This window comes from Methanosarcina horonobensis HB-1 = JCM 15518 (assembly GCF_000970285.1).
GTDB classification, from domain to species: Archaea; Halobacteriota; Methanosarcinia; order Methanosarcinales; family Methanosarcinaceae; genus Methanosarcina; species Methanosarcina horonobensis.
The window spans coordinates 4,955,698-5,013,368 of record NZ_CP009516.1; the positions used below are offsets into that span (position 1 = coordinate 4,955,698).

Here is a 57,671-nt window from a genome sequence, read left to right on the forward strand (position 1 = left end):
GAACTCAGGTGAGCTCCCTTAAATCCTTTTTTACATAAATAAACTGGAAATACAAACTGGAAACATAAACTGAAAACATAAACTGGAAACATAAACCGGAAATGGTAACTGCTATGAAAGTAAATTATGCAGGAACTATCCCGATCTCAACTCTTGACTGGACAGGTAAGGCTGCTGTTACTATCTTTTTTCGGGGGTGCCCTCTTCGCTGTCCTTACTGCCAGAACCATCCTTACCTTGAAGGGCCTAGTCTTGTCGAACTTGATTTTGTGAAAGAGAAGATTAAAACATCAAAACCTTTTGTAAGTGCGGTTGTTTTTTCAGGAGGGGAGCCCCTTATGCAGGAGGCTATTATTCCCCTTGCAGAGTTTGCAAAAAGTATCGGGCTTTTGGTAGGAGTTCACACAAACGGCTGTTACCCTGAAAGAGTAGCCGAACTGGTTGAGCGAAAACTGGTTGACAAGTTATTTGTTGACATAAAAGCTCCTCTTGACAATCCGGAGCTCTATGGAAAGGTTGCAGGTTTTGAGACATATAGAGTAGCAGATATCCGTCCCTCCAGGACACCAGAGGAGATTACTGCAGCTGTTACGAAAACGATTGAGATTGCAGACACCCGCGGCATGGAACTGGAACTCCGGACAACTGTAATCAGAAACCTCATCGGAAACGAGAAGGAAATATTCCTGATATCAGCGTGGATTTCAAAACACGTCAAAAATAAAGGGGTTACATACGTTTTGCAGCAAGGAATTCCTGAACATAGCCTGCAGAAAGATCTCAGGAAAACCAGAATTCTGGAAAGAGAAGAACTTTTTGAACTTGGGGAAATAGCGAAAAGTTTCCTGGAAAAAGTAAGGATAAGGACAAAAGAAGAAGGTGAAGAAGTTATTTGATCCGACTTGGCATCACTAAATAGTTTCGCCACTAAATAATTTCGCCGCCATACAACTAACCATCACATACAACTAACCATTAAACCGATTCACCAACAAAACAGATTCACCAGTAAACAGGTCCTTTATTAAATAGCTTAGTTATAATATTACTGTATCTTTCACTGGCATTTTTCTAGAGTTTTTACCTTTTGTGCTGTGTTTTCAGAAATCTATTATAATCTACTCAATTTTCGTTTTTTTCATCAATTTTACCTTACGGATTTTACAGAAAAAAACGTATTTTAGGTTCAAATTCATTTGAAGTTTACAAAAGTCTTATACATGTCGAAGAATAAAAAGAAATTGATTCAACCCCTGATAAATTCTTGCTTTGGATTTGAGTTCCGGAGGAGAAGAGCTCTTCTGGAGCACTTTCCATAGCATCTCTGTTGGTATTCCGTTGCCCTCTGACAGGAAATCGAAAAATCTCTAAACTTCTTTATACCTGTCACCAAACTTTTTGTAACCTCCGGGGTTACAAAAATTAAATAAAGGAGAGAGACTCAGTCCATTTTAGCCCGGAAAAATGGTACGTATCTACAAAAAATAAAATCGGAAGTAACTGCTTCTAAAAAATGATTATGAAAGAAACAAAAGTGTCTTCAATCGGAGAGCGCGCTTTAATCTCCCGCTTATCTGAGATTTTCAATGCCCCTGAAGGAGAGGAAAAAGGACAGGAAGGAATCCTTATAGGTGCCGGTTCCGATGACTGTGCCGTCCTTTACCTGAAAGGTGAAGACTGTCTGGTTGTTACGACTGATATGCTGCACAGGACAACGGATTTTCCGGCAGAGATGACTCCCTGGCAGATGGGCTGGATGTCCGCAGCCGTAAACCTGAGCGATATCGCTGCCATGGGCGCAGAGCCCGCAGGCCTTCTTATGGCAATAGGCATGCCGGCAGATACTGAAATTGTTTTTGTAGAAGAGCTTGCAAGAGGCATACAGGCGTGCGCCGGGTTCTGCGGGACCGCTGTTATCGGAGGCGATCTTGATACCCACGCAGAACTGACAATTACAGGAACAGCCCTGGGAAGAGTTAAAAAAAGCAAGCTCCTCCTGAGAAAAGGAGCAAAACCGGGAGACCTTGTCTGTGTTACAGGGTATACAGGGTCAGCCGGAGCAGCTCTTAAGGCAATTCAGTCGGAAAAGCCGGTCAGTGAAATTGTCCTGAAGGCTCTCTTTGAACCCATCCCCCGCATAAAGGAATCCCGGCAACTGGCTGAGTCCGGTGCAGTCACATCTATGATGGATACCAGCGACGGACTTGCCATGTCTCTTTACGACCTTTCCAGGCAGAGTAAAGTGGGCTTCAGAATCTGGGAAGATGCTCTTCCGATTCTCCAGGAAGTTAGAGAATTCGCTTCAGGTCCTGAGGAACTGCTCGAATTTGCCCTTTATACAGGCGGAGACTTTGAACTTGTCTTTACAGTTGACCCGAAACGGCTGAAAAAAGTACAAAATATATGTAACTTGACTATCATAGGGGAATGCACAGAGTACGAGACTGGTATTATGCTTGAATCCCCCGAATGCAGGCTGACAGCTGTAAAACAGCTGGGATACCAGCAGCTAAAAGCCGAAACGGCTGACTAGCTTTCCTGAATAATGGTAACCCCCGTAAATCAAGAGCCTGGAGTGAGAGAAAAATTAAGAAACTATGACTGACAAAGCTCGCACTACCACATAAATAGGACAAACTTCAGGCTAAACTAATCAAACTCGTGACTATATAATTTATGCACAAGGTTCAGAAGGATAAAATATGAAAAAAGATTGGCTACAAATATTTACAGCGGTTCTGGCGCTGGGGATATTATTCTGCGGGACTGCAAGTGCAGCTCCAAGTATAGAAGAAGTATCGCCCTCGGATTCGAACGTTACAGGGATAGTGGGAGATCTTAAAACGTTCAGTATCCGAACAAACGAATCAACAACAATTGACTGGTCAGTTGATGGATCTCCCGTAACAGAAACTTCATATGATTCTGGAACGAACACATCTGCTCTAAGCCACACAGTTCAAACTGTTCCATGCAATATCACAGCCACTGTTCACTCAACTGGTGGGAGCAGGACTTGGACTGTAAGGAATGAAGCACCGAAGATCATTTCGTTTGAGCCTTTACAATCAGAGATTAGTAATGATGTAGGAGACTCAAAAAGTTTCAATGTGACTGTAGACCAGCCCTCTGATATTACTTGGTATCTTAACAATAATGTGATTCAAGGCACTGAAAACTCCGTAACCACATCCACATATACAAACAGTTCTGCAGTAGCGGGTAATTATACAATTGAAGTGAAAGCAGAGAACTCTAATGGAACAGTTTCAAAATCCTGGACATGGACAGTAGGTTCTTCCTCAAGTGACAATAAAGTGTCTGTAGATGTTAACCCTTCAGATGAAAAAGTTGAGATATCTCAAGGAGAGTCCAAGATTTTCTATGTCAACTCTACAGACAGCCAGAATATCACAGTAGCATGGATCGTCGGGAACGAAACGAAAGAAACAGATGGAAACACGACTTCCGCTTCATATGAATTTAAGGGAGATACTTCCGGCACCTACAATCTTAGCGCAGTGGTCACTGACTCCGACAATGATAAATTGACAAAAGCATGGAATATAACAGTCCAGTCAAAATATTATTCAAGCGGGAACAGGATCTGGGACGAAGATCTTGGGTTATCTACCACATACAAATGGACTGCCCAGAGTTACTCAGGCTTCTTCTATGACCTTGATACCGGAGTTTCTTCTGAAGAAATGACTATCAAAGATATAAGCAGAAAGATAGATGAAGGGAATATTGAGTACATCACAAGAGCTACCGAAACTAAGTTTGAATACAGCAGCTGGGGCTCATACCAGATAATAGGATTCATGGCAGAGAAATACTTCGCAGGTTACGTTGATGATAACGTAACAGTTCAAGGAATTGACGATGTAAGCCTGATATCCGATGGTGTACTCGCCAAGATCCTGATAGACAGCGATGATAAAAAGTCCATATATTCAGGAGATTCCTTTGAGCTTGAAGACGGATATGCCCTGAATATTGTGGAAGTAAATGTTAATGGGGATACCGTATGGGTCCAGCTTGAGAAGGACGGAAATGTGGTAGATGATGGTTTCATCTCCTCGAATGAAGACTACGTCTATGAAACCGATATCGGAGAAGCTGAAGACGTACCCATAATCATTGTCCACTTCGGTACGGTTTTTGCGGGCCAGGAAACCTCTGCTGTCTACATACAGGGCATTTTCCAGGTCTCAGACACCTATCTGGAACTTGAAGGAGGAGATTCTTTCGGGGAAATGGAAGTAACTTCCCTCAGCGGCGATGAAATAAAAATGAAGAATGAGGACGACATAAGCCTTGACAAAGGTGACACAATCGACCTTATGGGCAAGATACAGATTCAGGTAGCCGATGACAGCAAACTGCGCTTTGCCCCGATCCTTGATACCTCCGAGGAAGGAGTCTATGAACTGCGCGGAACCGTCTATGATGAAAATATTGATAAATCTCTCCCAACATGGACGCCTTACAACTTTGAAGGCTTTTATTATAGCATAGATGAGGGAATAGGAACCGAGAATCTGACAATTGAAGAACTGGATGAGGATGGCAAGGAAATTCCCTCAGGAAAGCTGGTCTACAGGTCCGAACCCCAACCTGTCCAGTTTGAACATAAAGCATGGGGCAATTTCACAGTTGTCGGTTTCATGGCAAAGAAATACTTTGCAGGATATCCCGATGACACCGTTAATGGAGAGATCGATGACGTAAGCCTTCTTTCGGAGAATATCCTATCCGAAGTCCTTACTGACAGCGATGACAAAGTGTCCTTTTACTCAGGTGAAGCCCTTACACTTGAGGAAGGCTATTCTCTGAACATCCTGGAAGTAAACGTTAACGGAGATACCGTATGGGTACAGCTTGAAAAGGACGGAAAGATAGTGGATGATGAGTTCATCACCTCGAATCATGACTACATCTATGAAGGCGATCTTGGAGAAGCAGAAGACATACCTATAATCATTGTCCATTTCGGCACGGTTTTTGCAGGCACAGAGACCTCTGCTGTCTTCACACAGGGAATTTTCCAGATCTCGGATAAGTATATCGAGATTAATAATGGAGATAACTACGATGAGATGGAGATCACCAGCGCCTCAGAAAATGGCATCACAATGAAGAATGACGATGATATCGGGCTTGGCAAAGACAAAACCATTGATATTATGGGCGACGTCAAGTTCAAGACAGCGGATTCCAACACTCTCAGGTTCTATCCATTCGTTGAAGTCGAAACCGCAAGTGGAGAAAGCAGAGAGCTCAAGATAAACCTGCCTGATGAGATCATTATAAGTGACACTTTCGATATCAAAGTGATTGCAGGTAATAATTCGATTGAGGGCGTCAATGTAAAGGTCAACGCAACCAGCGTGGGTAAAACCAACGCCGATGGTATCGTTGAGTACACTGCCGATAAGGAAGGAACTTTCAAGGTTACTGCAGAGAAAGAAGGGTACACTACAGCAAACAAGAACATGAAAGTTATTCCTCCGAAAGAGAAAATGAGCCTTAACGTTTCTCCTGAAACAGTGTATGTGGGAGACACGATCACAATAGAAGCCTTAAAAACAGTCGGAGGAGACCCGATTGAAGATGTAAATATCTCAGTCGACAGCAAAGCTCTTGGGAAAACCGATTCCGACGGAAAGATCACATATAAAGCTGAGGAAGTCGGTAAAATCAAGATCAGTGCAACTGCAGAGGGCTTCCTTGACAAGAGCGTTGAGGTCAATGTAAAAGATTATGAAGCTATCTTTGAGTTCTCCAACCTGCTAATCAGCCCTATAGAGGTCAGGGCCGGAAAAGAAGCGAAGATCACTATTAATGCCGAAAATACGGGTAATGCTGCAGGGGAATATAATGTGGAATTATTTGTGAACGAAAGCTCGGTTGATTCCCAGCAGATATCCCTTGATGTGGGAGAAAGTACAACAGTAACCTTCGACCACAGCGAAGAGACTCCAGGTACCTATACGGTAAAAGTAGGAGGGCAGGAAGCTACCTATACTGTAAAAGAAAAGTCCTCCATGCTGCTTTATGGCCTGTTAAGTATTATCGTGTTATTGGTCGGCATGATAGCTTATATGTTTACCAAGGGAGGCTGGACTGTAGCAACTCTACAGGCTAAGGTAGACGAACTTATTAAGTCGGTAAACTCGAAAAGATAAACAACAGAAACCAAAAAAAAGGAAGTTCAAACAAAGTCTTAATTTAAGAACAAAATTTAAGTTCCCGCGTTTCTTGTTTAACGCGGGTTTCTTTTCTATTTTTTAAAACACTAAATTTTACTCAAGTCTACTATTTTTTACTCCATCTTCTTAAGTGCAAGCTCGATGGCATCTATAAGGCTGCTTTTCGGGATAATAGTTGTTACCGGAATGTTCAGGATTTTTTCAACAGTTGGGCTCACTATAGGGGCACAGACCAGAGCTTTTGCCCCGTCCCTTTCGGCATTGACGGCTGCTATTATGGCTTCTTCCATTGACGTTGCCGAATATTCCCTTATTGTAACCAGCCTGCCAGCGATCTTTTTCTTTGTTTCCACAATATTGTCAAGTACGGATCTAGCTGCAATTACAGCAATAAATTCTCCACTATCCGATTCCTTGATATCGCGGATCGTTTTTACTATCTGGCGGAGGGTTTTTATGTTTGGGTCCCGATTACCCGATAGGATCTTATAGAGGGTGCTCGGGGGGATGTTCGCCTTTTTTGCAAAATCCACTGCAGTCAGGTTAAGGTCTTCCTTAATAACAGCGGAAAGTGTTTTTTGAAACACTTCATCAGACTCAAATGCGGATTTAATGACCTTGTCTGCAACGTTCATTAAAATTCAACCTCTGATCCTGTAAAAAATTCGATAAATACGATGGGTTTACGTTTTACAGGAGTTTTGTTCCTGAATGAGAAATATCTCCTGAAGTATTAATACATTTGGGTTATAATAAAAAGGCATTTGAGAAAGTATATATAGCAAATTTTAAAGAACATTACATGTAATAGATTAATCTTTATTTTCGTGGGAGTTATTCTTTCAGGCAAAAGTGAAAGAATGAGGTGGGTTGGCTTTTTGAGTAAATTTGTAAAAAGCCAGTGAAAAAGAGACGAAAAATCCACAGGATTTTCCCGAAGAGAACCCTATCCCAGTAGACCTTATTTAGCAGGTAAGATCTATTAGTGTTAGAAGAGGCAATATTGAGGTGAAGTTTTGAGAAAATCAAGCATACTTATCCTTGTTTTACTGTTGGTCACATCTATCTTCGCATCGGGTTGTGCTGATAGTGGAGATGAAATCACCGAATTAAACATTGGCTACCAGCCGAGTACACACCAGATTGCATATATGACCGCCTATGAAAAAGGATGGTGGCAGGAAGATCTTGCACCCTATGGGATTACAAAAATAAACGAATACCAGTTCCCAACAGGCGCTCCCGAAATGCAGGCTATGATGGCCGGAGACCTGGACGTAGCCTATGTTGGAGCAGCCCCCGCTATTACAGCCCTCAGCCAGGGTCTTGATGCAAAGATCGTTGAACCTGTACAGATTAATGGTTCAAGTCTTGTCCTCAGGCCTGAGTATGAGTATGAAAGTCCTGAAGACCTGAGAGGGCTTAAAATCGCTACCTTCCCAACAGCAACAATTCAGGACACCCTGCTCAGAGACTGGCTCAGAGAGAACGGACTTGACCCGGAAAAAGACGTGACAATCCTTGGAATGACTCCAGGAGATGCTGTTACTGCTATTTCAGCCAAACAGGTAGATGCGGTCTTCCTGCCTCACCCTTCCCCTACTATTATCGAAAATGATGGTAACGGGCGTACCATTGTACAGTCCGGAGAGATGAGTCCTAATCATGCATGCTGTGTACTTCTGGTGAGTGGAGAACTTATCAGAGAGCACCCGGAACTTGTGGAGCAGATTGTAAAAACCCACATTAAAGCAACCGAGTACAACCTGGCAAATCCGGAAGAAGCCGCCCAGATTTACTCAAACAAGACCACAGAGAACGTAGAAGTTATAAGGACGTCTATTGAGGAATGGGATGGAGAATGGATTACAGATCCTGCAATAATTGAGAATTCAACTGTTGAATATGCAAAAATCCAGTCAGACCTTGGATATATCCAGAAACCTCTGACAGAAGAAGAAATATTTGACACAAGCTTCTATGAAGCAGCTATAAACGAAGAATAAAAAAAGAATATGGAAATAAATATTTAAGGCATGTTCAGCTGTCCGGTTATTGGAAGGGACAGTTTGAACTCCATTTATTCTATAAACGAGTAACTGCCGGAAAGATAAAAAACTAAGAATCCTTTTAATTAGCCATGAAAATTAATTTCATAAAAACAATCGAAGAAAAAGGCGTTGAAGCATTATCTCTTATATTCGTGATTGCTATATGGCAGCTTGCAGCAGATAGGATCGTACAGAATAAATTGCTTCTGCCAAGTTTTTATGATGTGGTAATCTCTTTTTCCGTGATAGTTAAAAACGGGCTAATTTATACGGATACCCTGACAAGTTTACTTCACTTTTCGATTGGTATTGCGGCCGCGCTTATGCTGGGAATCCCTCTCGGAATAGCCATGGGGTGGTTCAAAGCGGCAAATAGGGCAATCGATCCTATAATAGAGATTTTGCGCCCGATTCCTCCTCTTGCCTGGATCCCTTTTGCAATAGTATGGTTCGGGCTTACTCACAGGTCTGCGGGTTTTGTTGTGTTTGTCGGAATGATCTTTCCTATAATCATCAATACTTATACAGGTTTCAAAAATGTCCCAAGAGTTTATGTTGAAGCAGCAAAAGTTCTCGGCTGTACCCGAAACGTAGACCTTATCCGCTCTGTTGCGATCCCTTCAGCCATGCCTTCAATTGCTGCAGGAATCAGGATTGCAATGGGTGTAGGCTGGATGTGTCTTGTAGCTGCAGAAATGTTTGGGGTCAGTAACAGGGGGCTTGGGTACCAGATCTGGCATAATTACTACCTGCACAGAATGGATTTTGTGCTTGTATATATGCTTCTCCTGGGTTTCCTGGGTCTTTTTATAGACCGTTTTTTCAGATATTACGTGGATGAAAAACTGCTCAGATGGAAGTCAGGGACTGTGGTATAAAATGGGTAGAGTAAGTATAAAAAACGTATCGCGTATCTTCGCCAAAAATGGAGATGAGTCCGGGACCGAAGCTCTACATAATGTAAGTTTTGATATACAGGATGGAGAGTTTATCTGCCTCCTAGGACCTTCAGGTTGCGGAAAGACAACGCTGCTTCGAATAACTGCAGGGCTTGAAACTCTGACTTCAGGAGAAATAACACTTAATGGAGTTCCTATAACGGGCCCTGATCCTAAAAGAGGTATGGTTTTTCAGCAGTATTCTCTTTTCCCCTGGAGAACTGTTATTGATAACATCACATTTGGGCTGGAGATGCAAGGAGTTAAAAAGAGTGAAGCCCGGAGGCAGGTGGAAAAGTATCTGGAACTTGTGGGTCTGAAGCAGTTCAAAAACAGTTACCCTCATGAGCTTTCAGGAGGTATGCAGCAAAGAGCAGCTATTGCAAGAGCCCTTGCTAATGAGCCTGAGGTCCTCCTTATGGACGAACCCTTTGGAGCTCTTGATGCTCAGACTCGAAATGTGCTTCAGGATGAAGTCTTGAAGATATGGGAACAAAAACACGTGACATTCCTTTTTGTAACGCACAGCGTGGATGAAGCTGTAGTCCTCTCTGACAGGATAGTGGTTATGACTTCAAGACCGGGAAGGATAAAGGAAATCGTAAAAGTGGAATTGCCCCGTCCGCGAAGCCGTACCAGTCCGGAAGTAAATCGCTTAAGGGATCGCGTTCTCAAACTTCTGGAAGAGGAAAGATTCGGCAGGTAAACGATTGAAAAAAAACTCAAAATGAGTCTCTAGCGAGCCGGAAATTATTTTTCGGCCCGAATAATTACTTTTGTCAACGGCTCTACTCTTTTCACAGCAACCTTTCCTACAAGCTCAAGAGTTCCTCCTGCTTTTACTGAACCGAGAAAGCAGCCAGGCCTTACCCGGATGTCCCCTTCACACGCTGCAACATTTACTCTTGCTCCGTCAAGGAGTACAAGCTCGGAAACTGTTTCTATATTACCCAGAACTTTTGCTGCTGCACAGATCAGGGCACTTCCGGCTTTCACATTGCCCTTAACAATCGAACCTTTCCCGAGCTCAAGCCTGCCAGATACTGTAAGACTTTTCCAGAACTTCACTTCCTGACCGACAATAACATTGCCGTCCAGTACAAGGTCTTCTTCCAGAAAGGTCCTTTTTTCAATCACGAAAGTATTGGACCGGGGGTGGTACTTGATAAAGCATATCATTGGAAATCACTCCGGTTAGTGTCCCCGGCTATCGATAGAGGAGAGCCGCAAACAATTTGTTTTTATGGCGTATGTAAAAACTTTGCCAATTGGGTTCCAAAGTATGATTGAACATCTATTATATAATATCATCGAGTGTTCAATATCAGAAGACTTAATGAGAATCCTGGCAAAAGATTGTTTACGTACTGAGAAAAATCAGATCAGAAAAAGGGACTGACGAGAAAAAGAAACTAACGAGAAAAAGAAACTGACGAGAAAAAGAGATTCCGGCATATTCTCGAAGCCGGAAATTAGTTAGATTCTAAAATTAAGAGTGAAAAGACTGAAAAATTGTAAATAACTCATTTTTCAGCCTGCTTTCTTATTTTAAGTTGTCCTGTTTACTCAACAAGGCTGGCAAAACCGTATTTGGGAAGTACCCTTTCGATTTTAATCCTTACCTCATCGCCTACTTTGGTGCCTGGAACAAAGATTACAAAGCCCTCTATACGAGCAATGCCATCTCCCTGACGAGCGATGTCCTGAATCGTAACGTCATAGACTTCGCCTTCTTCAACAGGAACAGAGCGACTTTCTTCTCTGAACATGAAAACCATTCCTTTAATCAGGTTAAAACTTAGTATAACCAGGTGATTTTCTCAATTCAAACTTACTCGACAACGCTTGCAAATGCAAATTTCGGGAGTACTCTTTCGACTTTAATGCGAACTTCATCGCCGACCTTGGTGCCCGGGACAAAGATTACAAAGCCTTCTATGCGAGCAATGCCATCTCCCTGGCGAGCAATATCCTGAATTGTAACATCGTAAACTTCGCCCTCTTCGACAGGGACTGAGCGACTTTCTTCTCTGAACATGAAAACCATTCCTTTAATTTACTTTAGTTAAATCTCTAGTATTTAGTTTAATACCCTTGCCGAGTTACTCGACAACACTTGCAAATGCAAACTTAGGAAGAACCCTTTCGACCTTAATCTGAACTTCGTCGCCAACACTGGTGTTAGGGACAAAGACTACAAAACCCTCAATACGAGCAATGCCATCTCCCTGGCGAGCAATGTCCTGAATTGTAACATCGTAGACTTCACCCTCTTCGACAGGGACTGGGCGACTTTCTTCTCTGAACATGAAAAACCATTCCTTTAATTAATTTAACAAAACTTGAAGTAATTAACTTTCTCAACCCAAACTTACTCAACAACGCTTGCAAATGCAAATTTCGGAAGTACCCTTTCGACCTTAATCTGGACTTCGTCGCCTACACTGGTATTCGGGACAAAAACCACAAAGCCTTCGATACGGGCAATGCCGTCTCCCTGGCGAGCAATATCCTGAATAGTTACGTCGTAAGTTTCGCCCTCTTCAACGGGCACAGAAGTACGTTCATCTCTAAACATTAGATTCATTCCTTTGACTTCTATTAATCAGCTTATGAAAGCTCCATCTATAGAACAGAAAAGAGTAAAAACAGTACTTAAAGGCCAAACTTGAAAAACCAAATTTAGGAAGTACACATTCTACTTAATCTATTACGGTGAACTAATCCCCAATAGAGCTTCGGATAAGTCAATTAATTGGTCATACTCATATCCGCTTGTATATAACGTTTTGCTTTAATTCATTTTAAAAAAAGAAAAATAAAGAAGTTAGGAAACTACCTGAAATCTGATTTCCGGAGTTCAGGGATCTTACTTCAAAAACAGGATAAGTAATGATAGATTATTAATAATTAATATACAAAATAAAATTATCCATAATAAAACTATGGCTTACAATAAAAAGAAGTTCCTTAACATAAAATTAAAGTTATCCCGAAGATTTAGATGAATATAGAAAAAAATCCAGCATTCATGTTCTGAAGAACTATGAGGAGTACCCCCATGGGCGTAATCTATAAATATTTGAACATACATTCTGAGAGTCGCTCATTAAATAAGAACAACAATGCGTGGGCCCGTAGCTTAGTCAGGCAGAGCGATGGACTCTTAATCCATAGGCCGGGGGTTCAAATCCCTTCGGGCCCGCTATATCATATTTTTTTAGCAATTTTCATAAATCTCTTTTTCATCGTTCTTTTTGGAAGTTATCTCGACACTTTTATCCAAATCCTTTCTGGCTTTTCTATTCAGTCTAAATGAATTGAATAACCTGACTAAAGAGTGTTTTGAAATCTTAAGAAGTACATGAGACTGGAAACCTATGATTTATGATTCGATGTATGATATCCTGAGCATTGTGTTTCCCTGCAAATTGTACCTTTCTAAGAGATCTCTGAAACTTCAGCTACTAAAGAGAAGCTGTCCAAGAACCTCTATCATGTAAAGAGACCAAAAAGTTCGCTAAAAAGCTGATCAATCTAAGAGATAAACAAGAGATAAACTTAAGCTGAAGGAAGAAGTTATCAATCAGGAAAGACAAAAATAAAAATAAAAAGAAGAAAAAAATGGAGTGCAGCCCTGATGCCAAAAGTAAGTGTTGAAATCCCTCAGGAACTCCTGGATGACCTCAATAAACATGTGGGAGATAATAAAAAGTTCGTCAGCCAGTCAGATGCCATCCGAACTTCTATTCGTAAAATGCTGGATATGATGGACGAAATAGATAGAAGACACGGAAGACTTAATGAGTAAACTACTGATGCGCTCATGAACAAATTTCATAAACTTACAGCAAAAAATTGTAAAAACATGAATAGAATAAGAAAAACATGAATAGAATAAGAACTTGACCAGAAGCCTTATTCAGCTAAATATCTTATTCAGCCAGAACATTTTATTCGACCGGAAAATTGCTGGAAAAGACCACCCCTTTATTTCTACTGTGTATTGAGCATCAGTAGGCTAATTTTAGCAGATTTTCAAAGTCAAGCAGAGTTTCTACTGGAAAAGAAAGTGAGAGCTGACCTGACTGGGAGATTCAGAAGACAAATGAACATGATTAGATAATTTTCCGATATTCCTTAATCTTCTGGCATTTCTGGCTGAATTGTCAAAAAGAGAGGTTTTCAGGATTAGAGATTTTCCCTGAAATTCCTGATACCCTGCGCAACATTTGAAAGCAGGATAAAAGCTATCCTCTGGTTAGGCCAGGAGCCCAGACCGCAATCAGGACCCACGTATTTTACCAGGCTGCCAAAACGTCTGTAAGCCAGTTTCAACCTTTTTGTAATCACATCAGGGGTTTCCAGCTGCGAAACGATTTCAGGAAGATACTGCTGGTCTTTCCAGATATTGGTACAGTATCTCTCATTAAGAATTCCTGCCAGGGAATAGATATCCGTTCTTGCAATTCCCAGCCTCAGGAATGAATCAGTGTCTTCGAGTACTTTTTTGTCGATGAGCTCCAGATAGGAAGGAGTACCCGCAGATTCCATACCTATCACATTGATTGTGGGGGTCTCGCAGGCAAGATTATAATAGAGAGCGGAATGAAGATGTATCTCCACATCAGCTCCCCACTTGCTAGCTGATCTGGAGGCCTCTGTAAGGGCAGAGATTATGTCGTTCTCGTCAAATGCAAGTTCAGGGTTCAACCCTATGCTTGGCTCGTCAATTGAAACCGTTGCTATCTTAAAATGTTTTGCAGATCTCATCGAGTTCCTGACGAACTTGTTTATGCTTTTTGCAAAAAGAGAATATATGTCCGTATATCGCGTGCCTCCGAACTCTTTAAGGTAAAGTTCGGTTGGACCGGTTACGCAGATCCGGACTTTCAAAGTTTCCCCGAATTTCTCTTTATAGGCTTTAGCAACCGTTTCTATAGCCTCAAGCTCTTCAATCCTTGCGCACTCCAGTTTTACATCGAAGGGACCGTCTGTGCAGTTAGAATCCCGGATAACCTTCAGGAACTGTTCGTTCATGTCCTGATACTGAGGATAAGTAGGGACTTCTACACCTGCATCGATTTTCTGCTGAAAGGCATCATTGATAACAGTAAAGAGTTTCTCATCTTCTGCTCTCGTTTTAAAGGCATTCTGGACCCATTCCCTGCTAACTCCCTCAGGGAGAGGATAGCTTCCTATATCGTCAAAGATGATTTCTTGCATGCTCTCTAGTAGACCTGTAAGAATTTATCATTATTGGAAAGACAGTAAAATTATAAAATAGCAGATGAAAATGCCAGAGAGCATTTTCTCAAAGAGAAACAATCTATCTTTTTTCTTGAGTTACTCCCGGTTTTTCATCTCTGCATTAAACGCGTTGATTCCTTTTGCCGTATTTTCAAGCAGCTTGAAAGCAAGTTCCTGGTCAGGCCAGAATGCCAGCCCGCAGTCCGGACTTGCATATTTTATACGGTCCCCTAGAATGGAATAAGCTTTTTCAAGCCTTTTTTGTATGAGATCAGGGGTTTCCATTTCAGTGACGATCTTTTGCATGTATTCTTTTTCTTTCCAGGCATTGACTCCATAGGTTTCGTTAACCATGCCTATGAGGCTGGAAATATCAGTCCGAGAGACCCCAAGCCTTATGTAAGTGTTCGAGTCCTCCAGGATTTTTTTATCCATTAGATCTATGTATGAGGGAGTTGCAGCGTACTCAAACCCGATAACATTAATCGGGGTTTCACAAACAAGTTTATATTTTAATGGTGAGTGAAGATGAATCTCCACATCCACTCCCTGTTTTCGAGCGTGTGTAGAAGCCAGAGTAAGGGCAGAGATAATGTCGGAGTCAGAGAACTGAATTCTATCGTTCATCCCGAGGCTTGGTTCATCCAGAGCTATAACCCTGATTTTAAAGTTTTTCGCAGCTTTAAACGCCTGTTTTATGAAATTCTCGATATCAAGAGCCATGATGTGATATGCATCAGCAAAAGCAGTTGTCCCGAAAGCCTGAAGATATAGATCCGTAGGACCGGCAACACAAACTCTTACCTCCAGAGTTTCTCCTGTCTTTTCTCTATAGTGTTTTGCAACCTCATCAATTATCTCCAGTTCAAGTATTTTTGCGTTCTCTTCTTTTACCACATAAGGCTCATAGCAGTTCTTTTCATCCCTGATAATGTCCAGAAACTGCCCGATCATATCCCGAAACTGAGGATAAGTTGGAACATCTACTCCAACATCAATTTTTCTCTGAAAAGCCTTCCTTACCATGGAAAAGAGTTTTTCGTCTTCTGCCCGGCTTTCAGCTGCAGCTTTAACCCATTCCCTTGTGAGACCTTCAGGAGTGGGAAGGCTGCCTCCATCAATAAAAGTGATCTCCTGCATATCTGGTATGTAAGACTGATCGAGTATTATAAGTATTTGAATTGCTCCGGATAATAAATTAAAAAGAAAAGGTTATAAAAATTTTCAATATGAATATAAATTATTAACTCAGAAAGTACAGAAAAAAATTTAAGGTATTAAATATCTTATAATGAATAGTATAGTACAAAAAAGTTTTGGGAGCTTACATCCTGAAACGTTTTTCGTGGTAGAAAGAGGCAGCAATTAAAGGGGATTTAACCAAGGCTTGATTGGGGGTAAATAGCCAAACAGGATCCGAACTGGTTTAAAATAGAGCATTTGCTGTTTCCTCAAAGACAGGTAATCTCATAGGAAAAAATACAAGTGACTCTGAGATCGATTCTGAAAAATAGACTAAAGAAAAAAATCTTCCAGAAAATGAGTTTTTCCTGAAGTTAGATTTTCCAGAGATTGAAACCATAGATGAGGTCCAGAATAGGTCTGAAAACAAAGTCCAGATCCGTATCTAATCCAGAACTAAGAATAGACCAGATCAGGATTTCACACTTTCAGTCCTTCCCTGATGTTGTTGAAATAATCCTCAAAATTCAACCAGAATTATGTCTTCAACCAGAAATTTTGGGGGGCAGGAATTATGAGAAGTGAAATAAGGCTGCTTAATGAGTATTATCCCTGGAAGGAAATAAAACTCAAGGGAGCCAGATGTTATCTAAAAGGAAATGTGTTTTTCGAGAACAAACATCTGAATTCGGAAAAGTTTGCTGAGTTGATATTCCCATTAATTTGTAAAGAAGGGCAGGGTAAAGAAAAAGAAACCGGAGACTTTCTTGAGAAACTAAACGGGGAGTTTGCATTTGTTGCCGAGACTAAAAACATTATACTTTGTGCTGTTGATAAAACAAGAAGCATTCCTTTGTTTTACATAAAAACAAAAAACAGCATTACTATATCAGACAGTGCCTACTATTTAAAAGATAAAATTAATCAGCATCTGAATGAGGAAAATGCAGCAGAGTTCATGGTTGCAGGTTACGTAACAGGTAACGAGACCCTTTTTGACAACATAAAGCAGGTAAGAAACGGGGAATTTTTAATTTATCAAAAAAATGAAAAACGTCTAAAGTCCTGTTTCTATTTTAAATTTTTACATAGAAATAATTACGAACTGCCTGAAATCAGATTAATTGAAATGCTTGATCAAACTTTTGTAAACACCTTCTCAAGGCTCATAAAAAGCACCAGCAAGCAGGGAAAGAAGCTTGTTGTTCCTCTAAGCGGCGGGCTTGATTCGCGCATCATTGTTGCAATGCTGAAGAGACTTGGAGTCAATGATGTTATATGTATGAGTTACGGAAGAAAAGGCAGCCGGGAGTCAGAGATAAGCAAAAATGTGGCAGAAGCTCTCGGATATGAGTGGATTTTCGTAGAATCCACAGCGAAAAAATGGCGCGAATATTATAATTCAAAAGAAGCTGACTTGTTCAGGATATGGGCTGGAAACCTATCGTCTCTCCCGCACATGCAGGACTTTCCGGCTGTAAAAGAGCTAAAGATCCAGGGGAAGATTCCGGAAAACTCAGTATTCGTCCCAGGGCACACAGGATATGGCTGCGATATACCCGAATACTGCCTCGACAATTCAACGAATTTCGATTCAGAAGCCTATCTGGCAGCCTGTCTGAAAAAACATTATAACCTATGGGGATGGCCTTATGGGCAGGAGCTCGAAAAGATCTTCAAGCAGAGGATAAGCAAATCAACATCAGGACTTGAAATTAAAGACAATGAAACACTTGCAAGTGCACTGGAATATTTTGATTCTAATGAAAGGCAGGCAAAATTTATTATCAATTCGGTCAGAGTCTATGAGTTTTTTGGATACGAATGGAGAATCCCGTTATGGGACGCTGAATTGATGGAGTTCTTTTTAAGAGTCCCAATAGAACACAGGATAAACCGGAACCTTTACAAAAAATACGCCAGAGACTGCCTGTTTTCAGGAGAGCTGGAGATACTTAAAAGAATTGATTGCACTACCGATTTCCTGAACCTCAAGACTCTTGAAAAGCGCTCAAGATATGAAAAGCTTCTTTATTACAGGACATTCTCTCACAGCTACTATGATGAAAAAGTGAATAACCCTGTGTGGGGAAGGTACTTTGAAAACCCTCTTATCTCAAGACTTCTAATCAAAGTTTCCAGATATGACAACGAAAACATTGAGGAATATCCGTTATTAAAAACTATTCTTGAGTACAGAAACAAAGAGAAATACCCTCTGACATTGAACGGAGTAAGTTCTCTGGAATATCTGGCAGGCATCAAGGGAGAAACTTATTCATCCAGAAGCAAGACGGTTCTTAAGCCTGCTGTTTCTCCGGCAAAAAGACCTCTTTAATTGGTTAATTGGTTGATATAGGGTCATGTAATATTTTCAAGAAAGCCCCCTCTAATAAAATATAAGCCCCCTCTAATAAAATATAAGCCCCCTCTAATAAAATATTACAGGTATTCAGTCAGTGTAAGAAGTGGAAGCAAAAGTTTAAAGCAAACACTAACCGTTGAGGAAGATATTAGATGTAATAAAGTGTTAGAGTATAGGAAAAGGAAAATAGAGAAAAGAAAGTAGAGAAAGGAAAGCGGTAGAGCGCAAATTAAACAAAGATTTCCCCATTCTTGGAAACTTAATATCTTTTCTTATACTTCGCAAGCACTTCTTTATTTGCCTCAAAAGCCTTCTCTTCAATGTAACCCTTTTCCAGTGTCCACTCAAAAAAGGAGTCCAGAACCTTTGCAGCTGTCCCGATAAATTTTTTACCTCCTCCTACCTCAACCACATAGTCATCAAGGAAATCCTTGACTCCTGCAGGGCTAAGTTGGTCGGGATTACAAACATCAAAGTAGTTCTTGTTTTCACGTTCGGGACGGGTGGAACAAAGAGCCCTATCTTCTTCTGACAGGTAGTCCTCAGCATTGAGTTCAAGGAATTCTTCGTAAAGAAGAATCACATCTTCACAGTCCAGGAAGGCATCGGGTTTTAAAGAGGCTTCCTGTTCACTTAAGAATGTCCGGAAAGCTTCGTTTATCGTGATCATACTTATCTCTGCAATGATGATTTGTAGAGTAATATCAGTTTGCTATGAAAGATTTTTATATTTTTCTAGAAGGCCTTATATACAAAATTTTGCTACTGCCAGTATATATTAGTTTTCTAAAGGGAAATCAAAATAGCAAATCAAGGTATGGATTAAGATAATAAATCAAGATAATAAATCAAGATAATAAATCAAGATAATGAGTTAAAAATAAGAAATTAAAAGAAAGAAAAGAAAGGAAAAAAGAGTGTATCTGTTTTTTTCTCTTTATTTCTTATCTGTTTTTTTCTCTTTATTTCTTATTCCTGTCCTCTCTCAATTACTTTCGTTTCCCGCATTCTTTTTACATTGATTCAGGGGCACCTATTCCCAAGGTATCAAGTGAGTTTGCAAGGACAATTCTTGCACAGTCCACAAGGGCAAGCCTTGCAGCCCTGACTTTTTCGTCCTCAGCTGCGATGACAGGGACGAAGCGGTAGAACTGGTTGAAGGCATCGGCAAGTTCACGGGCATAGATTGCAAGGATATGAGGCTTGAGTTCACGGGCTCCAAGATCAATTATGCTGTCAAACATTGCCATCTTCTTGATAAGATCGATTTCACTGTCCTCGACAAGGAGAGAAGGATTAATCGATTCTTCAGGATTCCAGGCTGCCTCCTCTTTTGCTTTCTCAAGGATACTGCAGGCGCGAGCGTGTGAGTACTGGATGTAAGGGGCACCCTGCTTCTCAAAATCAAGGGCTTCTTTCCAGTTGAAGACCGTGGATTTTTCAGGGGAAACCCTAACTATATCATAGCGAACTGCACCAAGTCCTACTGTTTCTGCGACCTGCTTTTTGAATTCGTATGATGTTTCAGGGCGGCGGGTTTCGACCTGTTCAAAGGCAGCCTCAGTAACCCTGTCAAATAGGTCATCTGCGCTTATGAACTGCCCGCGGCGGGTGCTCATTGAGCCTTCTGGCAGAGAAACAAACTCAAAAATTACGACTTCAGGCTCTTTAATCCCGATCGCATTCAGGGTAGCCCTGAGCTGGCCGGAAATAAGCTTATGATCGGCTCCGAAAATATCGATTATGCGGTCTGCCTGTTCGGCTTTCCATTCGTGGTAGGCAAGGTCGCGAGTTGTATAAAGAGAAGTGCCGTTTGAACGCTGGATAACAAGGGTCTTTTCAAACCCATAGTCCGAAAGGTCAACCACAAGGGCTCCTTTGTCAGTCTCAGTCCTGCCAGTAGCCTTGATGCGTTCGACAATATCATGTACTGCCCCGGATTTAAGAAAAGTGGACTCACTTACGAACTTATCGTGGACAACGTTCAAGCGAAGCAGGGTCTCTTTGATCCCTGCAACAGCCAGGGAAACTGCCCTGTCAAAACGCTCAATAGTCCTGATATCCCCGGCTTCCACCTTTTCCATGAGGGCATCGATTTCCTTCACGTATTCGGGATTTTTGTCCAGCTCAACATTGGCTTTTATATATACGTCAGCAATTGCAGCATCGGACTTCCTAGAAAGGTCAAGCTTAAAGCGCTCACACGCCCAGGAAACTACAGCAATCTGTCTGCCCATGTCGTTAACATAATACTGGACTTCCACATCGTATCCTGCACGTCTGAGGATGCGGGCAAGAGTGTCTCCAATAATTGAATTGCGGATATGTCCTACATGAAGGGGACCATTAGGATTTGCTGAGGTGTGCTCAAGGAGAATTCTGTCCTTTGGAGCCCCACAGCCGAATTTTTCTTTCTTTTCCCGAACAGCAGTCACTGTTCCATCCATGTAGTGCCTGCCTGCAAAGAAGTTGATGTAAGGACCTGCCGCACTCACTTTTCCTATATATGAGCCATCAGGAATTTCAACTGCAGAAACGATACGAGATGCCAGCTCTTTTGGATTTTGCTTATGAATGCCTGCAAGCCTGAATGCGGCTCTGCTCGCAAGGTCAGCATGAGGGGAGGTTTCGAATTGAAGTTCGGAATCCTCAACCTCAAACCCGACCTTTCGGATAGCTTCTTTTAAAATTGATGTAGCCTGAGCTTTAAGTTCCAGGAACAAGATAAATCACCTGTTTAAATTACCCGTAAAAAACTGAAATTGCTTAATTAATCCTCATATGATAGTTTAACCTGTCAAATTCTGATACGCTGATTTGATTAATGCTAAATATATTGATCTGGTTAACGTTGATTACTGACCTGATGAACATTGATCTACGGATCTGATTAGTCCAATAGTTTTGACTTACAATTCCTGATCCACTGATCTAAAGGGCAATTTAATTAAAAAAGTATTGGGTAAAAATTACCGGATACTAAAAGGGGACTTTGCCCCTGAGCGAAATTAGACTCCAGTACTGTATCGCAGGATTGCAGCTATGCCACCAAAGGCGTTCATGAGCTGGGAACCCTCATCAAAGTCGGTGGACACGAAAACTACCTTTGCATTGCTTTTGTCGGCAAGCTCTGAAAATTCATCCACAACATCCGTAACGTCTGTAACCTCAAGGGAAGAACCACACTTAGGACAGTTACCGGCTGCGGGGGCAGGCTCTCCGGGTTTCCAGCGCCTTGTCCATTTGTTTTCGTATCCGCAGACACTGCAGTTCGCAGTTATCCTTTCTGCCCGCAGGTCTTCGGAGAGCAGGAGCACATCCACTGCATTGATCTCGAGGTTTGCCCTGACCTGGGCTTCTCCATAAGCTGCCTTACCCGAGTCAGCAATCAGTTCCTTGAAGAAATCCCTGACTGCATTCTTCTGGCTCATAAGCTCAATATCCTGAAGTTTTTCTCCTGCAGCATTTACAAGCTCGGAAAGCCCTGATTCATCTGTATATGCCGTGTCAAACAATCCGAGGATTTTCTTCTGAAGCTCGTGGTGCAGGAATTCCCCTGCGTAGAACTCTTCCTTTGTCGGAGAGGGACCCCCTATCAACACACCTTTGAGATCTTTATGATCAACAGCCATGAAGACTTCACTTGCAGCATCTCCTATCCTCTTGTAGAAGTCGTGGATTGCAATGAGCCTGAGCTGCTGGAAACGATGGGCACTCTGACCTCCTTTCCTCTGCTTGCCAGGAACTGTCGAAGTCAGATTGCGGAATGGCTGGATTCTCTTTCCCACCAGAAGCCCTACAGTTGCTTCTCTGCGGTCAAGAACCAGAAGCCCGAAGGTGCTCTTGTCCTTAAGCATATCTTCAAGAGGCTCAAGATAGAAAGATGAATCACAGTGGTACTTGTAGACAGTGATTGGTTCGGGAGGGACAATTACCTCACTTTCCATGCTAGTCTTATTGGCTCCGATATCCACGGCTCCCGTAAAGTAAACTATCCCGTTTTCAGGTACTTTGTCCAGGTATCTGAGCCTTGAAAGTAGAGACTCGATCGCTCCCTGGACATTTGTTCTCGTAAGTTTGGACTTAATGTTTGCAGCCTGTCCATGTTCGTCTTTTAACTGGTTTGTAACATCGAAAATTTGCTTGTCAGGAGGGATGTAAAGGGATATGAGCTCGGTGCTCCTTCCTTTTTTATCCCTGAGGCCCTCAAGCTTCTTTTTAAATTCGTACATCTCGTGTGCAGAATGTTCAGTCATTTTAAAAATTCCCCAATAGAGTAGTATGATTTGGTAATCCTGTAATGGTGGTAAACTGAGATTTGAGATTTGAGATTTGAGATTTGAGATTCGAAATTTGGAATTTAAAATTTGAAATTGAGATATAAACTAATCTTCAAACTGGCAAATTTAAGGTGAGAGAATCTGGATCTACTGTTTAATTTGAAGTTTCTGTACCTTTCCGGATCTGGTCAAAGTTTTCTATAAGAATTATCAAACCCATCAAATCCGATTTCATAGTAAATTTAGTTATCCAGTACAAAACTTGTTTAGCATATCGGTTGCATACAACGGATAACCGGAGGATTTGATAAGGACGAATCACACAGTGAGCTCCTGTCTCACCCGAAATCCGGGTACAAAAACCGCCTGGAACACGAAGAACCTGAGAGTGAGAAATACACCTTTCAGAAGCCGGCATCTCAGCAAGCCGCGAAGCCAGTCGCTAAAGCCTGCATGTATGCTGCGCAAACCTTCCAGGTTTCGCATTCTTTTGATCGCACTAGATATGAGACATAATCTTACTCAAACTGTATGTGATAGTTAAAAGTTTGTTTAATTTGAATTAAATTAACCCCTGACGGGATCATATCCTAATTGAAACTTAGGTTTATATTTGTTTCTATCCCCGACTTGTTTTATATATTCATACAACTATAAAAGTCTTCCTGTATATTAGTCCTTGTCTTCAGAGAACTGATTTCCTGAGAGGTAGATAAAATCAAGAAAAAAAATAGAAGTGATCATATAAGTAAGGACTAAGTAAGGATAGAAAAGAAGTTAAACAGTAAGGGTTTAACCCAAATGAATAAGCCAAAAAAGATTAATAAAAAATCAGGTAAAAAGAGTTAGAAAGTAAGGATTAACTCGGGCAGACAGGCTTTTTTACAGGAGATTTCCTTCCGTCCTTTGAAAGCAGGACAACCCGGCTGATTTCAGACTCATCTGCTATCTCATATCCCAGGTGCTTTGCAAGTTCTTTTGAGAATTCAAGCACTTCCTCATGGGACGGCATGGCAGAGCGGTCCAGGCGAAGGCGTGAGAAACCGAGATGCATATAAGCTTTTATTTCTACAAAATCCGGTGAGGCTTTTTTAATCAGCTCGGCGTAACCTTCGGGATTGAACATATTTTCACCTTTAACAAGGGTGGTCCGAATGACCGTTCGAGAGGATTTTTCTTTCATAATCTCCAGGGATTCGTTAATCCTATCCCAGAGTGCGGGAGACTTTGGCTGGCAGACCCTGAGGTAGGTTTCGAGATCAGAAGCATCAAGACTCATATATAACTGTGAGGGATTGACCTTTGCAAGCATCGAAGGAACAGTTCCATTTGTTACCAGAAAGGTAGTAAAACCTCTTTTTTCGTATTCCTCAATGAGTTCAGGGAGATAAGGATAAAAAGTTGGTTCTCCAGACAGAGAGATTGCAACATTATTCGGTTCATTGCCTTCAAGCCATCGCTCCCTGAGTGCACTTGGGGAGCCGCCAAAACCCGTAATCAATTTGCGCTGGCAGGTAATGCTTTCTTCTACTATCTTTTTAGGAGAATCCCATGCTCCGGGAGCAGGGACCGGAACCTCTGTTGGGCGCCAGCAGAAAAGACAGCGTTGATTGCACATGAGAGTTGGAGTCATCTGGAGGCATCGATGGGACTGGACGCCATAAAACTTCGATTTATAACAGAAACCTTCGTCATTCATGGCTTTTCTGAGCCAGAGGCAGGTCTTTACTGCCGAGTGGCGGCCTGCAAGAGCATAGCTCTGCTTTTTAAGGAGGGTCTCAAAATCAGGGATATCAAAAGGAATAGGGGTCTGCTCTTCATCCCGATTTTCTTCAAGGACTTCCGAAAGGCTTTCCCTGGAATTTTCCTTTTCTTCTTTTTTTTCTTCAAGCGGCATTTTTCGGATATTAATTCTTTGTGGTATATATAAGAATCGGAAAATAATTTTAAGAGCGTCATGACTTTTCAATATGCATTACTGACTTTTCGGATAGGCTCTTAATCGAATGACAGAATTTTCACGTCAAAATCGGCAAGATCTACAACGGGAACCCGGGCAGGTACAGGCATCAGGTTTACGCGCTTCTGGAACTCTGTCTGAGCCTGCCATGTTCCGGAATTAACTAAAAGAACATTTTTATAGCGCTGGACTCCCAGGGTATGAACGTGCCCTGTGTGAATAATATCAGGAACGGGATCAATTATAAAATAATCCTTTTTCTCCGGTGATATGGAAACCCTGCTTCCGTAAGTTGGGGCAAGATGCCTGCGCTTAAGCATCTCAAGAACTGCACCTGCAGGCTCCTGATATGAAACTCCGGGAACACTTGCCACAAGATCGTCAATCGACCTTCCATGATAGATAAGGATTCGGACGCCGTCAAGGTCCACAAGGGCAGGATTACCTACAAAGGTGACATTCTCGGGAAAATCCACGCAGATCCTCTCAGGCAGGGCAGGCTGAGGTTCTGCCTGACGTACAGCATCGTGATTTCCTGGACTTATAATCACACGGATGTGTTCGGGAACTTCCCTGAAGTACTCTGCTGCTTTCCTGTACTGTTCATAGACATCCAGAATATCGAGTTCCATTTCCTGGTCGGGATAAATTCCAATTCCGTCCACAAGATCTCCTGCGACAACGAGATAACGTACCTGGGATGCGACCTCCCGCATCTCTTCCGAGTCGGATTCTCCCTTTAAGAAGTCCAGAAAGTCCAGCCATGCATCTTCCAGAAACTGGGAGCTGCCCACATGAACATCGGAAATGAGTACAGCTTTCCCATGGCTTCCTGTCCTGCGCTGGACGCTATTAGGGACATCAGGCTGGAGAATCTTTGTAGCCATCATAAGATTTCCGTCATTCGTGACCGAACCTGTTACTCCGATAACCTCGTCCAGAAGAAGCCGAGAAGCCAGTTCAAAGAGTTCTTTGTCGCTGTTTCGGATAAGCACTGAAAAAGAGCCTGTCGGGTCTTCAAGAGAAAGAATTTTGTGCCCGTTATTTGTACTGCTGATATCTGAAACCATCCCTATAATCGATAGTTCCTCGTTGCCCCCATCTGATCCCCGGCGAAAACTTCTTCTTTTCAAACTTTCTATAGGGCGTGCATTCATCCTGCTTCTAAGGATCTCAGAGAGCCTGCTGTACCTGTCCCTGAAATACTGTACGAACTGCATGTACTCCCCAACACAGGTTGAATGACCTGTGATATCGGAAATCACGGTAACAGGATTGCGGCCTGAAAGATGCCTGATTCCTTCATTTCTGGGTCTTGAAGGAAAAGCATTTCCCGGGTTTGAGAAGAGGGAGTTTGTTCTGGAAACATGGTTGGAAGCAGAAAGAGAAGGAGAGCCTGCCTGTCCGAAAAAAGAGGAAGCCTGCCTTTCTGTACCTCCTGAAGATAGTGATGATTTGACAGAGCTGGAAAGAGAACCACGAGCAGAATTGGCAGTTGAAGCAGTAACGAAACTAGAAGAACCAGACTCATTAGTAGAATTGGGAACAGGATCAGCAACAGATTTAGCAACAGGATTAGCAATAAAATCAAGAGTGGGTTCTCGAGAAGATAGAATATCAGAATCTGTTTCTGGATTGCTGTCCGGGACACCAAGTGTTGAAGCCGGTTCAGATTCAACACTTGAGACTAATACTGTTTCCTTAAGATTGTTTGAAAGAGGATTAAGAATTCTTGCCATCTCATGATCTACTGGTCTTAAAGCAGGAGAAGAAGCACTGTCTGAAGGCATCCTGGAAACAATTTCGGAAGATGATCCGGAAGCCACTTCTGAAACTGCTCTTGAAGCCTCAAAACCTTTCAGGTCTATATGTTCGGGTTCAATAACGAAAACACAATCGTCAACAGTTGAAAGGACGTATTTTAGAAGACTGTCAGGGGAGTTACTCGATTTAATTAGTTCTACTGCTAGCGGACTTATCTGATACCCTTCTTCTATAACTGCCCTTACAATATTGATTTCATCCATAATTTCGACCTGATTTTCTCGACCTTTGCCCATGACTGCCAGGATCTGTTGAACCTGTTTGGCCTGACATTCACTAACCTAAAATCAAAAAGATTTAAGGCAAACACCCATTTAAAATATAAAAAATAACCACATACAAAACTAATTCGATACAAGCAAAATAACATAATATAGTTTTAGTAATGTTTTTCATTCTCAAAATTGGTTGAGAATTCTTTATGACCTCATAACTGATGGTATATTATAGTAGCTGACCAATGTAGTTACTCACAATATAAAATATAATCATTGATAACACTCTAATAATTATATCATATACTTTTATAATATTACTTGAAGACTATTCCAAAATTAGTCCGTCAATACTCATTTACACTTTAGAATTAACAATTAAATGTCTCTTCTTAACTGCCTGCAGTACTCTGATATTAATTAGAACATGATGCACCCTGAATAATTAATAGAACTTTCTGCAACTACTTTCTGCAACTAAAAATTAGCTTAAAAGTGTTTGTCATCCTTGATATCGAGTGTTCTTATAAATTCTCGAGAGAATAGCTATATTTAGCCTTATTAGCTATGTTTAGCCTTATTAGCTATGTTTAGCCTTATTTAGCCTTGTTTACCCTCATTTAGTATTATTAAATTATTTAGCTTTACTAAAAGACCAATATTCTTATGCTCAAATTTATGTTCAGTTAAGACTTAATCTTCATAGTTTCCAGCCCATTGACATAGTAAGATTTCTAAACAGCTTATAGAATTCTGTGGAACTTCAGTCTATTTCCTGAGAAATCATCCATAAAATATTATAGCCTGTGAATAAATTGTAAGTTAATATAGGAGAAAAACAAATCGTATAGGCAAGTATACCGAAAAGGATATAATAAAACGGAAAATCCAGTACAGTTAAAAATGATAACGAGATTTATACAAAAGCATAAATGAGACTTATATAAAAGCATAAATTACATGGCTGATGAAGTGCTGACAAAGGCGATGCAGACCGAGTGAAATATAATTAAAATATAAAAACAGCACCAGAAAACTAAGATAAAGAGAGTAAAGGCTTACTATGAATAAAACTAATACACAAAACAATACCCAGGAAGAAGGAAGTTTCCTGGTCTCCCTTGGAAAGGATTTGCTGTCAGTAGCAGCTGTCCTGATAGCCTTTATGGTTCTTTCCAAACTGGCATTCGGGCTCTGGACCCCTATGGTTGCAGTGGAGTCCGGAAGTATGGAGCCTCATATGCAGGTAGGAGATATTGTCTTCATCAAAAGCATCGATCGAGTTGATCTTGTTACTCATGAAGAAGGGAATGATTCAGGCTATATGACCTTTGAAGATTATGGAGATGTGATACTCTATCGACCCTATGGGCAGGAAGGCATAACTCCTATAATACATAGAGCAATGTACAGGGTGGAAGCAGGAGAGCCTATGTGGGAAAATGGTCCTGTTGCCCCTTATTCGGGATACATTACCAAAGGAGATAACACTGTAACCAACAGGCACTATGACCAGGAAGGACAGATAAGTTACTATGTACCTGTCAAGGATGAATGGATAATAGGAGTTGCAAAGTACAGGATTCCTTATCTCGGGTACATAAGGCTGCTCTTTTCATGAGATCCTTGAGTTGTCTTTGAGTTGCCTTAGAATTATACAGCGCCAGTTAAATTTTTCTCCAATTTATAGAACAGTCGTTATATTTGCTTCAAGTTGTATAATCTCTTGATCCGTATATCCAATTCAATCAAATTCCATGCCCTTCATTGAGATCTGAACCAAGTATTTACTCTGATTTAAGTATCTGCTGTCAATTTGCTGCAAATTTGCTGCAAATTTCTTTTCCTCAAGACAAAGATTGATTGAAAACTTGGTTAAAAAATAAATTAAATTTATAAAAAATTGATTAAAAATTGATTAAAAACTAATTAAACTATAAAAACATGAAACTTAAAAAACTGAAAATTGGCAAAACAGAGCTTTCTGGAAACCTTCTGCTCGCACCTATGGCAGATGTAACAAATCTGGCTTTCAGGCTGCTTTGCAGGCGGTATGGAGCTGACCTGACATATACTGAGATGATCAATGCAGACGCGCTGCTTAATGAGAGTAGGAAGTCTTTCATTAAAGGGTTGAGCTCTCCAGATGACAGGCCTTTCGGAGTTCAGCTTGTAGGGAGCTGTCCTGAGAAACTGAAGCAGGCAGCGCTTTTTATTGAAGAAGAGTACAGGCCTGAAATTATAGATATTAACATGGGCTGTCCCGCGAGATGCATCACAGTAGCCGGATGTGGTTCTGCTCTTCTTAATTCTCCGGAGCTTGTATATATGATAATCTCGGAGCTGACAGACTCCCTGAACACTCCGGTCAGCACAAAAATTCGCCTCCTCGGAAGGGAGGAAAAAACCCTTGAGATTGCCCGCCTGATAGAAAAGGCAGGAGCATCAGCTCTGACCGTTCACGGCAGGACAGCAACACAGATGTATTCAGGCAGCTCGAACATTCCGGGGATAAGAGCTGTCAAAAGTGAGCTTTCGATTCCTGTTATTGCAAACGGAGATGTCAGGGACGAGGAATCTGCAGAAAGAACACTGGAACTAACAGACTGTGACGGATTGATGATAGGGCGCGCAGCAATGGGGAACCCTTTCATTTTCAAAAGGATCGGACACTACCTGGAAACCGGTGAAAAGCTTGAAACAGATAAACAGTCCAGGCGGCTTGAAGATTTTGACACTTATATTTCCCTCCTTGAGGAACACGACCTGCTTTCATCTATAAACCTCAGGATGCATGCACACTGGTTTACCAAAGGGCTGCGTGGCTCGCGGCAGGTAAGAGAAAAAATTAATGGTTTGGAAGATGGAAGAGCTATAACTGAACTGTTAAGGAGTTTCTGCCAGGAAAAACACTAAAGTGTTTTATTTTTTTAGAGGTCAACTTTGTTTACGTCAGTGCCAGTAAAAATCGTAGGCTATGGGCATGTTAACCTGAAAATAATAATTATAAAACATTTAAAAAATAATTTTGGATTAGAAGTATTTATAAATAATTTCTCGACTTTCACCGAAAAACTAATAATAATCTACACTATTATCCATGAACTATCAGGCACCAAACGGCGTAAACATATAATTGAAAATATATTACACTCAAAATAATTACGATCCAATAATTATGAATACTTTCAGGTTGACAATTCTGCCGTCCATATTCTTGAGCTACCTTTAATCTCTCTGGAACTTATGGTGTCTGAAGAAAAAGCCAGATAAAGAATCGTACAAGGGTAGGTACTGAGTCTCTAAACTGGCAAGAATTTATATAGGGATTAACTTCAGGTTAACTCGATTTAACAGTAACTTAATTACCAGCAGTATGCCGACAACTAAATTATAAGTATGCCATACAGACTGCCGAGAACAGAGAAGTCTTAGAAAAACGGTAGAAAAACCTGAATTAAAACTTGAAACTTTAAAACCGCATAAGAAGGAGAATCCAGATGAAGGAAATCAGAATACACGGTCGAGGAGGCCAGGGTTCTGTTACTGCGGCTGAAATGCTTTCCGTTGCAGCTTTTGAAGATGGAAAGTTCAGCCAGGCCTTCCCCGCTTTTGGGGTCGAGCGAAGAGGCGCCCCTGTGCAGGCATTCACCAGAATCAGTGATAGTCCAATCAGACTCCGAAGTCAGATCTACGCCCCGGATTACGTTATTGTCCAGGATGCCACTCTGCTTGAAACTGTTAATGTTGCAAGCGGAATAAAAGATGACGGAATCATCATAGTTAACACCACAGAAAAGCCGGAAAGCCTGAAACTTAACACAAAAGCCAGGGTTATGACCGTGGACGCTACAAAGGTGGCAATGGACGTTATGGGCATCCCCATCGTTAACACTGTCCTCCTTGGAGCTTTTGCTGGCGCAACCGGAGAGATTAATGTGGAGTCCATCCAGAAAGCCATAAGGGCTCGTTTTGCCGGAAAAGTCGGAGAAAAAAATGCACAGGCAATTCAGAAAGCCTATCAACTGATCAGGGGAGAGGAAGAATGAGCTCTGAAACCGAACAGGACCGCAAGATTCGTCCGGAAGTCCTGAAAACCGATGAGGAAAAGAACGGTTTAAACATTTCACGCTGCAGAACATGTAAGCCCGGTTCAACCCTTAAAAACAAAACCGGTGGCTGGAGAAATTTCCGTCCTGTCTATATTTATGAAAAGTGCACCAAGTGCGGAATCTGTGAGATTGTGTGCCCTGACATGTCTGTCAAGCCAAGAGAAGACGGCTTTTTTGAGTATGATTATGATTACTGCAAAGGTTGCGGCATCTGTGCAAACGAATGTCCTGCAGATGCAATTGAAATGATCCTGGAGGAGAAATAATGATTGACCCGGCATATAAGGGAAAAATGGTGGTAGTGGAAGGCTCCTACGCTGTGGCCCATGCTGCAAAAATCTGCCGTCCAAACGTAATCTCAGCCTACCCGATTACTCCTCAGACACATATCGTTGAAGACCTGTCTCAGTTCATGGCAGATGGAGAAATCCCCAACTGTGAGTACATTAACGTAGAATCGGAATTCTCGGCAATCTCTGCCCTGATAGGAGCATCTGCAGTAGGCGCAAGAACCTATTCAGCCACTACTTCGCAAGGACTTCTGCTCATGCATGAGGCGCTTTTTAACGCTTCAGGAATGAGGCTCCCGATTATAATGACTGTGGCAAACAGGGCAGTTGGAGCTCCAATCAATATATGGAATGACCACCAGGACTCAATTTCCCAGAGAGACACAGGCTGGATTCAGCTCTATGTAGAAGACGTTCAGGAAGCTTCTGATACTCTTCCCCAGCTCTACAAGATTGCAGAAGATAGTGAGGTCATGATGCCAGGTATGGTCTGTATGGACGGTTTTATCCTGTCTCACGTTTACGAGCCTGTTGTCCTGCTTGAACAGGAACTGACAGACAATTTCCTCCCATCTTTCCAGCCTGAAAATGTCCTTGATCCTGAAGATCCCAAGACCTTCGGAGCTTTTGCAGCCCCGGATACCTATGAAGAATTCAGGTACCTGCAGGAACAGGCAATGCAGAAAGCTCTTCCGAAGATCGAAGCTGTCGCAAAGGAATTCGAAGAAGTCTTTGGCAGGTTCCATGGAGGGCTTGTTGACGGGTACAAACTCGATGACGCTGAAATTATAGTCATGTCCATGGGCTCTATTCTCGGAACTGTTAAGGATGTTGTTGACCAGTACAGGGCAAAAGGAGAAAAAATCGGCGTCTTGAAGGTCAGGTCCTTCAGGCCTTTCCCGGTCGAGCAGGTCCGCAAAGCTGTTAAGAACGCTCATGCAGTTGTCGTGCTTGACAAGAACATCTCAATAGGTACAAACGAAGGAGCTCTCTTTACCGAAACAAAGTCCTGCCTCTACAACAGCAAAATCCGCGTACCTATAATGGGTTACACTGTTGGACACGGAGGCCGTGATATCCGTGCAGAGAGCATAGTAAAGGTTATTGAGGAGACAAAGAAAGCTGCAAAATCCGGAATCACGGTTGAAAGCCGATTCCTGGATCTCAGGGAGGAGTTGCTATGAGTAAAGCTGCACCTAAAACATATATTGCTTCCGGGCACAGCGGCTGTGCAGGCTGTTGTGACGCCTTTGCTGCAAAGTTCACACTCATGGGCGCAGGCCCAAATTGTATTGTGGTTAACCCTACAGGCTGCCTTGAGGTGATGTCCACTCCTTTCCCGAATTCTTCCTGGCAGGTCCCGTGGATCCACTCCCTCTTTGAAAACGCAGGCGCAGTGGCTTCAGGTGTAGAAGCTGCCTTAAAAGCCCTTGGCAAAAAGAATGACACCAAGGTCGTATCAATAGGAGGCGATGGCTCTACTATGGACATAGGAATCGGTGCTCTTTCAGGTGCCTTTGAGCGCGGCCACGACTTCACCTATGTGTGTATGGACAACGAAGCCTACATGAACACTGGAATTCAGCGCAGTAGCGGGACTCCATTCGACGCCAGCACCACAACAAGTCCGGCCGGAAAAGTTTCCTTTGGAAACCCGCGCCCCAAAAAGGACATGCCTGCTATTATGGCAGCCCACGGTTCTCCGTATGTAGCCACAACCTCAATAGGCTACCCGAGAGACATGATGCGTAAAGTTAAGAAAGCCACAGAAATAGTGGGCCCGACTTACGTCCATGCCCATGCACCCTGTACAACAGGCTGGGGCTTTGACACATCCAAGACCCTGGAAGTTGCCAAACTAGCAGTCGAAACCTGCCTCTGGCCAATGTACGAAATGGAAAACGGAGAAATCACACAGGTCAGAAAGGTCAAGGACCCAAAACCAGTCGAGGATTACCTGAGAGTTCAGAAACGCTTCAAACACCTCTTCACAATGGAAGGCGGCGAAGAAGAAATCAAGAAAATCCAGGCAATGGCTGACTGGAATATAAAATACTACGGACTTCAGTAAAAACTGAAGTTTTACTTTTTTATTTTTATATCCTATTTTTAGTTAGTAATCTTTTTTCAATTTTGAGACTTAACATGATTGCGACAAAAATACAAAGTGAAGACTTAGATGAAAAACTAGATAAAAAAACTTAGATGAAAAAGATAAAGATCTGAAACTGGAAGACTTAGATCATAAAACAAAAAGAGAGACAAAGATACTGAGATAAATTATACTTTGAAAAGATCTAAAATTGAATAGGATAGGCATCTGTTTAGTAAATACAGTTTTTAAACGCCGTTTTTAATACTATTGTTCGAAGTTTCCTTTTTATGTCGTTTTTAGATATTTCGTTTTTCGAGTATGTTTTTAAGACATTGTTTTTCAAATACCGTTTTTAAGTCACTGTTTTTCAAATATATCGTTTTTTAAATTACCGTTTTTCAAATATATCGTTTTTTAGGCGGCCGTTTTTCACAGATGCCTTGCACGCCAAATATCTTTTCATAAATATAAGGCTACGTATGTACTGAAAATTGAATATAAATTTTCAGAGGTACTGCAAATTATCCATAAAGTTAAAGACAAAAATTAAATACTGAAGAGCGTTTCATACCTAAGAGATTTTTGTACCTAAGAAATTTTCATACCTTTTAGAGTTCTTTAACGATTTTTTTTGGCCCTCAAAAAGCTTTAGGTTTTGATTGACTTCAGTTATAAAAATTGGACTTGACAAAACTTCAATTATAAAACTTGTTTTACAAAACTTGAATTTCATGAACAGAACTTAGGTTTTATAAAGCATTAGATATCAGAAAAAAAGACTGTATAAAAGAAATAGGATAAAAAAGAATAAAAATGGAATAAAAATAAGCTGCGCCTGAGGGTTAAATATCGACTAAGGGCAGCTGTCTTCTGAGATCTGGCAAATAACCCTCTCTGTGCAGGGCAATCTTATAATCGCTTATTGATCTGCATACTTTCTGTGTGTATTTTATACAGTCAGTACCGACTTCCCCTTTAAACAGCAGCTTTTCTATCTTTTCTATGAATTCCGGATAGGTATATACAAGTTCTTCTCTGGTGTGCAGGAAGAGTGCTGTAAAATCTCTGTGGATACCCATGCTCCTTTTAAGCAGCTCAACATTGAGGTGATCTTCAGAGAGGTAGCTGTTGAATTTCACAAACGTGTAAAAGTCTGCGATATTCTGATTTAAGGAGTTTAGGATTGAATACAGCACATTATCTGTTTCCGGAAGAGGGATATCCGGAAGGTTGAGGTTTTCGCCGTTAAAAGTCTCGTTTTCTTCTATATTTTGATCCCGGGTTGTCTCACGGTCCATTTTATCACCCTGGTATGACGTTTTTATTTTATACTTATATTCTTAATATTGGGTTGACTGTTTCCGATTAATACTTGCAGAACTAGTCTTTTCCTTTTGAGGTGGCTTTAGGATACTCCCACTGGTACTATAGAGACGGCATAAGTGTCAGTTGAAGTGCATCCAAGTGATATCTGCCCTGTGCAGACTAACTTAACCTGTTGCAAGCGCATCACTTCCCCACTAGAAGTGGCTTTGCGGCGTTTAACGTGGAGTTTTGGACTCCATTTTTGGATTTTATTTTTGGATTTCGTTTTTTGAACTCCGTTTTTGAACTCTGTTTTTGATTTCCGTTTTTCCACCACTAATTCACTCCAGAGACGCTGATCTTGCAGCCATAATCCTGAAGTCATATAAAATAAACTTGATTTAACGATAGGCTTCTTGCATTTTACTATATATAAAATTATGTCTTAATAAAACTGACAAAATATAATTTTACAGAAACTTGCATTTGTTTCTGCCAGAAACTTGTTTAAATGTATTATATATTGAGTAATGCTAGAATATATATTTGAGCCTTTATATTAGGGACAAATATGTTATTGAATTCCGAAAGAAATCAGTTTTTGGTCTAAAATTAGTTTTCGAGCTTTTCGAGTTATAGTAGCGAGTTAAACTGCTAACCAGAGATGCTCGTGATGAGGGTACCTATAGGCTCAAAAGAAATTTTAAGTCTTTCAAACCTATCTACGCGTTTCTATCTACACGTTTTTAGCTCTTCAAAGCACGTCTGTCTTCGAGCATATCCATCCCGATAGCTACAACCCCGTATACGAGGCTTAATACCAGAATAATAGTTGCTCCCGACGGAACGTCCAGAGCATAAGAAAGACCTATTCCTGCGACACTTATCACGATCCCGAAGGCGGTTGAGATAAGCATCATTCGCTTCAGATTATGGGTAAATTTGCGGCTTAGAGAGGCAGGAATTGTTAGAAGAGCTATCACAAGGATAATGCCCACGACTTTGATAAGGACTACAATTGTAAGGGCAATAATACAGAGCAGGAAAAGGTAAAGTTTTTCGGTAGGAACGCCCTGTACAGTTGTGAACTCTTCGTCAAAACATAAAGCAAGGAATTCCTTATAGAATAAATAGACTGCACCCACTATGATGATATCAAGGGCCAGCATCAGGTAAAGATCCAAGCGGGGAACCGTAAGAATGTTTCCGAAAAGATAAGTCATCAGATCCGGGGCATACCCGGGAGTAAGGTAGACAAAAATAACTCCAAGAGCCATTCCGAGAGACCAGAGTATGCCTATTGCACTGTCTTCCGGAATTTTTGATTTCTTGCTTACGGTACCCATAACAAGTGCTGATAACAGGCTGAATGGAATAACCCCATACATCGGATTGATCCCTAGGTAGTACCCAAGTCCTACACCTCCGAAAGAAGCATGAGCAATTCCTCCACTTATGAAAACAATCTTTTTGACAACAACATAGGAACCTATTATTCCACAGGCAACACTTGCAAGGATTGCAGCTATAAGGGCGTTCTGGATAAAAGTATATTGAAGAAGATCAAACATTTTTCATTTCTCCTTGAGAGACTGTTTTTCGAACCTAATCCTTGATCTTCAGGAACTCCCTTTATGCCTCTCCAGCACTCTGTGGGGCACTCCATGAGCAATCAGTTCGACAGGGCACTGATAGGTGGCTTCCAGGTCCTCAACCGGGATTTCTTTCGAGTTATGATAGTGGAGCGTGCGGTTCAGGCAGGCTATCCTGTCCACATAGACAGAAACTGCACTGAGGTCGTGAGTGACCATAATAATTGCCATTTCCCGCTTGAGCCTATTCAGGAGCCGGTAGAGTTCATCCTGCATATGAGGATCAAGCCCGGAGTTAGGCTCATCAAGGAGCAGGAGTTTAGGATTTGTGGCAAGAGCCCGAGCAATAAAAACCCTCTGCCTCTGCCCACCCGAGAGCTGTCCTATCTGTCTATCTTTAAGCTGGAACATCTCTACTGTTTTCAGAGCTTCTTCAGCAGCTTTTTTGTCTTCCTCACTGTATTTTTTCAGAAAACCTGTATGGCTCATCCTGCCTGTAAGTACCACTTCCCAGACACTGATAGGGAAATCAAAATCAAAGCGTCTGTACTGAGGAACGTACCCTACAAGGTCTCTGCTTTTTTCCGGAGGCTTTCCAAAAATTTTCACGCTACCTTTATATGGCTTCAGGAGTCCGAGGAGCACTTTGAGGAATGTGGTTTTTCCTCCACCATTAGGTCCAATTATCCCGAGAAGCCCGTTAGGCTCTTTTAATTCCAGATTCACGGCCTCAAGGACTGTCTGGTTTCCGTAGCGGACCCAGACATCCTCTAGCTCTATAACCTTCTCCATTACCCTTCCTTCAGAATATCGTTTTTATCTTACCCCGAATTATGTTCTTTTTATATTTAGATATAGAACCTGATAACTTATTTTACACAAGATTTCTGGCAAAAATGTCGGATACATTATCCATGTTTTCAATATAATTCTTTGCAAGAGGATCAACAGCCACAACTTCGCCTCCAATTTCCTGAGCTAAAACCTCCGCACTCCGTGTGCTGAACTGAGACTGGACAAAGATAACTTTGACATTCTTTTCCTTTGCAAGATCCACGAGATTTGTCAGATCCTGAGCACTTGGCTCTTTTCCTTCAATTTCAACGGAAATCATATTAAGCCCGTATTCCGCGGCAAAATAGCCCCAGGAAGGATGGTAAACCATGAAATTACTTCCTTCTCTCCCTTCCAGCTTTTCCCTGATCCTTGCATCCAGAGCATCCAGCTCTTCAAGGTAAGCATCTCTATTCTGGGCATAGTAAGCTTCATTTTCTGGATCGAGTTCTACAAGTCCTTCATAAATTTCTTCAACCATTATCTTTGCGTTTGCAGGTGATGTCCAGATATGCGGGTCCAGTTCTTCGTGTTCATCGTGTTCTTCTTCCTCTTCTTCATGATGATGTTCCTCAAGCTCTCTCAATTCTAACCCTTCGGAACAATTTACAATAAGAGTACCACTATTCATTGTCTCGAATCTGTCAATCCAGACATCTTCGAAAGGCATGCCGACACCAACTGTCACGAACATACCGGCTTTGCTAATTTCCTGGACTTCTTTTGGAGAAAGTTCATATGTATGGGGATCTGCCCCCGGAGGAATTATGACAACGGTACTTACTTTATCTCCTCCGACTTTTTCTACGAACTCAGCCTGAGGAACAACGCTTACAGCAACCAGTATTGGCTCGTCAGTTTCTGACATTTCAGCTTCCTGCCCTGTACTCTCATTATTCCCTAAGTCTCCGGAATCTGTACAACCGCTAACAAAAATGCTAAGACCAACAATCAAAAGTAATAATACAGTTATAATTTTTAGTTTCATAGTTAAGCTCCTGTTTTTCATTTTCTCTCATTTTCATTCTCACTTTTACTTCGTTGTTTCAACCGGTTTCACTTCTGGAAGGGACTGAATACTTCTAATATGAGTAAGATAAGTTTGACATATATCCAAAAATAAAGTCAATTTATGAAATTGTTTGGTATAACTCCAAATTCATCTCAAAACTGGATTAAAGGTATCGTTCAGCTCTAAATCATGCAGGAGATTAATGATAATGTTCCTCGTGGAAGCATTTCTCGTGGCTTATTTCTCCGCATACACCGACCATTGGATGGCCCATTGAGTTGCAAATTTTGTTTACCGCATCCCTGGAAACAAAAGCTTCAAAACGAGAAACTTCGGCACATGCTTCCTCTGTCGAGAGGCCGTAGTGAGTAAAGAGAAGACTCAAAATCCTGTGTCTTCGGACAAGGAACTCTGCATAAGCTTTTCCCAGATCAGTCAGATCCACACCCCTATATGGAATATGGTTCAGATAGCCAGCATTTGCCAGTTCGTTTAATGTCTTGCTTGTTGTTGAAGGATCTACCTGCAGACAGGAGGAAATCTCAGTAGTTTTCACAGTGCCTTTTTTCTCGAAAATAAATTTGAGGTAATCTACCTTCCTAGGAGAGAGTTCAAGGCCTGTAAACTCAGGATAATTCTTCTCGTTCATGTAGAGAAATATAAAAAACTGGTATTTATTGTTTGTCATATTCCAAATTGAAAGCTGATATTTGGAGCACATACAAAAACCAATGTTTGTAGTATACCAAAATTGGAAAAAACCGTAATGAGAAACCAGTACATTCTATGGAAAAAAAGCCGGTAATACGAGAAAACGAATTGATAACTCAGTAGAAGAAAACATAAACTCCAGAGACCAGCAGAAAACTTACCACACCCATCAGAATGCCTCCAAGAGAGTATTTGACCTGAAAACCTCGGAGGGTTTAAGTTCTGCAAGTTCTCCAAAAATCCAGAAGAATGGATCATTGACGTGTGAAATCAGGAAAGTACCTGAGGCCATTGCAAGGATCAGAATTTCCGGAGGAAGCCCGAGTTCCGGAACCAGAGGAAGTAAAAGAGATGGTGCAACAAGCATTGTTACGACCCTTGACCCCTGCACAGTTTGAAGAGCTGCTGCAACAAGAAATGGCACAAGGATATGAGGAAGACTAAGCTGCAGGAAAAGCCTGTCAAGGGCTTCCCCTGCCCCTGTCATGGCAAGAGTTGCCCCAATAGCTCCTCCCCCGCACAGGTCGAACAGGACAACACCACTTCTCCTTACGGCTTTTTCGACCAGGGTTCTAACCATTCCAAATCCCAGCGTTCTGCTGGAAAAAAATAGAAAGAAGGACCCCTATAAGCAATGCGACATTAGGGTTTCCCAGAAAAGCAAATAAAGGGTGAGGGTGCTCAAAGCCAGCCTGAAACAGAATGAGAAGCAAAGGAAGAAAGGAGAAGTAAAGGAAGAAAGATCGGAGCATAAGCTTCAAATCTGCCTGGTTTTCCGGTTTCTCTACTTTTCACTGTGTCTTCTATCTGTACCTTATCATTTTTCTTCACTTCAATACCTTCAGCTCTGACAGCCTCAGCTTCAACAACCCTAGCTTCAACAGCCTTAGCTTCAACAACCTTAGTTTCAACAGCCTTTCTCTGTATTACTCCTGCCCCACTCTGTTGTGAAGTTTCTGCAACTTCTATAAATCCTGTTTCTGGAAATCCCATTTGAAACTTCCCCTGACTGTTATTTTTAAAAATTCTGGTAGTTTCAATCTTTTCTAATTTCCTGGCATAGAGATATCCTGCAGTAGAAGTGGGAACAGCAATAAGAAATCCTAGAATAATAAGCGTATCCTTATATGCTGAAAGCTCTTCTGCTGCCGATATAATCACAGGGGAAGGGTATACCAGATTAAATGAGGCAACAGCACCGAGTGCAAGTGCGGTTGCAGTGGAAATGGAGGGGTAATTGAGCCTGGAAGACAGTTCTTTTGCTATCGGGATAAAAATTACATAAGCAAGGATATAGCACATTGTTGGCACGGAAAAAAGGAAACCAAGAAGGCTCAGGGCAAGCAAAGGATTTTTGAAAAAGCGCATGATGTCAGAAGCTATTAAAGACATTCCCCCGGTCTTCTGGAGCAGAAGCCCGATAATACTTCCACTGGTGATAATAATAGCAAAACGAGAGAAGACGCTTCCCAGTCCCTGTGTTATTGCTTCGATATAAGCATGAGTTCTCCTGCGAGCACCCCTGTAAGAAGAGACACAAGAATAAGGCCAAGGAAAGGGTGCAACCTGAGTTTTGCTGTAAAAAGCAGTATGGTTACAAGGGCAAAAAGGAAAATAATGACAGGATGCATATGTTTCACTCTTTTGAAAGTATAAACAACAATGATTTATTGTCAATAAAAAATTTTCATTATTCAGATCTTACTCATAATCTTTCAGACATTTTCTTGAGTTTTCAAACTTTTTCCTCAGGAAGCTGTTCAAAAGAAGGAGATGAAGTGGAAGAAGATAGCTGATCCAGTTCATCAATCTCTTCTTCTCCAAGCACTCTTGCAAGGTTCAGGAGAATAAGAAGCCTGCCCCCTATTTTTCCGACTCCATTAAAGTATTTCGAATTAATCTTTGATTTAATCATGTCTGGAGTTGGTTCAATAGAAGAAAGGGATAATTTCAATATCCCACTTACGGAATTCACAAGCATTCCGATTGTTGTATCTCTAACTTCTACTATAATAATTCTGGACAGGCTGTCATTTTCTCTGGAGTTGAAACCAAGGCGCCGATTGAGATCTATTACTACGATGATTTTTCCTCGCAGGTTAATTAATCCCCTTACACATTCCGGAGCCTGAGGAACCCGGGTGATTTTTGAAAGCGGCATGATTTCGGAGACCTGCATGATATCGACCCCAAATTCTTCTCCTGACAATTCAAAAACTACGAGTTGAAACGATTCTTCGAAGGACGATGAACCTCTCTCTTCTTGTCTTTCCTCAAACATCTTAATTCCTCAGGACCAATTTAAGGATTTCAAGCAGCCATATTCAAGTAGAAATACTTTCTAACTCTCCTTTTGAATTGCCAAGCCTGAATTTTTCAGTAGCTTTTTTCATCTTTTCCCCAAGCAAAGAGAGATCATTTGCCATGCTGGCAAGTTCAGACATTGAGGCGCTCTGTTCTTCCAGGGCTGCGGCAGTTTCCTGAGTCCCCGTAGCGGACTGTTCCGATATAGAGGATATATCTTCCAGTGTAGAGGTAATTTCTTCAATGGACGCTGACTGCTCTTCTGTAGCAGCTGCAACATCTTCTATCATATTTGTGATTTCATTGATTGTTGAGACAATCCCGGTAACCATCTCGACCTCTTCACTGACTGATATCGAGCCGTTCTTCACATTCTTTTTACTTGCCTCTATGCTTTCCACTGTGTCGCTGATACTTTCCCTGATTTCATCGATTAGCCTGGAAATATTTTTAGCTGCAGTTCCGGACTCTTCGGCAAGTTTGCGGACCTCATCGGCTACAACAGAGAAACCTCTGCCATGTTCACCTGCCCGTGCGGCTTCAATTGCGGCATTCAATGCAAGCATATTGGTCTGGTCTGCGATTCTGGTTATCAGAGTTATAATTTCATTGATTTGTTGAGACTTCGAGTCGAGTTCCTTGATAACATTTTCAGTCTCATCAACGGAAGAACGGATAAGGTCCATCTTTAAAAGGACATCTCGGGAAACACTTCCGATATTGTGAACAGTGTCATTCACCAGATTTGTACTCTTAGAAACTTTCTGGGTATTATCCGCAACTTCCTGGATGTTATGGGTCATATCCTGCATTGCATGAGTTATATCAACGATTTTTGTGCTCTGCATCTCTGCTCCGTTAGAGATTTCAGCTGCGGTTTCTGAAATTCTTCTTGATGCAGATGCTACTTCTTCTGAAGAGGCAGACATTTCTTCCGAGAGTGTGGCAAGGTGCAATGAACCGTCCTGAATTTCTTTGATCAGGTTGCACAGGTTTTCAACCATTGCTTTAAAGGCCTCTGAGAGCTGGAAAATCTCACTTCTCGATGAACCTTTAATATCAACATTAAGGTTTCCTTCCGAAACCATATCAGCAGCTTCAAGCAATTCGTAGATGGGTTTTCTGTAAATGTTCAGAATCACAAAAACAAGTAAAGCGCCAATAAGCATTGAAAGGAAGCTTACCAGAAAGATCTTGTTTATGGAGTTCACAATCAGCGTATCCAGTTTGCCTTTCTGATCAGCACTGGCAGCTGCAGCTACCTCTCCAACCTGTGAAGCTATAGCTGTCATATTTTTCTCTTCAATCATTTTTCTTTCTTCAAGAACCTTAAACTGCTCAAAATCAGCCTGGAAATTCTCTGCACTTGTAAGTATTTCCTTTCCTGCGGCAATATTCTCAGGTCTTTCCATTCGCCCGTTTAAGTCTGTGGAAAGTTCAATGACATCTTCCATAAACGTATCGAAGTTATCTGCATACTGCTGGCCAGGATTCATGGCATAGTTTTGATACTCGTTTCTGGCTTTCATCGTCAATACAATAATCCTCTGAGCACTTTCGGCGTTGGAGAATTTTCTCTCGAGAGTTTCATTTGGATATCCGGCCTCAAATTCCTCCCTGTACTGAGTCATTTGATTTTTAGAAAGCTCATCTGCATTTGTTACTAGAGCCTCACTATCTATAGCCAGTTTATCTTTTACATCTGCCTGTTCTTTATCAGCTTCGATGTATTTGTCAAAAGCTTTCCGAAAATCGCTGGAAGATGCGAGAACGAGATCCATTCTGTCGCGGTTCACGGGGTCCAGGTAGCCTATGTATATTTCTTTGGATATTGCTGCCTGCGTGGGCACTTGATCAAGATAATAATAAACCTCTTCTTTGTGAGCAGGATCGCCGTGAATAATGTAACTTTCCTCAGCTTGCAGAGCTTCCTGCATGTTATTCATGATAAAAGTCATATTCTGGATAGCCCGGCTCTTTTTCTCGACTTCGTTCATACCTTGATAACCCGTATATCCCACAAAAAAGATCAAAACCAGGAGTAGGGCAAATCCTATCACCACATGCCCTATTTTTGTGCTTTTATACATCTATTTCACCCGTGCTTCCAGTTTCTTAGTCTCTTTAGCTCTTTCTATTTTGCAGCCTAATATAATCCACAGGCAATACCTGTCGAGGGACAGAAAAATATAAACGACATAAAGGTTTTTATCCAGATTTCCCAACCGGTATTTAATATAGATTATTTAAGAATTCATAAATTTTTTGATTCCTTAAAAGAGTAAGAACCTCAAATATTAGGAGAACCAAAAATTTTGCATCCATAGTGAATACTCCTTCAGGAAACATTACTCAGGAAAACTCAATGAAGAGAATTGGGTACTTTCAGAAACTCTTTGATTTGAGATCCGAAACTATCAAAATTTATGGGTTTGGAAAGGATAGCGTGACAACCGGCTTTAAGAAATTTCTGTTTACTTTCAGGATCGCAATGTCCTGTGACAGCGACCACTTTTATGTTTTGTGTATCAGGGTTGCACTTTATTCGCTGAAGCAGTTCAAGACCATGCATTTTTGGAAGTTCCATATCCATCAATACAAGATCAACTTTGACCTTGTTGAGAACTTCCAGAGCCTCAAAGCCGTTTTTTGCCTTCTTCGGATCATATCCGCAGGATTTCAGAAGATCAGCTTCAATAACAAGATTAAGCAGGTTATCCTCAACTATCAGGATTTCAGGCATTTGATCAGCTCCTGTACTTACTCGAGAGTTCTTTGAACGAGATTCTTTCAGAGATGTCGTTCTTAAGGGATTCTTTCAAAGATGTCGTTCTTAGAGGAGATACTTTTGGAAACGATTTTATAATCTGGAACAGATAAACGGCTTAAGGATATGATATCCTAATTATCTGAATAAACTATCTTACTCCGCTGGTAAAAATTCTATTCTATAATTTCTAAGTTTTTTATCATACACAAATTTCCTCTATGTTAGCATTTCAGGGTACAATGCGTAAGATTTAAAGGCAGATCGGTTGGAATTTGCAGGCTAGCGTTCAAACACGTACAACTAAATCTTAACACCAAATAGAGTGAGTTTAGTGACAAAAAGAAGACATTCAGTTCCCAGTGTTGATCCTTTACTTAACAATATATCGATAGCAGTAAATTTACCGACTTAGTAAAGATAATAAATTCCCGTCTGATATAAAGTTATTTATTAAGATTTATATTATTAATTTAATATATAAATAAGAGATGAATATTTACTTTGTTTATATATTTTGAGGAAAATTAAATTGTATATATTATACGAAAATTTATGCGAAAATAAAAATCTTCAAGCCTTTTGCATCCATCCTGGTTAGTGGCGTACTTTGATAGACTTAAAGAAAATTTTTTTAATAATTAATAAATTTTTAGGAACATTTGTTAACCTGCAAGAATGCCAAAATTAAGACAAGCTTTTACACAATTTGTTAAAGATAATTAAAAAAGTTTAATATAGCTGATCTTGCATATACTTTTTCACTTTAACAAGAAAGACTAGCGTGAGCAAGAAAACTTGCGTTAACCAATTACACTAACCTTAAGTGTACCTTCGCTAGAATTTCTTTACTTTCAGTTTCAGCGAAATTCTTCAGTAATTATCTCAATAAAAGTTTTTCAATAACCATCTCAAAAGGAATTTTTCGATAATCATCTATATGAATTTTTCAATAACTGTTTCAACATGACCTTCGGTTGCTATATAATCTTCGGTTAATATCACAATACCAGAGGCTAAAAGAAAAGAAACAAAACTACAAACCTGGCATGGTTATACGATTACTCTGAATCTAAGGATTTTCAAAAGATTAATGAGGCCAGAACAGCTCTAAAAAGCTTTTGATTTAAAATAGAAGGCAATACTGCCATAAAAGACATTTAAATCCAATAAAAATAAGGAAGGTATGTAAATGGCAAGAGTTATGATCGTGGACGATGCCGAATTTATGCGAATGATAATCAGAGACATCCTTCTAAAGCACGGACACGAGGTAGTTGCTGAGGTAGGGGACGGAGAAGAAGCAATTCAGACATACCTTGAGGTAAAACCTGACCTTGTATTAATGGATATAATAATGCCAGATATGGATGGCAAAGAGGCGTTGCAAAAACTTCTTTTAATGGACCCTGATGCGAAAGTAGTAATGTGTTCTTCTCTTGGGCAGCAGGCTCTGATAACCGAGTCTATTAAAATAGGTGCCATGGGTTTCATAATAAAACCTTTTGAGCCTGATGGCATGCTGGATGTAATTAAAAAAATTGCTGAACCTAATTAACAAAATCGGGCAGCAAGTCCAGAACTAAATGATTGGTTATCGGTATCACGTACTAATTCAATATCAAGTTACTGATGTCAATATCAAGTTAATGTTATCGTAATCAAGTTACTGGTATCATATTGATGGATAACATTTGAGTGTGAATAAATTAACCTGACCTCCAGTTAAGACAAAATGAATCGGATAAGTCAAATAAAAATAGATTTAAATGGATTTTAAGTAAAACAATTCAACAAAAAGTGCTTGTAGATGATTATCCGCGCCATAGTAGACGATTCTGCTTTGATTCGCAAAGTTCTTTCCGACATTCTGAACCGGGATCCAAAGATCAGTGTTATCGGAACTGCAGTCAACGGGAAGGAAGGTCTTGAAAAAGTCAAGAAACTTAGGCCTGACGTAGTACTTCTGGATAACATAATGCCTGTTCTTGACGGCCTTAAGACTCTTAACCATATTATGAAAGAATGTCCAACTCCTGTTATTATAATGTCGGCTCTGGGGGAAAGAGCTGAAGAGATTACCCTTACAGCTTTTGAGTATGGAGCAGTGGAAGTAATCGAAAAACCCTCAGGTATTCTCAGTCAGAACATGCCTGAGATGGCAGAGAAAATTTGCAGAAAAATCAGGACAGCCTCAAAAGCTAACTTAAAAAACCTGGAGCGTATGCGAGGTTTGGAGCCCTGAAACCAGGGAAAAAGTGAGAAAAAAGAGAGTTCTTGTAGTACAGCACATGCCTTCAGGTTTTACAGCATCTCTCTAAAGAACTTGATAAAAAGTCAGTTCTCAGAGTAAAAGAGGCACAGGAAGGAGATAGAGTGGAAGAAGGAACTGTGCTTATAGCTCCATAGCTTCGGGTAATTACCACATGGAAATTATACGAAATAAAGTAAACGGCCTTGAAGGAAAGGCAGTGCATTTATCTTGTGGCCCTAAAGAATTGGGATCCAGACCTTCAGCAAATGTTCTTTTCAGATCAGTTGCCCCGATTTACGGTTCCAGAGTTATTTCTCTTATTCTTACCGGAATGTACTACGACAGAGCGGATGGAGCTGAAGAGATTAAAAAGATGAGAGGCAAAATAATCGCTAGAAGCCCAAAGTTCATTTGTGGTATATGGAATGCCTGGAGAGATTGTAAGACAAAACCTGGCAGATATCGTGCTCCCGGATAAAATGGCTGAAGAAATTATCAGAATGATTGTATCAGAATGATTGAACAAACTTATGAAAACAACTGAATGAAGTTTAAAGTAGAATAATCTAATAATTTCTTATTCACCGGAAATTCAGGCAATTTTCAGGACTATAAAAGGCAGGCAAAATCATGGATATGTCAAAATATACGGGCATTTTCAGGTCCGAATCTGAAAAAAACATTAAGGAAATGAGTGATTCCCTGCTATCGCTTGAACAGGATCCTGAAAACGCGGAACAGATAAATGTACTATTCCGTGCAGCTCATACTTTCAAAGGCATGGCTGCAACCATGGGATTCAAGCAAATTGTCGAACTAACACATGAGATGGAAAGCCTGATTGATAGATTCCGTACAGGAAAGCTAACCCTTGATTCTTTTTTAATTGATATTCTTTTAGAATGTTTGGACTCTCTGGAAGGACTTGTTGACAATGTTTGCACAGGCCTGGAAAACAAAATAGAAAAAATAGAAGAGAGAAAAAACGATGTAAATGAAGGTAATAATTCCTATCCTGATGCCGAAAAGATTCTGAAAACTCTCAGAAATATAAATGCTCCTTCAGAAGATATCCCTCGAAAAAATGAATCCAATACCTTTTCTACAAATAAAAAGAGGAGAGAAGAAGAAGGAAAAGAAAGATTCGAAAAAGAGGAAGAGGAAAGAAGAGAGAAAGAAGAAAGTAGAAGAGAGGAGAAAAAGGAGAGAGAGGAAAGAAAAGAGAGAGAGGAGAGGAAAAAAGAGGAGGAAAAGGAGGGAAAGGAAGAAAGAGAAAGAAGAGAGGAGAAAAAAGAAGAAAGAAAGGAGAAAGGAGAAGAAAGAAAGGAGAAAGGAGAAGAAAGAAAGGAGAAAGGAGAAAAAGAAAAGGAATCCGAAAGCATAAATGAAGAACGAAAAGAAAATGAAAGCTTTACTTATTATGAGCTGGGTTTCAGAGTAAAAGAGATGCAAGGCTCAATAATGCAGAGTTCAAAGGCACAGAGCTCAAAGACACAGGGCTTAAAAATACAAGGTCCAAAGATACAGAGTTCAAGGATTAGCACGGAACAACTAGATAAACTGATGAATCTTGTTGGCGAACTCGTAATCAATAGAAGCAGAGTAAAAGAGCTTACAGGAGAAGCGAAATCAAAAGATCTGGAGTTTGCACTCTCCGATTATCAGAAGCTGACCAGAGAACTTCAGGAAGAAGTATTAGAAATAAGAATGGTTCCTCTGGATCATATAACCAATATGTATCCAAGAATGATAAGGGATCTTTCAAGAGCACAAAATAAGAAAATTGACTTTATAATAAGGGGAAAAGAAATCAAGCTCGATAGGGCTATTATGGAGGAGATTGGAGACCCTCTGGTGCACCTGTTAAGAAATGCAGTGGACCATGGAATAGAGACTCCCGAAAAGCGCGTTGAACTCGGGAAAGAGAAAACCGGCACTATAATGATCACAGCTTCAAGGCAGCAAAACTACGTTCTTATTGAAATAGAAGATGATGGAAGAGGAATGGATACAGAGGAGATCCGGAAAACTGCACTGAAGAAAGGACTCATTTCAAGGGAAGAAGCTGAACAGTTTTCGGAAAGAGAATCAATACAGCTAATCTTTGAACCAGGGTTCAGTACTGCCAGTGTGATTACGGATCTTTCAGGCAGAGGAGTCGGAATGGATATTGTAAAGAACCGAATCGAACGTCTTGGCGGTTCCGTAAAAGTAGAATCAAAACTCGGATTTGGCTCAAAGTTTGAATTTAGACTGCCTATAACAATCGCTCTTTATCAAGCTATGCTTGTAAAGGTCGGAATGGAAAGATATGCGATTCCTTTTACCAGTATAGTAAAAAGTATTTCAATCAGGAAAGAAGAAGTCCGGTACATCAGGAATGAAGAGATTATTTTCATAAATGAAAAAGCACTTCCTCTGCTGAGATTGCGTAAATTGTTTCAATTGCCTGCTGCCCAGAAAGAAGAAAGCCTGGTTGTTATTATAGTTGAAAAATCCGGACAATATATAGGGCTTGTTGTAGATGCACTGCTTGGAAAGCAGGAAGTAATTATAAAAAACTTCAAAAGCAGGCTGTTAGAAAAAACTCGGGGGTTCGCAGGAGCAACGATCATGGGAGATGGGAATGTCATTTTAATCCTTGACGTTAACTCCATAATCTGAAATCTTATGAATGGAGATGAAAAAAAGTGAATGAAGCTAAATAAAACTGAAATACAGACCGGAGAAAATAAAGCGAAGGCGAGCAGAAGTCTCGAAGAAGACCCGGAATTTGAACCATTAAAAAGAGTGATTACTGAAAGTACTGGTTTTAACTGTGAACAGTATAAAGAAGCCCATTTCAGGCGTAGAGTTAATGTCCGAGTCAGAGCTACCAATTCAGAGAATTATGCAGAATATCTCAGGCTACTAAGAAAGGATTCCAAAGAACATGATTATCTCATTAAAGCCCTTACCATAAACGTCAGTGAGTTTTTTCGAAACCCGGAAACCTTCAGAGTAATTGAAAAAGAAGTTATTCCTTTTCTGATAAAATCCAGATCAGATTCGCTTATAAGATCAATCCGTATCTGGAGTGCGGGTTGTGCAACAGGAGAAGAGGTCTATTCTCTTGCTATTTTGTTACATAGAGTTCTTGGAAAAGACTTAGACAGGTACAGAATAAGCATTATAGGTACCGACATTGACAATTTAAGTCTTGAAAAAGCCCGAAAAGGAATTTACCGTGAAAATGTGCTTAAAAATGTAGACATCAGTACAAAAGAAAACTATTTTGTAAAACGTGATGAGACATATCAGATTTCCGATCAGTTAAGAAACATGGTACGTTTTAAACGGCATGATATGATATCAGAACCCTATACAGACCGTTTTGATCTTATAATCTGCCGAAATGTCATAATATATTTTAAAAAAGAAATTCAGGAGCAGTTACAGCTTAGTTTTCATCAGGCATTGAATAGAGAGGGGTTCTTTGTGATAGGAAAAGCTGAAACATTATTGGGAACTGCCTCGAAACGTTTTAAGCCTTACAATGCAAGAGAACGATTGTATATAAAGGAAACTTAGAACATTTAAAAGAGTCTGAGAAATTTAAAAATCTAAAAAACTTAAAAACTTGGAAAGTGAAGAATCTGGAAAGTGAAGAATCTAGGAAATGAGAATTCTGGAAAAATAAAAAGTCTGGGAAAAATGAGGAAAATTGAAGGGAAAGCTCATGGAAGATATCAGAAGCTTTATTCATTTTATGTTTAGCTCGAATAACGTATTTTTTGATTCATTCTAATGTATTGTCCAGTTTTTTATTTACTGATTTATTCTACATACTATAGCTTCTTTATTTACGATTTATTCCAATATACTCCCAAAACTTGTATTTCCTATGTATTTCCTGACTCATTCTAAATAATCTCCAATTTTTTTGATTTCATTTCTCCGAAAAATTATATATTTGATATAAATATTATAATAGACATCTATTAGCTATAACAGAGATTCATTAACTAATCGATTAAAACCGATTAATTAAACCAATGAGAATTAAAAGTACCACAAAACTTTAAGTGTATGCCCAAGATTAAGTAAAGCTGCGATTATGAGATTTTTTCTGTAAGGCATAAACAGTCCAGCCAAACATGAACAACCGGCATAGCACAAATAATTAGAATCTTAGAACCAGCATAAATAATTAAAAATTATCTAAAGCAAGCTAAAAGAAAGTAACGTATTATGTCTAGACTGTGCTGGATAATATTGGTACTGAATTTATTGGTATTGGATTTACTGAAATTGGTACTAAATTGTACTGGAACTGGTACTAAATTGTACTGGAATATGCTAATTATGGTAGATATCAAATCTGGATATCATATCAATTAATAAGGAAAAGTAAATCAGGGGATTTTCATGGAAATCAACGGAGTAGAAATTGAAGATACATATGCAGAAGCGTTTCCGATCAAGATTGCACGAGTGCTTATAACAGCAGCCACTAAGCGCTGGGCACATATAGCAGCCACTGAAGCTACAGGCTTTGCCACATCAGTTATAATGTGCCCTGCAGAAGCTGGAATTGAAAGATTAGCAAGCTCCAGTGAAACTCCTGACGGAAGACCTGGAGCTTATATCCAGATCTGTACTTTCAAATATGAAGCTCTTGAGGAACAGCTGCTTGAGAGAATAGGGCAGTGTGTACTTACAGCTCCTACAACTGCAGTCTTTAATGGACTGCCTGATTCCGAGAAACAGTTTAATATCGGCTTTAAACTCAAATTCTTCGGAGACGGCATGGAGTCCGAAGCTCAGGTTGCAGGCCGCAGAGTATACAAAGTCCCGATCATGGAAGGAGATTTCGTGGCCGAAGACAATATAGGAGCTGTAGCCGGAATTGCAGGCGGAAACTTTTTTATCTTCGGAGACTCCCAGATGAGCGCCCTGACTGCAGCCGAGGTTGCTGTAGATGCAATTGCAGAACTTGAAGGCACAATTACCCCCTTCCCGGGAGGCATTGTTGCAAGCGGATCCAAATCCGGAGCTAATAAGTACAAATTCCTGAAAGCTACTGCAAATGAAAAGTTCTGCCCCTCTATAAAGGACAAGGTAGAAAACACTGAAGTCCCGGCAGATGTCAATGCTATTTATGAAATTGTTATAAATGGACTTGATGAAGCAAGCATAAAAGCAGCAATGAAAGCCGGAATAGAAGCTGCGGTAACTGTCCCCGGGATCAAGAAAATTTCCGCAGGTAATTACGGCGGCAAACTGGGTAAATATCAGTTCAAACTTCACGAACTCTTCTGAGAATTTAAATTTCACGAGCTCTTTGAGCTCAAAAATTCTCTTTTTTCGCATTTTCTTTATTCACAATCCATTCTTTATTCACAATCCATTCTTTATTCACAATCCATTCTTTATTCACAATCCATTCTTTCACAATCCATTTTTTTTATTTTGTATATCTTCTCACATACTTCTCAAACAACTTTTTATTTTCCGGACCAAATTACCTTTTCAAAGAAACAAAAGTGAGGAGTTAAACCTGAACAAACAAAAATTTAACTATTTGGTAGACCTTGTCCTGACAACCCTGTTTTTTGGAGTTGCAGGCACAGGTTTCTTCATGTATTTTTTCATTCCTTCAGGAGTTCAAAGGGGTAGATACCTGGTATATATGGGGCTAACAAAAGCTACCTGGATCTGGATACACAGTAGAGCTGGAATCCTGATGTCAGTCCTTGTGATCGTCCATCTTATCCTTCACTGGAAGTGGATTGTAAGTACTACGAGGAATTTCTTCAGGAAAGAAATATTTGAATTACAAAAGAATGAGTTATAAAAAGGTTGTAGCTTGTAAAAGAATTCAGGCTATAAAAGAGAAGGGGTCTTAAAAAAGTAATAAAAAGTAAAAACAGAAAAATAGTTCTGGAAAGTAGAAAGACTACCTGATTACCAGAGACTACTTTTATGGAATTGTTTCAGAGTCCAAGCGCGCTGAACCCGGAACTGAGGAGATCATGCGGGTCGAGGCCTGTAACCTGCATCATTACATATGCTCCGAGGAAGGTGCCTATCATACTTCCGATATTGGCAAAACTAGCTACAAGCAAAACCCGCATGAACCTATTTTTGGACATTTCTTTGAAAGTTTCTATCCCCGCAAGGGCTTTAATGTCATCAGTGGTAGGATTCCGCTGTTTTGCTTCTACCAGACCTGCAAACCATCCTGCAGCCATCATAGGGTTCAGTGAAGTTAACCATGCAACTAAAAAGGCAGTAAGAGCAGAGTAAGGGTGTCCTCCCGCCAGCAGGGCGCCAGTTGCACTCAGAACCCCGTTAATAAGGAACCACCATCCGAAAGCTATTAAAAGAAGTTTTAGAGGAGTTCCCGATGCTATAAGCAGTAAAAAAACCAGAATTGCAAGACCAACTATTCCAAAACCTACAACCTTACCGAGTCCAATACGTTTTTTCGGAATTTCCATAAGGGTACTAAGAGGTGGAATACTTTTTGGATTTTTCAGATAGTTAATTACTCCAGGCTTATGCCCTGCACCAATCACTGCAACAATAGTTTTGTTTCCGCCTGCAGCCGTCCTGAGAATACTTCCTGCAAGGTATGCGTCCCGCTCATCTATGAGAGTTTCAGCTGCGGTCGGGGCAAATTCTCTGAGTTCACTGACAAGGGCTGTGACAACGTCCTGCTGAGTAATCTGATCGATATCAATTTCGGTGCCTCTTCCTATTCCTATGAGGCCGCCTATGAGAGAGCCGAGCATCTTTACTTTCTCCAGGAATTTCATGCGGCCCCAGAAACGCTGGAGCGTCACCTGAATGTCCCTGTCAATTAAAGCCACTTTGGCTCCAGAAGCTTCTGCTTCTTCGATTGCGGAAATCATTTCGGAACCGGGTTTTACACCCATGTCTTCGCCGATCTTTTTCTGCACATAAGCTAGCAACCAGTGTACAAGATAGTAATACACTTTTCCTTCAGTAAGAATTTCCTTTATTGGAAGCTGGTTCGTCTCCGGGACGTTTCCTTTCAGAGAATCATAACGTGCCCTGCAAAGCTCGACGGCTACAATATCAGGTTTAAGATTCCTGATAGCATCCCTGACTTCAGCCACACTCTTTTCGGAGACGTGTGCCGTGCCTATAAGCACAACTTTTGAAGGCTGAAACTCGATAGCAGGATTATTTCCATCAGGAAATTGAGGCTGAGAAGAAGGAATTGAAAGTTCCGAAGCTGAATCAGGAAGAGGTTCCGAAATAAGCTCGGAATTTGTATCAAGCTTTACATCAACCTGTTCAACTTCCGATGTAGATGCTGGCACAGAAGTCCTGACTTCCTCTGGCTTATTGATTGAAGAATCGGAAAGTTCAAACTTCCCGACAGAAACATTGTCTTCCCTGGATTCTGATATAGGTTTGTCCATAGAGTATATTGACTCCTGAGATGAACTATGAGAATTGTATTCAGGGTTCCTATCTTGGGAACCTCTAGTTTCAGATTTATTCATAATCAGTCTCTTTGCTGCGGCATATTAGAAGTGCCGGATAAAAACATATGAAGCAGAGCGTTCTCTATACTGCTATGTGGTGCTGTTGTTCAGAATATACTATTTGTCTTCAGCTCATCAGCAGGATGCGCTACTTTATCCTTTATATTTCCGAATTTAAACACTTATTGCCGCGGATTTAAAGATATCAAGTGAACAGTTTAGCGTACAAGTAATTTATTGCATGTTATAATTAAATTATACACGTTAAATAAGTTGCACATGTTATATAACTGATCTGTAACTACTGATCTGTAAAAGCCAATTTATACATAATCAATCTATGCATACTAACATATATGGAGCCAATTCATACATAATCAATCTATGCATACTAACATATATGGATATGAATATGAGACAATTTATGCCATACCATTAAATAGTTGAATTATATTGCCTAATACCAAACTTACATCTGGAATATTAGATTATATTTAAAAAGTATTAAATTATATTTTAAAGGTAAAAAATACTTTAAGGTATTAACCATAATCCAATAAATTGAATTGTATGTTTAGAGTAACCAGATTACAAACAGGCATAAAAAGTTTATCAGCAACGTAAGCAGATCATGAATAGAATAGTAAGTAGAATAATAAACAAAGTAATAAACATATAATTATATAAATATATAGTTAGCATTTTAGCTTGTTTATTATTCTAGTTCTATCTTATTGGTTCAATCTTATTATTCTGATCTGGTTAGTTATTCCGACCTGAGTCTAAGTGTCCGAACCAGGTCTGTTCTGGAAAGTACTCCTACAAGAGACCCATTATCAATTACCAGAACCCTTCCTATGTTTTTGGACGTAACCAGTTTGAGGACATCACTTGCCTGTGCATTAGAAGGAACAGATATTACATCTCTGGTCATAATATCTGAGACTCGCATAACAGGTCGGTCAAGAGTGGAAACGCGCTGGATATCGGTAAAAGTTACAATTCCTTTCAGGTCGCCATCATCTACTACAGGATAACCCATATGCTTTTTCTCAAACATGAAATGAACGAGATCTTCAACATTCATGGTAGAGGGTACTGAAACTACGTCTTTCGTCATTATGTCTTTTACCAGAACGTTTTCCAGAGTAACGGACGCCTGAGTGGAGCGTTCCTCTTCGGATGCACCAACGTATATGAAGAGCGCAATCAAAGGAAACCAGAGGTTTCCTATAAGGATTCCGAAAATCGCCATAAGAATGGCAAAAAACTTGCCTACGGCAGCTGCACTCTGCGTGGCTTTAACATAAGACATTCTTCTTGCATAGAAGGAACGGAGTACTCTGCCTCCGTCCATTGGGAATGCGGGTAATAGATTGAAAATTGCAAGAATTATATTCATAACTCCAAGAATCCAGATTGTCAGATAAATAGGATTTTCAGAGAAAGCAGGGTCTAATGAAGTCATATTTCCATATATTAGCAGACAGACAGCACCTATGATCAGGCTCGTTAAAGGTCCTGCAAAAGCCATCTTTGCTTCCTGTCCGGGATCTCTTGGCATCTCTTCCATTGAAGACACTCCTCCGAAAAGGAAGAGCGTAATACTCTCAATATTAACTCCATATCGCTTTGCCAGGTATGAATGTGCAAGTTCATGCAAAAGAATCGATGCGAAAAGCAGAATTGCAGTCAGGGTTGAAAGCGCGTATCTTGTCGAAGCTGGCTCAACTCCCTGAAACCCATAAGGATATGGATTGATTGCAAAGATATATGCAAAAATTGGAAGTATCAAAAGAAAAGTGATGTGCAGTTTTATAGGTATGCCCAGTGCGCTTCCGATTTTTATTGCAGATTTCATAAAATAAATACCCCCTTTTTAGCGTATAATAAACACAAATACTTGATAGGTATATACAATTAACCTATTCAAGAGATAGAAGTTGTAAAGATTAGAGCATGTATTATATTATTTTAAATAGTATAATTATTTTTGCATTGAATACTCGAATCTGTGAGTGATTGTAGTAAATCTATTAATGGTGTTAATGGTAATTAATAGACAGATTTCGTATATAAAATATCCTCAAGTCGATAAAAATAGTCTGGAGAAGCAACTCTTTGATAATACTTACATAATATTTTGAGTTGTTGCATAAAATAGGATAAAGGGACAATAAGATAAGGGACAATAAGATAAGGGACAATAAGATAAGGGACAATAAGAAAATGACCAATGTAAAAATAATGATTTTAAAATAATAATATTAAGTTTGATATTTTTGGGTTTAATATTTTAGGTTTAATAGTTTTGAGTTTCTGTTTGTAACTTTGAAATTGTGCTTGATAATTTTGGGTCTCTCTTAATAGCTTAAATCTCCGCTGTAACTTTTTTAAGATCCTGTAAGAATAATTCGATATCTTCTGGACGATTGTGAGGCATCAGGACAAGACGAAGGGTTCTTGGAGTGCGAGTAATTGAGACATTCCAGCCGAACCTATTGAGAAGTTGTTCTCTAACAAGATCGGAATTTGGAACTTTTAGAGCGATCACATTCATTACAGGTTCGATCAATGGCTCGAAACCGATTTTTCGAGCTCCTTCAACCATTTTAGATGTAAGCTGCATGCAGTATTGCACATTTTTCCTGTAGCCTTCGTTACCGAGATATTTCATGACTGCGCAGGTAGCGGCAGCTGACGCTCCACTTCGTGTACCTGTAAGTGTGAACTGGGACTTTGTGGTAAGGTATGGAGTATTTACCTTAAGAGAATCCAGGAAAGAAGGAGATCTGAAAAGCAAAGCACCTGAAGGAATTGTGGAGAGACCCATCTTATGAGGGTCTATTGCAATGGAAGTAACTCCTGGCACTTTGAAATCAAAAGGCTGCGGTTTTTCGAGGAAAGGAATTACGAAGCCTCCAAAAGCCGCATCAACATGCAGAAAAAGCTCATTCTCAAGAGCTATTTCCGAGAGTTTGTCAATAGGATCAATCTGGCCAAATTCAGTATTCCCTGCTATGCCTACGAGTCCTATGCTGTTTGCGTTTATTAGTTTCTCAACAGAAGCCAGATTCACCCTGAACTCAGAATCAAGAGAAGCCCTTCTGACCTCTATGCCCATCATATCGGCAACCTTATCAAAAGAAAAATGAGCCGATTCTGGAATTACAATGTTTGGTGTCCCTTTAAGTCCTTTTTTAAGTCCTTTCCTTCCTGATGTTACCAGATTTTTCATTCCCCTTACAGCCTGAATATTGGACTCCGTGCCTCCTGTAGTAAGGTAGCCGCAAACAGAACTTTTGCATGAGTCTCTGGAGGGAAAATCAATTGAAGGAGCATGAAGAAGTTCCCCAAGCATTCTGACAACCTCCTGCTCAAGCCTGTGGGCTCCGGCAAAAAGCCCTAGATCGCCCAGATTTGCCTCAATAAAGAGCCTGTGAGCTTCAACCGCGATCTTATGAGGGTGAGTACACATTGAACTTAAAACCCGATAATAGTCCGTATCTTCTGACTTTGCATTTTCCAGATAGGAAAATACCTCTCTTTCAGAAAGACCATGCTCATTCATACAGGTAAAGTAAAACCAGTTTTATTTAAAAGACTTATGGAATAAAACTTGAAAAACTGATTTTTTATGAAACGTAAGTGTCCAGAATTACGTTAATTATCCAGCTTTTCCGGATAAATCAGAATAGATCTTAAATAAAAAGGACTATGATTAAAAGGAAATGAAGATAGTTAAATGATTAAAAAATTCAAAAAACAAAAGAAAAAGAACTAGAAGTAAAAAATAAGGAAGAAAAAGAAAATAAAAAAAAAGAGCAAGAAAAAATTGAAATAAAAGAAAGACTCCCCAAAATATTTAAAAAATATAGATTTTAAAGTTTGTATAAGAATGAAAAAAGGAAAAACTGGAAAAAAATTTGGAAAGATTTTGATCCATAGATCTTTAATCTATAGATGTTCGATCCATTTTCAATATCTTTCCAAAAATTTGTATGTAATATTTTCTTTATTGTTCTGAATATTGTCTGGATTTTTTCTATCCTAGAAAACACTAGTTGGCAAATTGTCAAGTATAGGTTGATCTGAAGATTTATTTTATTTGAGAGAGACCCCTTTGTTTCTAGTGGAAAGAAGTTAGGGTAGTTGGAGTATAGATTTTGGATTTCATAAAATAAAGATGATTATATAATTAATATTTAATTCAAATATGTTTTTTTAAATTGTCTCATGTTTTTCGTCTTAAAGTTGAGATATTCATAACAAGATATATATAGAATAAAAGCCATAACACAACAACATTATTTTGTATAATAACAAAATGAAATTGCCTTTTATTTTGTTGGTAGATCTCCTGAACCCCTTCAATCGAAACCATGGGGTCCCCGGGTTATTTAAACGTTCCAGTGGAAATAAAGGGGGGTTCTTTATATTAATTATATAAATATCTCTATTTTCCTTTATCCAATTGAATATTAAATCTAATATAAAACAACCAAACTTGAATAACAACAAACTTGGGATACTTTAGTCTAATTCAAAAATATCCAGTCTAATTCTTTTAAAGTCTAATTCTCTCAAAAATCAAATTGCGGGCGGCCACCCCACCC

50 protein-coding genes, 1 tRNA gene and 1 pseudogene (1 of these 52 running past the window's edge) are annotated in these 57,671 nt (G+C 40.3%); 24 read left to right on the forward strand and 28 right to left on the reverse strand.

Annotated elements, in window-relative coordinates; translation table 11 throughout:
• From nrdD to MSHOH_RS21570, 4 genes are all read left to right on the forward strand, one after another.
• Nucleotides 1-12, forward strand: partial view of an anaerobic ribonucleoside-triphosphate reductase gene (nrdD, locus tag MSHOH_RS21555; RefSeq protein ID WP_048142836.1) — the end only. 2,373 nt of this gene lie to the left of the window's left edge; 12 of the gene's 2,385 nt are visible here — the last part of the coding sequence; the start codon falls outside the window, past its left edge; its stop codon occupies nucleotides 10-12.
• Between the two features lie 89 nt (nucleotides 13-101).
• Nucleotides 102-896: an anaerobic ribonucleoside-triphosphate reductase activating protein gene (locus MSHOH_RS21560; RefSeq protein ID WP_048142838.1), complete on the forward strand. Its 795-nt coding sequence runs from the start codon at nucleotides 102-104 to the stop codon at nucleotides 894-896.
• A 623-nt stretch (nucleotides 897-1,519) separates the two neighbouring features.
• Nucleotides 1,520-2,533: a thiamine-phosphate kinase gene (gene thiL, locus MSHOH_RS21565; protein ID WP_048143776.1), complete on the forward strand. Its 1,014-nt coding sequence runs from the start codon at nucleotides 1,520-1,522 to the stop codon at nucleotides 2,531-2,533.
• 169 nt (nucleotides 2,534-2,702) lie between these two features.
• Nucleotides 2,703-6,191 (forward strand): S-layer protein domain-containing protein, encoded by a 3,489-nt coding sequence (locus MSHOH_RS21570; RefSeq protein ID WP_048142840.1) that lies wholly within the window; start codon nucleotides 2,703-2,705, stop codon nucleotides 6,189-6,191.
• A 137-nt stretch (nucleotides 6,192-6,328) separates the two neighbouring features.
• Here the strand turns inward: MSHOH_RS21570 and MSHOH_RS21575 are convergent, their stop codons facing one another.
• The gene (locus MSHOH_RS21575; RefSeq protein WP_011020126.1) at nucleotides 6,329-6,850 is read right to left on the reverse strand and encodes a helix-turn-helix domain-containing protein; all 522 of its coding nucleotides are present in this window, start codon (nucleotides 6,848-6,850) and stop codon (nucleotides 6,329-6,331) included.
• A 381-nt stretch (nucleotides 6,851-7,231) separates the two neighbouring features.
• On the opposite strand from MSHOH_RS21575, the gene MSHOH_RS21580 reads away from it, so the two are divergent.
• The 3 genes from MSHOH_RS21580 to MSHOH_RS21590 all read left to right on the forward strand — a co-directional run bounded on the left by MSHOH_RS21580 (nucleotide 7,232) and on the right by MSHOH_RS21590 (nucleotide 9,910).
• A complete protein-coding gene (locus MSHOH_RS21580) occupies nucleotides 7,232-8,221 on the forward strand; it encodes an ABC transporter substrate-binding protein (RefSeq protein ID WP_048142843.1) in 990 nt (329 codons plus the stop codon).
• Between the two features lie 134 nt (nucleotides 8,222-8,355).
• On the forward strand, nucleotides 8,356-9,144 hold the full coding sequence (locus MSHOH_RS21585; protein WP_048142846.1) for an ABC transporter permease: 789 nt from the start codon (nucleotides 8,356-8,358) through the stop codon (nucleotides 9,142-9,144).
• A 1-nt stretch (nucleotide 9,145) separates the two neighbouring features.
• Nucleotides 9,146-9,910 carry an ABC transporter ATP-binding protein gene (locus MSHOH_RS21590; protein WP_048142848.1) on the forward strand — a complete coding sequence of 255 codons (765 nt, stop codon included), beginning with the start codon at nucleotides 9,146-9,148 and terminating at the stop codon, nucleotides 9,908-9,910.
• 44 nt (nucleotides 9,911-9,954) lie between these two features.
• Here the strand turns inward: MSHOH_RS21590 and MSHOH_RS21595 are convergent, their stop codons facing one another.
• From MSHOH_RS21595 to MSHOH_RS21615, 5 genes are all read right to left on the reverse strand, one after another.
• Nucleotides 9,955-10,383 carry a bactofilin family protein gene (locus tag MSHOH_RS21595; protein ID WP_048142850.1) on the reverse strand — a complete coding sequence of 143 codons (429 nt, stop codon included), beginning with the start codon at nucleotides 10,381-10,383 and terminating at the stop codon, nucleotides 9,955-9,957.
• Nucleotides 10,384-10,766: 383 nt separating this feature from the next.
• Entirely contained in the window at nucleotides 10,767-10,973 is a 207-nt protein-coding gene (locus MSHOH_RS21600) for a TRAM domain-containing protein (protein ID WP_048142852.1), read from the reverse strand.
• Between the two features lie 62 nt (nucleotides 10,974-11,035).
• Entirely contained in the window at nucleotides 11,036-11,242 is a 207-nt protein-coding gene (locus tag MSHOH_RS21605) for a TRAM domain-containing protein (protein WP_011033303.1), read from the reverse strand.
• 64 nt (nucleotides 11,243-11,306) lie between these two features.
• Nucleotides 11,307-11,513 (reverse strand): TRAM domain-containing protein, encoded by a 207-nt coding sequence (locus MSHOH_RS21610; protein WP_011033302.1) that lies wholly within the window; start codon nucleotides 11,511-11,513, stop codon nucleotides 11,307-11,309.
• A 62-nt stretch (nucleotides 11,514-11,575) separates the two neighbouring features.
• On the reverse strand, nucleotides 11,576-11,782 hold the full coding sequence (locus MSHOH_RS21615) for a TRAM domain-containing protein (protein WP_048142854.1): 207 nt from the start codon (nucleotides 11,780-11,782) through the stop codon (nucleotides 11,576-11,578).
• A gap of 553 nt (nucleotides 11,783-12,335) precedes the next feature.
• Here MSHOH_RS21615 and MSHOH_RS21620 point away from each other — a divergent pair.
• Together MSHOH_RS21620 and MSHOH_RS21625 are read left to right on the forward strand one after the other, a co-directional pair.
• Nucleotides 12,336-12,409: transfer RNA gene (locus tag MSHOH_RS21620), tRNA-Lys, on the forward strand.
• A gap of 435 nt (nucleotides 12,410-12,844) precedes the next feature.
• On the forward strand, nucleotides 12,845-13,015 hold the full coding sequence (locus MSHOH_RS21625; protein WP_011033300.1) for a ribbon-helix-helix domain-containing protein: 171 nt from the start codon (nucleotides 12,845-12,847) through the stop codon (nucleotides 13,013-13,015).
• A 380-nt stretch (nucleotides 13,016-13,395) separates the two neighbouring features.
• On the opposite strand, the gene MSHOH_RS21630 is transcribed toward MSHOH_RS21625, so the two are convergent.
• Together MSHOH_RS21630 and MSHOH_RS21635 are read right to left on the reverse strand one after the other, a co-directional pair.
• The gene (locus MSHOH_RS21630; RefSeq protein WP_048142856.1) at nucleotides 13,396-14,430 is read right to left on the reverse strand and encodes a methionine synthase; all 1,035 of its coding nucleotides are present in this window, start codon (nucleotides 14,428-14,430) and stop codon (nucleotides 13,396-13,398) included.
• 120 nt (nucleotides 14,431-14,550) lie between these two features.
• Nucleotides 14,551-15,594 (reverse strand): methionine synthase, encoded by a 1,044-nt coding sequence (locus MSHOH_RS21635; protein WP_048142858.1) that lies wholly within the window; start codon nucleotides 15,592-15,594, stop codon nucleotides 14,551-14,553.
• A 616-nt stretch (nucleotides 15,595-16,210) separates the two neighbouring features.
• On the opposite strand from MSHOH_RS21635, the gene MSHOH_RS21640 reads away from it, so the two are divergent.
• Nucleotides 16,211-17,974 carry an asparagine synthase-related protein gene (locus MSHOH_RS21640; RefSeq protein ID WP_048142859.1) on the forward strand — a complete coding sequence of 588 codons (1,764 nt, stop codon included), beginning with the start codon at nucleotides 16,211-16,213 and terminating at the stop codon, nucleotides 17,972-17,974.
• A 286-nt stretch (nucleotides 17,975-18,260) separates the two neighbouring features.
• On the opposite strand, the gene MSHOH_RS21645 is transcribed toward MSHOH_RS21640, so the two are convergent.
• The 5 genes from MSHOH_RS21645 to MSHOH_RS21665 all read right to left on the reverse strand — a co-directional run bounded on the left by MSHOH_RS21645 (nucleotide 18,261) and on the right by MSHOH_RS21665 (nucleotide 26,301).
• The gene (locus MSHOH_RS21645; protein ID WP_048142861.1) at nucleotides 18,261-18,671 is read right to left on the reverse strand and encodes a hypothetical protein; all 411 of its coding nucleotides are present in this window, start codon (nucleotides 18,669-18,671) and stop codon (nucleotides 18,261-18,263) included.
• Between the two features lie 343 nt (nucleotides 18,672-19,014).
• Nucleotides 19,015-20,724 carry an arginine--tRNA ligase gene (gene argS / locus MSHOH_RS21650; RefSeq protein WP_048142863.1) on the reverse strand — a complete coding sequence of 570 codons (1,710 nt, stop codon included), beginning with the start codon at nucleotides 20,722-20,724 and terminating at the stop codon, nucleotides 19,015-19,017.
• A gap of 285 nt (nucleotides 20,725-21,009) precedes the next feature.
• Nucleotides 21,010-22,257, reverse strand: coding sequence for a peptide chain release factor aRF-1 (gene prf1 / locus MSHOH_RS21655; RefSeq protein ID WP_048142864.1), 1,248 nt, complete (start codon nucleotides 22,255-22,257; stop codon nucleotides 21,010-21,012).
• Between the two features lie 883 nt (nucleotides 22,258-23,140).
• The gene (gene twy1, locus MSHOH_RS21660; protein WP_048142866.1) at nucleotides 23,141-24,178 is read right to left on the reverse strand and encodes a 4-demethylwyosine synthase TYW1; all 1,038 of its coding nucleotides are present in this window, start codon (nucleotides 24,176-24,178) and stop codon (nucleotides 23,141-23,143) included.
• A gap of 101 nt (nucleotides 24,179-24,279) precedes the next feature.
• On the reverse strand, nucleotides 24,280-26,301 hold the full coding sequence (locus tag MSHOH_RS21665; protein ID WP_394297757.1) for a DNA-directed DNA polymerase II small subunit: 2,022 nt from the start codon (nucleotides 26,299-26,301) through the stop codon (nucleotides 24,280-24,282).
• Between the two features lie 1,042 nt (nucleotides 26,302-27,343).
• Here MSHOH_RS21665 and MSHOH_RS21670 point away from each other — a divergent pair.
• The 6 genes from MSHOH_RS21670 (at nucleotide 27,344) to porB (ending at nucleotide 32,753) form a co-directional block, all read left to right on the forward strand.
• A complete protein-coding gene (locus tag MSHOH_RS21670; RefSeq protein WP_048142868.1) occupies nucleotides 27,344-27,901 on the forward strand; it encodes a signal peptidase I in 558 nt (185 codons plus the stop codon).
• Nucleotides 27,902-28,224: 323 nt separating this feature from the next.
• The gene (gene dusB / locus MSHOH_RS21675; RefSeq protein ID WP_048142870.1) at nucleotides 28,225-29,196 is read left to right on the forward strand and encodes a tRNA dihydrouridine synthase DusB; all 972 of its coding nucleotides are present in this window, start codon (nucleotides 28,225-28,227) and stop codon (nucleotides 29,194-29,196) included.
• Between the two features lie 584 nt (nucleotides 29,197-29,780).
• The gene (locus tag MSHOH_RS21680; RefSeq protein ID WP_048142871.1) at nucleotides 29,781-30,329 is read left to right on the forward strand and encodes a pyruvate ferredoxin oxidoreductase subunit gamma; all 549 of its coding nucleotides are present in this window, start codon (nucleotides 29,781-29,783) and stop codon (nucleotides 30,327-30,329) included.
• Between the two features lie 41 nt (nucleotides 30,330-30,370).
• Entirely contained in the window at nucleotides 30,371-30,658 is a 288-nt protein-coding gene (gene porD / locus MSHOH_RS21685; protein ID WP_239451409.1) for a pyruvate synthase subunit PorD, read from the forward strand.
• The gene (gene porA, locus MSHOH_RS21690) at nucleotides 30,658-31,866 is read left to right on the forward strand and encodes a pyruvate synthase subunit PorA (RefSeq protein ID WP_048142875.1); all 1,209 of its coding nucleotides are present in this window, start codon (nucleotides 30,658-30,660) and stop codon (nucleotides 31,864-31,866) included. Before porD ends, porA begins: the two co-directional genes overlap by 1 nt.
• Nucleotides 31,863-32,753 carry a pyruvate synthase subunit PorB gene (porB, locus tag MSHOH_RS21695; RefSeq protein ID WP_048142877.1) on the forward strand — a complete coding sequence of 297 codons (891 nt, stop codon included), beginning with the start codon at nucleotides 31,863-31,865 and terminating at the stop codon, nucleotides 32,751-32,753. The genes porA and porB overlap by 4 nt, the downstream gene beginning before the upstream one ends.
• An 866-nt stretch (nucleotides 32,754-33,619) precedes the next feature.
• Here porB and MSHOH_RS21700 read toward each other — a convergent pair.
• The 12 genes from MSHOH_RS21700 to MSHOH_RS21745 all read right to left on the reverse strand — a co-directional run bounded on the left by MSHOH_RS21700 (nucleotide 33,620) and on the right by MSHOH_RS21745 (nucleotide 43,278).
• A complete protein-coding gene (locus tag MSHOH_RS21700; protein ID WP_048142879.1) occupies nucleotides 33,620-34,075 on the reverse strand; it encodes a hypothetical protein in 456 nt (151 codons plus the stop codon).
• Between the two features lie 107 nt (nucleotides 34,076-34,182).
• The gene (locus tag MSHOH_RS24455; RefSeq protein WP_162197674.1) at nucleotides 34,183-34,416 is read right to left on the reverse strand and encodes a hypothetical protein; all 234 of its coding nucleotides are present in this window, start codon (nucleotides 34,414-34,416) and stop codon (nucleotides 34,183-34,185) included.
• A gap of 412 nt (nucleotides 34,417-34,828) precedes the next feature.
• Nucleotides 34,829-35,653 (reverse strand): metal ABC transporter permease, encoded by an 825-nt coding sequence (locus MSHOH_RS21710; protein WP_048142884.1) that lies wholly within the window; start codon nucleotides 35,651-35,653, stop codon nucleotides 34,829-34,831.
• 48 nt (nucleotides 35,654-35,701) lie between these two features.
• The gene (locus MSHOH_RS21715) at nucleotides 35,702-36,466 is read right to left on the reverse strand and encodes a metal ABC transporter ATP-binding protein (protein ID WP_048142886.1); all 765 of its coding nucleotides are present in this window, start codon (nucleotides 36,464-36,466) and stop codon (nucleotides 35,702-35,704) included.
• Between the two features lie 82 nt (nucleotides 36,467-36,548).
• On the reverse strand, nucleotides 36,549-37,496 hold the full coding sequence (locus MSHOH_RS21720; RefSeq protein WP_048142887.1) for a metal ABC transporter solute-binding protein, Zn/Mn family: 948 nt from the start codon (nucleotides 37,494-37,496) through the stop codon (nucleotides 36,549-36,551).
• 223 nt (nucleotides 37,497-37,719) lie between these two features.
• On the reverse strand, nucleotides 37,720-38,169 hold the full coding sequence (locus MSHOH_RS21725; protein WP_048143780.1) for a metal-dependent transcriptional regulator: 450 nt from the start codon (nucleotides 38,167-38,169) through the stop codon (nucleotides 37,720-37,722).
• A 231-nt stretch (nucleotides 38,170-38,400) separates the two neighbouring features.
• Nucleotides 38,401-38,811, reverse strand: coding sequence for a GntT/GntP/DsdX family permease (locus tag MSHOH_RS25470; protein ID WP_239451105.1), 411 nt, complete (start codon nucleotides 38,809-38,811; stop codon nucleotides 38,401-38,403).
• Nucleotides 38,812-38,912: 101 nt separating this feature from the next.
• Nucleotides 38,913-39,725 carry a GntT/GntP/DsdX family permease gene (locus MSHOH_RS25475; RefSeq protein ID WP_239451410.1) on the reverse strand — a complete coding sequence of 271 codons (813 nt, stop codon included), beginning with the start codon at nucleotides 39,723-39,725 and terminating at the stop codon, nucleotides 38,913-38,915.
• Nucleotides 39,713-39,862, reverse strand: a complete 150-nt coding sequence (locus MSHOH_RS25480) for a hypothetical protein (RefSeq protein ID WP_239451412.1) — start codon at nucleotides 39,860-39,862, stop codon at nucleotides 39,713-39,715. The genes MSHOH_RS25475 and MSHOH_RS25480 overlap by 13 nt, the downstream gene beginning before the upstream one ends.
• A gap of 104 nt (nucleotides 39,863-39,966) precedes the next feature.
• Nucleotides 39,967-40,512 (reverse strand): chemotaxis protein CheW, encoded by a 546-nt coding sequence (locus tag MSHOH_RS21735; RefSeq protein WP_048142889.1) that lies wholly within the window; start codon nucleotides 40,510-40,512, stop codon nucleotides 39,967-39,969.
• A gap of 43 nt (nucleotides 40,513-40,555) precedes the next feature.
• Nucleotides 40,556-42,625, reverse strand: coding sequence for a methyl-accepting chemotaxis protein (locus MSHOH_RS21740; protein ID WP_048142891.1), 2,070 nt, complete (start codon nucleotides 42,623-42,625; stop codon nucleotides 40,556-40,558).
• A 272-nt stretch (nucleotides 42,626-42,897) separates the two neighbouring features.
• Nucleotides 42,898-43,278 (reverse strand): response regulator, encoded by a 381-nt coding sequence (locus MSHOH_RS21745; protein ID WP_048142894.1) that lies wholly within the window; start codon nucleotides 43,276-43,278, stop codon nucleotides 42,898-42,900.
• Between the two features lie 1,216 nt (nucleotides 43,279-44,494).
• Between MSHOH_RS21745 and MSHOH_RS21750 the strand changes: the two genes are divergently transcribed.
• The 8 genes and pseudogenes from MSHOH_RS21750 to MSHOH_RS21775 all read left to right on the forward strand — a co-directional run bounded on the left by MSHOH_RS21750 (nucleotide 44,495) and on the right by MSHOH_RS21775 (nucleotide 51,392).
• A complete protein-coding gene (locus MSHOH_RS21750; RefSeq protein WP_048142895.1) occupies nucleotides 44,495-44,860 on the forward strand; it encodes a response regulator in 366 nt (121 codons plus the stop codon).
• A gap of 252 nt (nucleotides 44,861-45,112) precedes the next feature.
• Complete coding sequence (locus tag MSHOH_RS25485) at nucleotides 45,113-45,547, forward strand: response regulator (RefSeq protein WP_239451107.1); 435 nt, start codon at nucleotides 45,113-45,115, stop codon at nucleotides 45,545-45,547.
• Between the two features lie 104 nt (nucleotides 45,548-45,651).
• Nucleotides 45,652-45,711 (forward strand): annotated as a pseudogene (locus MSHOH_RS25800) (hypothetical protein); the annotation flags it as partial.
• A 17-nt stretch (nucleotides 45,712-45,728) separates the two neighbouring features.
• A complete protein-coding gene (locus tag MSHOH_RS25490; protein WP_275425543.1) occupies nucleotides 45,729-46,034 on the forward strand; it encodes a chemotaxis protein CheB in 306 nt (101 codons plus the stop codon).
• 152 nt (nucleotides 46,035-46,186) lie between these two features.
• Nucleotides 46,187-48,220, forward strand: a complete 2,034-nt coding sequence (locus MSHOH_RS21760; RefSeq protein ID WP_048142898.1) for a chemotaxis protein CheA — start codon at nucleotides 46,187-46,189, stop codon at nucleotides 48,218-48,220.
• Between the two features lie 30 nt (nucleotides 48,221-48,250).
• On the forward strand, nucleotides 48,251-49,126 hold the full coding sequence (locus MSHOH_RS21765; protein ID WP_082089451.1) for a CheR family methyltransferase: 876 nt from the start codon (nucleotides 48,251-48,253) through the stop codon (nucleotides 49,124-49,126).
• Between the two features lie 837 nt (nucleotides 49,127-49,963).
• Nucleotides 49,964-50,857, forward strand: coding sequence for a formylmethanofuran--tetrahydromethanopterin N-formyltransferase (fhcD, locus tag MSHOH_RS21770; RefSeq protein ID WP_048142900.1), 894 nt, complete (start codon nucleotides 49,964-49,966; stop codon nucleotides 50,855-50,857).
• A 262-nt stretch (nucleotides 50,858-51,119) separates the two neighbouring features.
• Complete coding sequence (locus MSHOH_RS21775; protein ID WP_239451109.1) at nucleotides 51,120-51,392, forward strand: DUF4405 domain-containing protein; 273 nt, start codon at nucleotides 51,120-51,122, stop codon at nucleotides 51,390-51,392.
• 139 nt (nucleotides 51,393-51,531) lie between these two features.
• On the opposite strand, the gene MSHOH_RS21780 is transcribed toward MSHOH_RS21775, so the two are convergent.
• The 3 genes from MSHOH_RS21780 to mfnA form a co-directional block, all read right to left on the reverse strand.
• Nucleotides 51,532-53,073 (reverse strand): TraB/GumN family protein, encoded by a 1,542-nt coding sequence (locus MSHOH_RS21780; protein ID WP_048142902.1) that lies wholly within the window; start codon nucleotides 53,071-53,073, stop codon nucleotides 51,532-51,534.
• 748 nt (nucleotides 53,074-53,821) lie between these two features.
• Entirely contained in the window at nucleotides 53,822-54,916 is a 1,095-nt protein-coding gene (locus MSHOH_RS21785) for a CBS domain-containing protein (RefSeq protein ID WP_048142905.1), read from the reverse strand.
• A gap of 510 nt (nucleotides 54,917-55,426) precedes the next feature.
• Nucleotides 55,427-56,626 carry a tyrosine decarboxylase MfnA gene (gene mfnA / locus MSHOH_RS21790; protein WP_048142907.1) on the reverse strand — a complete coding sequence of 400 codons (1,200 nt, stop codon included), beginning with the start codon at nucleotides 56,624-56,626 and terminating at the stop codon, nucleotides 55,427-55,429.
• Nucleotides 56,627-57,671: the final 1,045 nt, after the last annotated feature.

Coding starts and splice junctions, on each gene's coding strand:
- MSHOH_RS25485 (WP_239451107.1), top strand. CDS start 45,113: ATGATTATCCGCGCCATAGTAGACGATTCTGCTTTGATTCGCAAAGTT.
- porA (WP_048142875.1), top strand. CDS start 30,658: ATGATTGACCCGGCATATAAGGGAAAAATGGTGGTAGTGGAAGGCTCC.
- MSHOH_RS21700 (WP_048142879.1), bottom strand. CDS start 34,075: ATGGACCGTGAGACAACCCGGGATCAAAATATAGAAGAAAACGAGACT.
- MSHOH_RS21780 (WP_048142902.1), bottom strand. CDS start 53,073: ATGAATAAATCTGAAACTAGAGGTTCCCAAGATAGGAACCCTGAATAC.
- MSHOH_RS21590 (WP_048142848.1), top strand. CDS start 9,146: ATGGGTAGAGTAAGTATAAAAAACGTATCGCGTATCTTCGCCAAAAAT.
- twy1 (WP_048142866.1), bottom strand. CDS start 24,178: ATGCCGCTTGAAGAAAAAAAAGAAGAAAAGGAAAATTCCAGGGAAAGC.
- prf1 (WP_048142864.1), bottom strand. CDS start 22,257: ATGACTGAACATTCTGCACACGAGATGTACGAATTTAAAAAGAAGCTT.
- mfnA (WP_048142907.1), bottom strand. CDS start 56,626: ATGAATGAGCATGGTCTTTCTGAAAGAGAGGTATTTTCCTATCTGGAA.
- MSHOH_RS21720 (WP_048142887.1), bottom strand. CDS start 37,496: ATGAAACTAAAAATTATAACTGTATTATTACTTTTGATTGTTGGTCTT.
- MSHOH_RS21630 (WP_048142856.1), bottom strand. CDS start 14,430: ATGCAAGAAATCATCTTTGACGATATAGGAAGCTATCCTCTCCCTGAG.
- MSHOH_RS21560 (WP_048142838.1), top strand. CDS start 102: ATGGTAACTGCTATGAAAGTAAATTATGCAGGAACTATCCCGATCTCA.
- fhcD (WP_048142900.1), top strand. CDS start 49,964: ATGGAAATCAACGGAGTAGAAATTGAAGATACATATGCAGAAGCGTTT.
- thiL (WP_048143776.1), top strand. CDS start 1,520: ATGAAAGAAACAAAAGTGTCTTCAATCGGAGAGCGCGCTTTAATCTCC.
- MSHOH_RS21760 (WP_048142898.1), top strand. CDS start 46,187: ATGGATATGTCAAAATATACGGGCATTTTCAGGTCCGAATCTGAAAAA.
- MSHOH_RS21575 (WP_011020126.1), bottom strand. CDS start 6,850: ATGAACGTTGCAGACAAGGTCATTAAATCCGCATTTGAGTCTGATGAA.
- MSHOH_RS21670 (WP_048142868.1), top strand. CDS start 27,344: ATGAATAAAACTAATACACAAAACAATACCCAGGAAGAAGGAAGTTTC.
- MSHOH_RS21600 (WP_048142852.1), bottom strand. CDS start 10,973: ATGTTCAGAGAAGAAAGTCGCTCTGTTCCTGTTGAAGAAGGCGAAGTC.
- MSHOH_RS25480 (WP_239451412.1), bottom strand. CDS start 39,862: ATGCATCCTGTCATTATTTTCCTTTTTGCCCTTGTAACCATACTGCTT.
- MSHOH_RS21735 (WP_048142889.1), bottom strand. CDS start 40,512: ATGTTTGAGGAAAGACAAGAAGAGAGAGGTTCATCGTCCTTCGAAGAA.
- MSHOH_RS21750 (WP_048142895.1), top strand. CDS start 44,495: ATGGCAAGAGTTATGATCGTGGACGATGCCGAATTTATGCGAATGATA.
- MSHOH_RS25470 (WP_239451105.1), bottom strand. CDS start 38,811: ATGGTTAGAACCCTGGTCGAAAAAGCCGTAAGGAGAAGTGGTGTTGTC.
- MSHOH_RS21745 (WP_048142894.1), bottom strand. CDS start 43,278: ATGCCTGAAATCCTGATAGTTGAGGATAACCTGCTTAATCTTGTTATT.
- MSHOH_RS21595 (WP_048142850.1), bottom strand. CDS start 10,383: ATGATATGCTTTATCAAGTACCACCCCCGGTCCAATACTTTCGTGATT.
- MSHOH_RS21725 (WP_048143780.1), bottom strand. CDS start 38,169: ATGAACGAGAAGAATTATCCTGAGTTTACAGGCCTTGAACTCTCTCCT.
- MSHOH_RS21610 (WP_011033302.1), bottom strand. CDS start 11,513: ATGTTCAGAGAAGAAAGTCGCCCAGTCCCTGTCGAAGAGGGTGAAGTC.
- MSHOH_RS21665 (WP_394297757.1), bottom strand. CDS start 26,301: ATGGGCAAAGGTCGAGAAAATCAGGTCGAAATTATGGATGAAATCAAT.
- MSHOH_RS21640 (WP_048142859.1), top strand. CDS start 16,211: ATGAGAAGTGAAATAAGGCTGCTTAATGAGTATTATCCCTGGAAGGAA.
- MSHOH_RS21785 (WP_048142905.1), bottom strand. CDS start 54,916: ATGAAATCTGCAATAAAAATCGGAAGCGCACTGGGCATACCTATAAAA.
- MSHOH_RS21635 (WP_048142858.1), bottom strand. CDS start 15,594: ATGCAGGAGATCACTTTTATTGATGGAGGCAGCCTTCCCACTCCTGAA.
- MSHOH_RS21605 (WP_011033303.1), bottom strand. CDS start 11,242: ATGTTCAGAGAAGAAAGTCGCTCAGTCCCTGTCGAAGAGGGCGAAGTT.
- MSHOH_RS21570 (WP_048142840.1), top strand. CDS start 2,703: ATGAAAAAAGATTGGCTACAAATATTTACAGCGGTTCTGGCGCTGGGG.
- MSHOH_RS21765 (WP_082089451.1), top strand. CDS start 48,251: ATGAAGCTAAATAAAACTGAAATACAGACCGGAGAAAATAAAGCGAAG.
- MSHOH_RS21645 (WP_048142861.1), bottom strand. CDS start 18,671: ATGATCACGATAAACGAAGCTTTCCGGACATTCTTAAGTGAACAGGAA.
- dusB (WP_048142870.1), top strand. CDS start 28,225: ATGAAACTTAAAAAACTGAAAATTGGCAAAACAGAGCTTTCTGGAAAC.
- MSHOH_RS21585 (WP_048142846.1), top strand. CDS start 8,356: ATGAAAATTAATTTCATAAAAACAATCGAAGAAAAAGGCGTTGAAGCA.
- MSHOH_RS21615 (WP_048142854.1), bottom strand. CDS start 11,782: ATGTTTAGAGATGAACGTACTTCTGTGCCCGTTGAAGAGGGCGAAACT.
- MSHOH_RS21740 (WP_048142891.1), bottom strand. CDS start 42,625: ATGTATAAAAGCACAAAAATAGGGCATGTGGTGATAGGATTTGCCCTA.
- MSHOH_RS21625 (WP_011033300.1), top strand. CDS start 12,845: ATGCCAAAAGTAAGTGTTGAAATCCCTCAGGAACTCCTGGATGACCTC.
- MSHOH_RS21680 (WP_048142871.1), top strand. CDS start 29,781: ATGAAGGAAATCAGAATACACGGTCGAGGAGGCCAGGGTTCTGTTACT.
- MSHOH_RS21710 (WP_048142884.1), bottom strand. CDS start 35,653: ATGTTTGATCTTCTTCAATATACTTTTATCCAGAACGCCCTTATAGCT.
- porB (WP_048142877.1), top strand. CDS start 31,863: ATGAGTAAAGCTGCACCTAAAACATATATTGCTTCCGGGCACAGCGGC.
- MSHOH_RS21715 (WP_048142886.1), bottom strand. CDS start 36,466: ATGGAGAAGGTTATAGAGCTAGAGGATGTCTGGGTCCGCTACGGAAAC.
- MSHOH_RS25490 (WP_275425543.1), top strand. CDS start 45,729: ATGGAAATTATACGAAATAAAGTAAACGGCCTTGAAGGAAAGGCAGTG.